The 42,471-nt window shown below is 43.7% G+C and carries 39 protein-coding genes and 17 tRNA genes; 7 read left to right on the forward strand and 49 right to left on the reverse strand.

Going from position 1 to position 42,471, the window contains the following annotated elements; translation table 11 throughout:
- Window positions 1–524: 524 nt before the first annotated feature.
- From ACTSEZ_RS20815 to ACTSEZ_RS20840, 6 genes are all read right to left on the reverse strand, one after another.
- Entirely contained in the window at window positions 525–1,247 is a 723-nt protein-coding gene (locus ACTSEZ_RS20815) for a ThuA domain-containing protein (protein WP_369736146.1), read from the reverse strand.
- An 82-nt stretch (window positions 1,248–1,329) separates the two neighbouring features.
- Window positions 1,330–2,151 (reverse strand): carbohydrate ABC transporter permease, encoded by an 822-nt coding sequence (locus ACTSEZ_RS20820; RefSeq protein ID WP_369736147.1) that lies wholly within the window; start codon window positions 2,149–2,151, stop codon window positions 1,330–1,332.
- Window positions 2,148–3,014, reverse strand: coding sequence for a carbohydrate ABC transporter permease (locus ACTSEZ_RS20825; protein WP_369736148.1), 867 nt, complete (start codon window positions 3,012–3,014; stop codon window positions 2,148–2,150). The genes ACTSEZ_RS20820 and ACTSEZ_RS20825 overlap by 4 nt, the downstream gene beginning before the upstream one ends.
- A 42-nt stretch (window positions 3,015–3,056) precedes the next feature.
- Window positions 3,057–4,289 (reverse strand): ABC transporter substrate-binding protein, encoded by a 1,233-nt coding sequence (locus ACTSEZ_RS20830; protein WP_369736149.1) that lies wholly within the window; start codon window positions 4,287–4,289, stop codon window positions 3,057–3,059.
- Window positions 4,290–4,392: 103 nt separating this feature from the next.
- Window positions 4,393–5,403 (reverse strand): LacI family DNA-binding transcriptional regulator, encoded by a 1,011-nt coding sequence (locus ACTSEZ_RS20835; protein ID WP_369736150.1) that lies wholly within the window; start codon window positions 5,401–5,403, stop codon window positions 4,393–4,395.
- 121 nt (window positions 5,404–5,524) lie between these two features.
- Entirely contained in the window at window positions 5,525–6,352 is an 828-nt protein-coding gene (locus ACTSEZ_RS20840; RefSeq protein WP_369736151.1) for an alpha/beta fold hydrolase, read from the reverse strand.
- 159 nt (window positions 6,353–6,511) lie between these two features.
- Between ACTSEZ_RS20840 and ACTSEZ_RS20845 the strand changes: the two genes are divergently transcribed.
- A complete protein-coding gene (locus ACTSEZ_RS20845; RefSeq protein ID WP_369736152.1) occupies window positions 6,512–6,961 on the forward strand; it encodes a hypothetical protein in 450 nt (149 codons plus the stop codon).
- Between the two features lie 253 nt (window positions 6,962–7,214).
- Here the strand turns inward: ACTSEZ_RS20845 and speE are convergent, their stop codons facing one another.
- The 4 genes from speE to ACTSEZ_RS20865 are packed head-to-tail and all read right to left on the reverse strand — an operon-like array spanning window position 7,215 to window position 9,300.
- Window positions 7,215–8,048: a polyamine aminopropyltransferase gene (gene speE, locus ACTSEZ_RS20850; protein WP_369736153.1), complete on the reverse strand. Its 834-nt coding sequence runs from the start codon at window positions 8,046–8,048 to the stop codon at window positions 7,215–7,217.
- A 16-nt stretch (window positions 8,049–8,064) separates the two neighbouring features.
- Entirely contained in the window at window positions 8,065–8,379 is a 315-nt protein-coding gene (locus ACTSEZ_RS20855; RefSeq protein ID WP_369736154.1) for a DMT family transporter, read from the reverse strand.
- Window positions 8,379–8,723, reverse strand: a complete 345-nt coding sequence (locus tag ACTSEZ_RS20860; RefSeq protein ID WP_369736155.1) for a DMT family transporter — start codon at window positions 8,721–8,723, stop codon at window positions 8,379–8,381. Before ACTSEZ_RS20860 ends, ACTSEZ_RS20855 begins: the two co-directional genes overlap by 1 nt.
- Window positions 8,716–9,300: a TetR/AcrR family transcriptional regulator gene (locus ACTSEZ_RS20865; protein ID WP_369736156.1), complete on the reverse strand. Its 585-nt coding sequence runs from the start codon at window positions 9,298–9,300 to the stop codon at window positions 8,716–8,718. Before ACTSEZ_RS20865 ends, ACTSEZ_RS20860 begins: the two co-directional genes overlap by 8 nt.
- A gap of 239 nt (window positions 9,301–9,539) precedes the next feature.
- Here ACTSEZ_RS20865 and ACTSEZ_RS20870 point away from each other — a divergent pair, with 239 nt between their 5' ends.
- Window positions 9,540–10,307 (forward strand): carotenoid biosynthesis protein, encoded by a 768-nt coding sequence (locus ACTSEZ_RS20870; protein WP_369736157.1) that lies wholly within the window; start codon window positions 9,540–9,542, stop codon window positions 10,305–10,307.
- A 113-nt stretch (window positions 10,308–10,420) separates the two neighbouring features.
- Here the strand turns inward: ACTSEZ_RS20870 and ACTSEZ_RS20875 are convergent, their stop codons facing one another.
- From ACTSEZ_RS20875 to ACTSEZ_RS20895, 5 genes are all read right to left on the reverse strand, one after another.
- Window positions 10,421–10,846, reverse strand: a complete 426-nt coding sequence (locus tag ACTSEZ_RS20875; RefSeq protein WP_369736158.1) for a ferritin-like domain-containing protein — start codon at window positions 10,844–10,846, stop codon at window positions 10,421–10,423.
- 65 nt (window positions 10,847–10,911) lie between these two features.
- On the reverse strand, window positions 10,912–11,124 hold the full coding sequence (locus tag ACTSEZ_RS20880; RefSeq protein ID WP_369736159.1) for a hypothetical protein: 213 nt from the start codon (window positions 11,122–11,124) through the stop codon (window positions 10,912–10,914).
- Window positions 11,117–12,238, reverse strand: coding sequence for a GerAB/ArcD/ProY family transporter (locus tag ACTSEZ_RS20885; RefSeq protein WP_369736160.1), 1,122 nt, complete (start codon window positions 12,236–12,238; stop codon window positions 11,117–11,119). The genes ACTSEZ_RS20880 and ACTSEZ_RS20885 overlap by 8 nt, the downstream gene beginning before the upstream one ends.
- 12 nt (window positions 12,239–12,250) lie before the next feature.
- Window positions 12,251–13,432 carry a Ger(x)C family spore germination protein gene (locus ACTSEZ_RS20890; protein WP_369736161.1) on the reverse strand — a complete coding sequence of 394 codons (1,182 nt, stop codon included), beginning with the start codon at window positions 13,430–13,432 and terminating at the stop codon, window positions 12,251–12,253.
- Window positions 13,429–14,835: a spore germination protein gene (locus tag ACTSEZ_RS20895; RefSeq protein ID WP_369736162.1), complete on the reverse strand. Its 1,407-nt coding sequence runs from the start codon at window positions 14,833–14,835 to the stop codon at window positions 13,429–13,431. The genes ACTSEZ_RS20890 and ACTSEZ_RS20895 overlap by 4 nt, the downstream gene beginning before the upstream one ends.
- Before the next feature lie 157 nt (window positions 14,836–14,992).
- Here ACTSEZ_RS20895 and ACTSEZ_RS20900 point away from each other — a divergent pair, with 157 nt between their 5' ends.
- The 4 genes from ACTSEZ_RS20900 (at window position 14,993) to ACTSEZ_RS20915 (ending at window position 18,378) form a co-directional block, all read left to right on the forward strand.
- Window positions 14,993–15,169 (forward strand): hypothetical protein, encoded by a 177-nt coding sequence (locus ACTSEZ_RS20900; protein WP_369736163.1) that lies wholly within the window; start codon window positions 14,993–14,995, stop codon window positions 15,167–15,169.
- A 23-nt stretch (window positions 15,170–15,192) separates the two neighbouring features.
- Entirely contained in the window at window positions 15,193–15,948 is a 756-nt protein-coding gene (locus tag ACTSEZ_RS20905) for a response regulator transcription factor (RefSeq protein WP_369736164.1), read from the forward strand.
- Window positions 15,945–17,705: a sensor histidine kinase gene (locus ACTSEZ_RS20910; RefSeq protein WP_369736165.1), complete on the forward strand. Its 1,761-nt coding sequence runs from the start codon at window positions 15,945–15,947 to the stop codon at window positions 17,703–17,705. Before ACTSEZ_RS20905 ends, ACTSEZ_RS20910 begins: the two co-directional genes overlap by 4 nt.
- A 109-nt stretch (window positions 17,706–17,814) precedes the next feature.
- Complete coding sequence (locus tag ACTSEZ_RS20915) at window positions 17,815–18,378, forward strand: DUF4256 domain-containing protein (RefSeq protein ID WP_369736166.1); 564 nt, start codon at window positions 17,815–17,817, stop codon at window positions 18,376–18,378.
- A 1,054-nt stretch (window positions 18,379–19,432) separates the two neighbouring features.
- On the opposite strand, the gene ACTSEZ_RS20920 is transcribed toward ACTSEZ_RS20915, so the two are convergent.
- The 10 genes from ACTSEZ_RS20920 to queG form a co-directional block, all read right to left on the reverse strand.
- On the reverse strand, window positions 19,433–20,821 hold the full coding sequence (locus tag ACTSEZ_RS20920) for a M48 family metallopeptidase (RefSeq protein WP_369736167.1): 1,389 nt from the start codon (window positions 20,819–20,821) through the stop codon (window positions 19,433–19,435).
- Between the two features lie 142 nt (window positions 20,822–20,963).
- The gene (locus ACTSEZ_RS20925; RefSeq protein WP_369736168.1) at window positions 20,964–21,455 is read right to left on the reverse strand and encodes a fasciclin domain-containing protein; all 492 of its coding nucleotides are present in this window, start codon (window positions 21,453–21,455) and stop codon (window positions 20,964–20,966) included.
- A 132-nt stretch (window positions 21,456–21,587) separates the two neighbouring features.
- On the reverse strand, window positions 21,588–22,760 hold the full coding sequence (yhbH, locus tag ACTSEZ_RS20930; RefSeq protein ID WP_369736169.1) for a sporulation protein YhbH: 1,173 nt from the start codon (window positions 22,758–22,760) through the stop codon (window positions 21,588–21,590).
- A 344-nt stretch (window positions 22,761–23,104) separates the two neighbouring features.
- Complete coding sequence (locus ACTSEZ_RS20935) at window positions 23,105–23,266, reverse strand: hypothetical protein (protein ID WP_369736170.1); 162 nt, start codon at window positions 23,264–23,266, stop codon at window positions 23,105–23,107.
- Between the two features lie 120 nt (window positions 23,267–23,386).
- Complete coding sequence (locus tag ACTSEZ_RS20940; protein WP_369736171.1) at window positions 23,387–25,282, reverse strand: PrkA family serine protein kinase; 1,896 nt, start codon at window positions 25,280–25,282, stop codon at window positions 23,387–23,389.
- A 615-nt stretch (window positions 25,283–25,897) separates the two neighbouring features.
- Complete coding sequence (locus tag ACTSEZ_RS20945; protein WP_369736172.1) at window positions 25,898–26,467, reverse strand: DUF2812 domain-containing protein; 570 nt, start codon at window positions 26,465–26,467, stop codon at window positions 25,898–25,900.
- Window positions 26,454–26,771 carry a PadR family transcriptional regulator gene (locus ACTSEZ_RS20950; protein ID WP_369736173.1) on the reverse strand — a complete coding sequence of 106 codons (318 nt, stop codon included), beginning with the start codon at window positions 26,769–26,771 and terminating at the stop codon, window positions 26,454–26,456. Before ACTSEZ_RS20950 ends, ACTSEZ_RS20945 begins: the two co-directional genes overlap by 14 nt.
- Window positions 26,772–27,090: 319 nt before the next feature.
- On the reverse strand, window positions 27,091–27,576 hold the full coding sequence (gene trmL, locus ACTSEZ_RS20955; protein WP_029567193.1) for a tRNA (uridine(34)/cytosine(34)/5-carboxymethylaminomethyluridine(34)-2'-O)-methyltransferase TrmL: 486 nt from the start codon (window positions 27,574–27,576) through the stop codon (window positions 27,091–27,093).
- Window positions 27,577–27,622: 46 nt separating this feature from the next.
- Window positions 27,623–28,519 (reverse strand): amidase domain-containing protein, encoded by an 897-nt coding sequence (locus ACTSEZ_RS20960; protein ID WP_369736174.1) that lies wholly within the window; start codon window positions 28,517–28,519, stop codon window positions 27,623–27,625.
- A gap of 65 nt (window positions 28,520–28,584) precedes the next feature.
- Window positions 28,585–29,718 (reverse strand): tRNA epoxyqueuosine(34) reductase QueG, encoded by a 1,134-nt coding sequence (queG, locus tag ACTSEZ_RS20965; RefSeq protein ID WP_369736175.1) that lies wholly within the window; start codon window positions 29,716–29,718, stop codon window positions 28,585–28,587.
- Window positions 29,719–29,796: 78 nt separating this feature from the next.
- Here queG and ACTSEZ_RS20970 point away from each other — a divergent pair, with 78 nt between their 5' ends.
- On the forward strand, window positions 29,797–30,462 hold the full coding sequence (locus ACTSEZ_RS20970) for a B3/B4 domain-containing protein (protein ID WP_369736176.1): 666 nt from the start codon (window positions 29,797–29,799) through the stop codon (window positions 30,460–30,462).
- An 88-nt stretch (window positions 30,463–30,550) separates the two neighbouring features.
- Here the strand turns inward: ACTSEZ_RS20970 and ACTSEZ_RS20975 are convergent.
- The 24 genes from ACTSEZ_RS20975 to ACTSEZ_RS21090 all read right to left on the reverse strand — a co-directional run bounded on the left by ACTSEZ_RS20975 (window position 30,551) and on the right by ACTSEZ_RS21090 (window position 42,443).
- A tRNA-Gly gene (locus ACTSEZ_RS20975) sits at window positions 30,551–30,624 on the reverse strand.
- Between the two features lie 120 nt (window positions 30,625–30,744).
- A complete protein-coding gene (locus ACTSEZ_RS20980) occupies window positions 30,745–32,292 on the reverse strand; it encodes a response regulator transcription factor (RefSeq protein WP_369736177.1) in 1,548 nt (515 codons plus the stop codon).
- On the reverse strand, window positions 32,273–34,081 hold the full coding sequence (locus tag ACTSEZ_RS20985; RefSeq protein WP_369736178.1) for a cache domain-containing sensor histidine kinase: 1,809 nt from the start codon (window positions 34,079–34,081) through the stop codon (window positions 32,273–32,275). Before ACTSEZ_RS20985 ends, ACTSEZ_RS20980 begins: the two co-directional genes overlap by 20 nt.
- Window positions 34,082–34,241: 160 nt before the next feature.
- Window positions 34,242–35,522, reverse strand: coding sequence for an ABC transporter substrate-binding protein (locus ACTSEZ_RS20990; protein ID WP_369736179.1), 1,281 nt, complete (start codon window positions 35,520–35,522; stop codon window positions 34,242–34,244).
- A gap of 80 nt (window positions 35,523–35,602) precedes the next feature.
- Window positions 35,603–36,430, reverse strand: a complete 828-nt coding sequence (locus tag ACTSEZ_RS20995; RefSeq protein ID WP_029286338.1) for a carbohydrate ABC transporter permease — start codon at window positions 36,428–36,430, stop codon at window positions 35,603–35,605.
- Window positions 36,430–37,371, reverse strand: a complete 942-nt coding sequence (locus ACTSEZ_RS21000) for a carbohydrate ABC transporter permease (RefSeq protein ID WP_242524655.1) — start codon at window positions 37,369–37,371, stop codon at window positions 36,430–36,432. The genes ACTSEZ_RS20995 and ACTSEZ_RS21000 overlap by 1 nt, the downstream gene beginning before the upstream one ends.
- Window positions 37,372–37,669: 298 nt before the next feature.
- Window positions 37,670–38,365 carry a cupin domain-containing protein gene (locus ACTSEZ_RS21005; protein ID WP_369736181.1) on the reverse strand — a complete coding sequence of 232 codons (696 nt, stop codon included), beginning with the start codon at window positions 38,363–38,365 and terminating at the stop codon, window positions 37,670–37,672.
- Between the two features lie 571 nt (window positions 38,366–38,936).
- A complete protein-coding gene (locus ACTSEZ_RS21010; protein WP_369736180.1) occupies window positions 38,937–40,097 on the reverse strand; it encodes a hypothetical protein in 1,161 nt (386 codons plus the stop codon).
- Window positions 40,098–40,857: 760 nt separating this feature from the next.
- A tRNA-Leu gene (locus tag ACTSEZ_RS21015) sits at window positions 40,858–40,938 on the reverse strand.
- Window positions 40,939–40,973: 35 nt separating this feature from the next.
- Window positions 40,974–41,059: transfer RNA gene (locus tag ACTSEZ_RS21020), tRNA-Leu, on the reverse strand.
- Window positions 41,060–41,080: 21 nt separating this feature from the next.
- Window positions 41,081–41,154 (reverse strand) — tRNA-Cys (locus ACTSEZ_RS21025).
- A 9-nt stretch (window positions 41,155–41,163) separates the two neighbouring features.
- Window positions 41,164–41,238, reverse strand: a tRNA-Gly gene (locus tag ACTSEZ_RS21030).
- Between the two features lie 58 nt (window positions 41,239–41,296).
- A tRNA-Gln gene (locus ACTSEZ_RS21035) sits at window positions 41,297–41,371 on the reverse strand.
- Window positions 41,372–41,403: 32 nt separating this feature from the next.
- Window positions 41,404–41,479, reverse strand: a tRNA-His gene (locus tag ACTSEZ_RS21040).
- 24 nt (window positions 41,480–41,503) lie between these two features.
- A tRNA-Trp gene (locus ACTSEZ_RS21045) sits at window positions 41,504–41,577 on the reverse strand.
- An 18-nt stretch (window positions 41,578–41,595) separates the two neighbouring features.
- A tRNA-Tyr gene (locus tag ACTSEZ_RS21050) sits at window positions 41,596–41,680 on the reverse strand.
- A gap of 9 nt (window positions 41,681–41,689) precedes the next feature.
- Window positions 41,690–41,765 (reverse strand) — tRNA-Thr (locus ACTSEZ_RS21055).
- 11 nt (window positions 41,766–41,776) lie between these two features.
- Window positions 41,777–41,852: transfer RNA gene (locus ACTSEZ_RS21060), tRNA-Phe, on the reverse strand.
- Window positions 41,853–41,862: 10 nt separating this feature from the next.
- A tRNA-Asp gene (locus ACTSEZ_RS21065) sits at window positions 41,863–41,938 on the reverse strand.
- A 3-nt stretch (window positions 41,939–41,941) separates the two neighbouring features.
- A tRNA-Met gene (locus ACTSEZ_RS21070) sits at window positions 41,942–42,018 on the reverse strand.
- Between the two features lie 81 nt (window positions 42,019–42,099).
- A tRNA-Val gene (locus ACTSEZ_RS21075) sits at window positions 42,100–42,175 on the reverse strand.
- 15 nt (window positions 42,176–42,190) lie between these two features.
- A tRNA-Glu gene (locus tag ACTSEZ_RS21080) sits at window positions 42,191–42,265 on the reverse strand.
- 9 nt (window positions 42,266–42,274) lie between these two features.
- Window positions 42,275–42,364, reverse strand: a tRNA-Ser gene (locus ACTSEZ_RS21085).
- 4 nt (window positions 42,365–42,368) lie between these two features.
- Window positions 42,369–42,443, reverse strand: a tRNA-Asn gene (locus tag ACTSEZ_RS21090).
- Window positions 42,444–42,471 lie beyond the last annotated feature (28 nt).

Genomic DNA, 42,471 nt, shown 5'->3' on the forward strand with positions numbered 1-42,471 from the left:
TTCAATAAGACATAATTTGCTGATTCATATAAAAAATTCTTTTTTTCAAAAGTTTATTCAACAATCCTGCCCTTTAATGGAATAACTAATATTTCCATTTTAACATAATCCTACTTCGTTCTGCTTTAGTTTGTTATATGAAAAAACACATCACAGATTTCTTCAAAGTACATGTAAGAGTCGACAGCTCTCCGGCGAATGGTGCCACAAATAAGGGATCCATCTCTCGGAAAGTGGCACCACTCTGGTGAATAGCGCCACATCTGGTGGAGCCATCACGCGAAAAGTGGCATCACTACGGCAAGTTGCGCCACAAATGAGGGAACCATCACTCGAAAAATGGCAGCACTACGGCGAATAGCGCCACATATGGTGGTGCCATCACAAGAAAAGTGGCAGCACTCCGAGGAGCCATTATTTATTGCACAAAAAAATCCGAACTATCCCAGTCCGGATTTTTCTTGTTTCCATCTCGCTTTTTCCCCAGTCTCATTTAAGATAATGGAGCAGAAAGTCTATTCTTTTTACGCCTTAACCGTAATCTTCTCAAGCGGCTTCGCATTTCCGTAGACCGGGTAGTCGCGTTTCACAGGTGCGGCCCATTTTGCTGCGTTTATGAGCACTTTTTGTACTTCTTTGTTGTGGTAAGTCGGGTATGTTTCATGTCCAGGGCGGAAGTAGAAGATTTTTCCGTTTCCTCTTTGGTATGTGCAGCCTGAACGGAAGACTTCTCCGCCTTCAAACCAGCTGACAAATACCAGTTGATCCGGTGCCGGAATGTCGAAGTGCTCGCCGTACATTTCTTCTTTTTCGATTTCGATGTACTCGCCGATGCCTTCTGCAATCGGATGAGATGGATCAACGACCCACAGGCGCTCTTTGTCATCTGCTTCGCGCCATTTCAGGTCGCAGGATGTACCCATAAGCTTTTTGAAGATTTTAGAGAAGTGGCCTGAGTGAAGAACGACAAGCCCCATTCCTTCTAAAACACGCTTTTGTACGCGCTCAACGATTTCATCTGATACTTCATCGTGTGCAAGGTGTCCCCACCAGAAAAGAACGTCCGTGCTGTTCAATACGTCTTCTGTTAATCCGTGCTCAGCCTCATCAAGAGTAGCCGTCGAAGCGTCGTAACCGTTTTCTTTCAGGAACCCGGCAATGGCTCCGTGAATGCCTTCCGGATAGATGTCTGCTACAACCGGATTTTTCTGTTCGTGTCTGTTTTCGTTCCAAACTGTGATTTTCATAGTAGTAATCTCCTTATTTTCCTGAGTAGTTTATTAAATCTTTCTTTTTCCAATATACAATAATTTCACTTAATAGAGAAAATTATTTTATAGACCCTTTCATGACTCCGCTTATAATCCACTTTTGTGCAAATACATAAACGATAATCATCGGAACCAGAGCCAGAAGGTATGATGCAAATGCGAGATTATAATCTGTGCTGAACTGCGACTGGAATATATACTGTACAAGCGGCAGTGTCGCCATGTCGCTGTCGCTCAGGACGACTAGCGGCAGCAGGAAGTCATTCCATGCGCCAAGGCACGTCAGGATCGCAACCGTCGCGTTCATCGGAGCAAGCAGCGGGAAAATGACTTTCCAGAACACGCCCCAAGTTGACGCACCGTCCACAATGGCAGCCTCTTCAAGCTCCTTTGGAATTGACCTGATATAGCCTACATAAATAAAGATGTTAAACGATAAATTGTAGACAATGTACAGAATCACAAGTCCAATCAGATTATCCATATTCCACAGCGCCGTCTGCCTGACAATCGGCAGCATGATAATCGGGAAAGGAATAAACATGGCGCTCACAAAATAGTAAAACGTAAATTTATAAAACTTCTTATGCATATTGCGTGCGATCGCATAGGCGACCATGGAGTTTGTAAGAACCGTGAAAATCACGACAAGCACAGTGACAAACACGCTGTTTTTCAATGCATTGAAGAAATTCGTCATTTCAATCGCCTGGGCAAAGTTTGAAAGCGACCAGTTCTGCGGCAGAGCAAGCAGATTGCCGGCAAGCTCCTGCGGGGTTTTAAACGCAATTGTAACCGTCAGATACAGCGGAAACAGGATAAACACGGCACCAAGTATCAATAATATGGTCACTGGCCAGTTGGTTTTCTTGCTGATCATCCGTTCCCCACCTCTCTCTTTTCAAGAATTTTAAGCTGGAAGATGGAAAAGACGACAATGACGATAAAGTAAATCACAGCATTGGCCGACTGGTACGCAAATTCCCCGCCCTGGAATCCGCCTCTGTAAATCAAGAGGGAAATCGATTCCGTCGACTGGCCCGGACCTCCGCCCGTAAGCGCGATGATCTGGTCAAACACCATCAGGAAACCTTTCATCGAAAGAATCATGTTGATGGTAAAAAACGGCGCAATCAGCGGAAACGTAATTTTCCAGAACTTCGTCCACATTCCAGCACCATCGATGCTTGCAGCTTCATACAGGTCTTCTGTAATCGTAACAAGTCCTGCAAGATAAAGAATCGTATTAAATGCAATTGCCTGCCAGACCGCTACAATGACAATTCCAATCCAGGCAAGGTTCGGGTCGCCAAGAATGTTTTTGGACAGTGCTTCAATTCCGAGTCCTCCTGCGATATCAGGAAGAAAGTGTGTAAAAATAAAATTGAAGATAAATCCGACAATCAGAATGCTGAGGATATAAGGCATAAAATACACGGCTCTCAGCGTCTTGCGGAACTTAATTTTTGCATTCAGCCCCATCGCGATCAGAAGACTGAAGAAATTGACAAGAATCGTTGAGATGATCGCAAACTGAAACGTGAAGCCGTATGCGTGAAGCGCCCGTTCATCTTTAAAGACGTTCAGGTAGTTTTTCATTCCGACGAAATTCCATTCCCCGTAGCCTCTCCAGTCGGTGAAGCTGTAGAAGATGCCCTGCAGCGCAGGATACGTGTGAAAAATAAAGAACAGGAGAACGGCCGGTAAAGTCATGATCATAAACACTTTTTCTTTGTTGCCCATCTTGCTTTTCATCTCCAATCCTTTAGGATTCGGGACTCGCTTTTAGCGGTCCTCAACCTTCTCCCATTCTCTGTCCATCTTTTTCAGGAATGCGTCTTTCTCTTTACTGATCAAAAATTCCTGAAGAATGTTTTCTGCTCCCATTCCGGCAGGATAGTAATGGTCCTGGAAGCTTGTGATTTTATCCTGCTCAAAGTTTGCTTTGATTCCTTCAAACACGGGGTCTTCCTGGTAGACACCTTCAATGGCTGAAAAGGCCTTCTGTTCATCGATGTATTTCTTCGCTGTTTCTTTTTCCAGCATAAACTGCAGGAACCGCTCTGCTTCTTTCTTGTGCTCACTGTCTTTGCTCACAGAAAGCAGGACGTCAACTCCGGAGATCAGCTTGTTTTTCTCAGGTTCGTTCGTTACCGGCATCGGGAAGACGCCAAGCTCCATGTCCGGATTTGCTTTTAAAATCTCCGGGATGGCCCAGTTTCCCTGGATGTACATGACGCCATCGCCATTTGCAAATGCGTTGTTTCCATCACCGTAAGCAGTGCCGAAGTTATCATCGTGGCCGTATTCGGTAAGAGTCAGCAGTTTATCCGCCACTTCGTCATAGCTTTTGACAAAAGACGTTTTTCCTGAGCTCTTTTGCTGGGCAAACTCTTCACCTGCAAGCACCCCTCCAAGTGAGTTGAGGGAGATCATGCCCGTCCAAGCATCTTTAAGCGTAAAGTAGATCGGAATCTCTCCTGCTTCTTTTGATTTTTCAAGAACGGAGATAAATTCATCCCATGTCTTTGGAACTTGGAGGCCAAGCTCTTCAAATTTTTGTTTGTTATAGATGACCGTGTTTGCATTGGTCGCATATGGAAGTCCGTACACACCGTCTTTTTCAGGTCCGACAAGCCTGTTGATCATCTCAAGGTAGGAAGGCTGAACCGAATCGACCAGGTCAGAATCACTGAAATCCTCAAGCACACCTGCTCGCCCAAGCTCCCCGTAAGTTGCGTTCCCAGCAATCAGCATCACATCCGGAATATCGTTTTTGATCAGCTTTGTGCGCAGGACGGTTTCTGCCTCAGGAGGAGAATCAAATTTCACGTTGATATCCGGATTTTCTAATTCGAATTCTTCAATCAGGCCCTTATATGTATTGATGTTCTCTGACTTATTTGAAAAGAGGGTGAGCGTCGTTTTTCCGTCCTCGCTCTCACCCGATGAACATCCTGCAAGGATAGATGCGCTGAGCGCCATGCCCGCTGCAAAAATCGTCCATTTCTTTCTCATTCCCATCGCCTCCCCGTTATAACTAATTTGAGTAAACGTTTACTCAATCTTCTAAAAAAAGAAACGTAAACGTTTACGTAATGGTGTAAAAAAGAGAAGAAAGCTATCTTCTCAGTTCCAACACGCTGTTTCTCTCAGCAATTGAATGCGGCATGATCCGGCTTTCAATCATTTCATCGCCTTCCATCAAATCAAAAATCATTTGAGCCGCTTTTTCCCCCATTTCATAAAATGGCTGGGCAAGCGACGTAAGTGGCGGAATCGTCATATCTGCAATTTTCAGGTTGTCATAGCCGATAATGGAAAGATCGTCCGGAACCCGTATGCCAAGCCGGTAGGCTGACGAAATCGCCCCCACCGCGATGTCGTCGCTTGCTGCAAAAACAGCTGTGACATCAGGAAGCTGCTTCTTCAGCAGTTTCAGCCCTTCTGTTCCGTCTGAGAACGTAAACCCTCGCATTCGTGCAATAAAGCTGTCATCTGCGGGAAGCTCGTAATCGCTCATGGCATCCAGGTAGCCTTCAATTCTCGGCTTTCCTGCAATCAGATCCTGATCATTGCCGCTGATCATTCCGATCCGTTTATGGCCTTGTTTAATCAAATACTGCACAGCCGCATAGGCCGCGCGCCTGTCATCCACTTTCACATACGGCACGGGATATGCCCGCGATTCTGTAGAGAGGAGCACGAGCGGAATATTCATCTTCTGAATAAATTCGTAGTATTCTTCTTTTAAAATTTCACTTGTAAAAATAATGCCGTCTACACGTTTTTCATTCAGCAGCTGCAAATATTTCATCGTTTTTAAGCCGTTTGATTCCGTGTGGCAGACAATCACACTTGATCCAAGCTCATGTGCCGTCTTCTCAATGCCGGCCAGCAGCTCAGTAGCAAGCATGCTTGAGAGCGCGGGAAAAAGAACGCCGATGGTCGAGGTTTTTTTGTTGATCAGCCCTCTTGCAATTGCATTTGGATGATAATCAAGCTCCTCAATGGCTTTCAGGACTTTTTTCTTCGTCTGTTCTGAATAGCCCTTCTGATTGTTGAGAATTCTGGATACAGTTGCAATCGAGACATTTGCCTTCTTTGCAACATCCTTTATGGTGTAAGCCATTTCCCACCTTCTCTCCCGCTCTGGCGTGTGAGTAAACGTTTTCGTAAACTGATCGTACCACCAAATGAAAGCATTTTCAATACTTTTTTGACCAAATAATTAAGAGCCCCCGAAAGAACTCTTATTGCTCCCATAGAAACTGGCCGACTTCCGCGTCTACCTGTTTGTTTTCATGGAGGCCATTATGAGTGGCTTTTTTTGAAACGACAACATGCTCGCGGTACTGGCTCTTTTTAAGATAATCACCAAAGGCTGTAGCACTTTGAACGGAAACAAGTCCGTCACCATCTTCTTTTTCACTGATTTTGCCTGCCAGTGAGTAGACCTTAGTGCGGGAATCGAAAGCATTTTCTTCTGCATAGAGCTCCTGCAGGGCTTTGGAACCTGCAATCAGATCGTGTTCTTTTTCGTGGTACCGTTTTTCAAACACTTCCCTCTCGATGCCTTTAAACGGCGTTCCGATGGTCACAAGCTTATCAACTTTCGGAAATTCTTTTTCCTGCTTAGTTTCCTGAATATAATTGACTGAAACAAGGCCACCCATAGAATGAGCGACAATGTTGACCTTGTCATAACCGTATTCTTCCTTCAGCAGCTTCATGATGTTCCCGAGCTCAACACTCGTATTTTCAAAATCGGCGTCGTTATCCTCAAAGTACACCTGTATCATAGGGCGTTCAGCTTTTGTGATGTTCAGTGGTGTACATGCCGCCGTCCCTTTTTTGGATGTACAGATATGTGTTTTTTCGCCCCATTCATACTCTGACTGAAAGCGGTCAAGCATGCCTTCAAATGAATTCACGGTTCCCCTGTATCCGTGTATAAAGACGGTGGGCGTCTGTTCACCACTTGCCCGGGTCGGCTCGTCCGGACCCAGCGCCTGGATGATAAGGATCGTTGAAAGAATGGCTGCTGCTGCAAATAAAGCGATATTTTTTTTTGAAGTCATAAAAAGTCCTTTCTTGACCTGACTGTAAGGTTAAAATATACCCCAGGCTGCATGCGCATAAACTGGAAGGTTCATCCTGACGCTAACCACTATCTTTTGCTTCTTTCGCCTGTTTTAGGCGATAATAAAAGAAAGAATTAAAAGAGGAAGGTATTTGCTATGAAAAAACGGACTGCAGCTTTGCTGATTATGGCTTTTATGATTTTGTCTGCCTGCAACCGCCCGCAGATGAATAATGAAGAATACAGCATGCAGAGCATTTATAATGGTACCTGGGTCGACAGAGTGAAAGTAAAGGAAGAGGGTAATTTTCTGATTGTGAACTTCCCTGAGGACGAAGGCCAGCTTGCTGAACTGACTCTCGGTTTAAAATCAAAGGACCGCAAAATTCTCAAGGAGCACAAAACAAAAACGACCATCCGCGGCAATGGCGATGGCCCGTTTACGATTGAAGATCCTGCTCTGGACAAACCTGTCGAAGGGACCATTTCCCTCCGCGGTGACGAAATCGTCGTCAGCATCAGCGGCCTGAATGAAATACAGGAAAAAGAACTTGGTCTTCATAATGGTACAAGACTTTACAGTAAAGTTGAGTATGAGCTGAAATAAAAAATCCTGGCTGTAAGATGCCTGAAAAAAAAAACATACGGATTCCGCATGGGGATCCGTATGTTTTTTTTTGATAGGTAATCATTCAATGCCTGTTCCCATTCTGGAACTTTAAACTACCATTCAGGAAACAAGTACCATCATTCCCCTAATTTACCAAATCAACAAAAGTAAACTTTGAAGAATTAAAAATGCAGGTTAAATTCATTTACAATTTAACCTGCTGATTGAGCACTTTCCCTCAACTGAAACTCTATTCAGAATCAATAAGCTGTTTCACAAACTTAGGCAGAACAAAACTGGCATGATGAAGCTCAGGAGTATAATACTTTGTATCCATCTCCCTGATCCTTTCCACTGCCACTTCCAAGGGATCAAATTTTTTGGATCCTAGAGTAAATGTCCACATGCCGCTTGGATATGTCGGGATGTTACATGTGTAAAGGCGTGTGATGGGAAATACCTCGCCGGCATCCTTCATGACATTTTTGATCAAGTCCGATTTGAACCAGGGGTTGTCTGTCTGAGCTACAAACATTCCATCGTGTTTCAGCGCTTTGGCGATACCTGCATAGAATCCTTTTGTAAATAAGCCCGCCGCCGGTCCAACCGGCTCAGTGGAATCGACCAGTATGACGTCATAGACGTTTTCACTCTTGATGATGTGCTCGAAGCCGTCCCCAATCAGCAATTTCGCCCTGGAATCCCCGTAGCTTGAAGAAATCGACGGAAGATGTTTTTTGGAGTATTCCACGACCTTGCCATCAATCTCTACTTGCATGACACTCTCAACACCTGGATGCTTTAAGACCTCTCTAATTGTACCGCCATCTCCTCCTCCAACAACCAGCACTTTTTTTGGAGAGGGGTGGGTGTTCAATGGGACATGCACAATCATCTCATGGTAGACGAATTCATCTTTTTCTGACGTCATCACCATTCCATCAAGTAAAAGCATGTTACCGAACTCTTCTGTTTCCAGCATGTCCAGCTGCTGAAAATCCGTTTGCTCACTCTCAAGCGTCCGGCGCACTTTTCCTGTAATTCCAAAAGACTTCGTTTGTTTCTCTGTAAACCATAATGACATTCTCTACAACTCCCATTTAACTAATTAACTTCAACCCGATGGCCGCGCTCAACACCATGGCCATAAAAACAATCCTTAGCACGCTCTTTGATTCTCCGTAAAATAAGATTCCGACCAATCCGGATCCCACGGTGCCGATTCCGGTCCAGATGGCGTAGGCAGTACCCATTGGAAGAGTCTGCATCGATAAACTTAAAAACGTGAAGCTGCATGCTAATCCGATAACAAAGACGAGATAAGAAAATACACTTTTTTTCTTATTAATTAAATTTAATCCTGTTACACCGATCACTTCAAAAATCCCGGCAACAATAAGAAAGATCCATCCCATTACGATTCGCCCCCCTGTTCCTGGCTATTTCCTGTCACAAGCTTCAGCCCGACAACCCCAATTAGAAGGACAAGGATCAAAAGCACTTTTGCCATTTGAAACGGCACATCAAAGAAAACCATTTCTGCAATGACAGTACCGGTTGTTCCAAGTCCGGCAAATACAGCGTAGGCAGTCCCTACCGGAAGGGACATTTGAGTCGCCTTAATCAAAAATCCGAATGACAGTACAATTGCTGCAATCGTTGCAGTCCATGTAAGAACATCTGATGAATGTTTTAATCCGATGACCCAGCCTACTTCAAAAAGAGAACCGAGTAAAACAAATGTCCATGCTTTATTCATAATTACCCTCCTTTATACTTATCCCTCGCCAGAATACTTCCAGCGAATGCTCCAACCGTTTTTCAAGTCGATCGGAGCCTCCATACAACAGTTCAACCAGCAGCCCGTCCATTATCGTCAAAAAAGTAACGCAAGCCTTCTCCGCTGTTATCTCATCTTGAAGGCGTCCATATTTTTCAAACAGCTTATAAAAGAGGAACTCCAATCCAGTAATATATTTCTCGGTGCCCTCTTTAACTTGCCCTTCAAGCTCAACAGGCGGAAAAAAAGATGTTCTCAAAAAGAACTTCATATTCGAGTTTTCCCCATAGCGATTGAGATAACTAAAAAGGAACTGATTCAGCATGCACCTGATGGATGTTCTGCTGCCGCGCAAATACTTCTCGATAAAATCCAATTCTTTTTGGACTGAATTGTAAAATGTTTGGATGAAAAGATCTTCCTTGCTTTTGAAATGCGAATAGATAGATTGTTTTTTAATGCCCGCTTTTTCTGCTATAGCAGCGAGAGAAGCTCCTTGATACCCATGAAGGGCAAATTGCTTTAGGGCAATTTCTTTTAATTGTTCAGACTTCACTCACACCACTCCCTTACGAACGTTCGTAAGTTTATTTTAGTCAGTTTATTCATAAATGTCAAAGGTAGGCATTCTCTCCTCGCTAAAGGTAAAAACAAAGGCGTTAATGAACGTTTCGTTTTACACGCTTACAGAGAACACATTTGGCCGGTGATAAATTTGACAGTTTGACGATTCATTTGACATGCTGAATAGTAAGAAAAGGGAAAATAGAAAAAGAAATGATTGGGGGTTGAAGGATGAAAGACAATCAAGTGAGGATGAATGGGATGTTCGTATTTCAGAAATATTTGTGGTATTTCTTTAGCGTTTGGTTTTTCATCGGGCTGATTCTAGTCGGCTTTTCGATTTTACCGCCCTGGCTTGAATGGGCAAATACGGTCTTCTTATTTGCTTCTGGTTTGTACGCCTCCTGCTATTTATGGAACGTGCTGCCAAAGGGACGGTTCATTATTCCGTTTATTTTCTTTGGATCCATAGCCATTGAATCACTGGGTACTCATACCGGTCTTATATTCGGTGAATACACGTATGAGGCGGATTTTGGACTGATGTTTTTGGGTGTCCCCATTACGATGGGCCCCGCGTGGCTGTCAGTCATTGGTGCCAGTCTGGCATTTTCTAAATTATTCTCGTTTCCTCACCGGACCATTATACTGGTTCCACTTTTCGCGGTATGGCTGGACTTAGCCATCGATCCGGTCGCTGCCAACGTTAAGTCATATTGGATTTGGGCTGAAGATGGTTTGTATTATGATATCCCCTCCCAAAATTTCCTGGGATGGTATCTGACTGCCCTTTTATTTGCAGCTGTCATATCAAGGTTTGAGCAAAAAGCTACAATCGTGGAATTAGAGAGAAACAATCAATACCTGTTCCTAATGCTGCATATCCTATTTAGTTTTACAGCGTTTATTTCCGGACTGTACGGCGTTTTGGCTGTTGGCTTATCGTCAAGCATATGCTATCTATTCTTAAGAAAACCTCACTTAAGCTTACGGCGGTAAAACTCCCCGCTTCCGTTGAGACTGATTTTATTGATGAAGCTTGCTCATCCAATCATTCAAATCTTTTAACAGCAAAAAAACAGCAGGTGTAAAATTTACCCTGCTGCCCTTTTTTATTTATTCTGCACAAGAAAATAGAGAAACCAGACAGCATGATTCTGCTCATCTAAAGCGGCCCGTTTGAATGCTTCTTTAATATATGGAGTGCTGCCGCTGTCTGAGATTGTGAGGTAAAAGTCGACTGTTTCCTGTTCATCTTTAATCCCAGCGGTCAGTCCTGAAACGTAATCTGCCGGGCATTCTTCCGTCTGTTTCGGACTGTACGGCTGTCCTGTCAGACTTTGATAAATGCCTGCAAAGGTCTGATAGTGTTTTGCCTCATCCTGCCTGATTTCCTGAATCGTCTTTTTCTCTTCAGGTGATTTTGCCTGGATGGCAAGCTTCTCATAGCACTGGATGGCATTGTATTCTCCTTCAAGCGCTTTAGCGATATTTTTGATTTCATCTTGATTCTGCCTGTAATAATCGTAGTAATACATAACTCCCTCTCCCCCTTAGAAGGTCACTGTTCATAATATATTTTTCATATGGGGGATTATGCCTGTCAAAGATCGTTCGGCACTTTGTAGAGGTAGATGCCGATGATGGCCGCCCAGAGGGAGAGTGAAAAATAATCATCAAGCTTCAATGTCCCAAAGTAAAATTTGGCCTCTTTTAAAAAATCAGCCGGGTCTAAACCCTGCAGCAGATCCAGTCCAATGGCCATTCCGAATAAACCGCAGAAACTGATCACGCCAAACATGATTTTTTTAACCACTTTTGCCACCTGCCGCCTGGCGCTTTGCAAGGAAGTCCTTTATCAAAAGAGAGGCAAGCAGGAAGACCGGAAATCCAATCTGAAACGGGAGATGAAGGTAATAAGGCACGACCCTGATTCCCTCCTCTATATGCTCAATATAATCTGGCGCAATCAGCACGGAAAGGAGGATGACGAAAATCCCGAATGTCAGCGATATTTGCTTCATCGTGAGTGAGGGCATCGTCTCCTCGGCAATTCTCGTTGCTCCGTAAAAGAAGATATATACCTTCATGAAGCCTGTGACGATCATCAGGATGACGACGAACGAATCCAGTCTCTCAATGAAATCGGAAATGCTGACAAGCGATACGGATGTAAGAATCGGAAACATCGATCTTTCAACCATCTCAGGCCCAAGAATGGCTACATGCAGAAACGCTGTCGTAGTTAAAACGAATGTCACAAGGAGAAGGGATACAAACGTCATTTTGACCGCCTTCTGTTTTTTGTCGAGAAGCGGATAAATCATTAAGAAAACAACCATTTCTCCGTACGGAAATGTTAAAACAGTCGGAAACGCTGCATGCCAGACAGGCATCCATCCGTTTCCTAGCACAGGCTTTACATACTCAAGGTGCACTAGGTTTGAAAGAACTTCAAAAAGAATAATCACAACAAACGGCGCCCAAATGAGGACGAACAAAATGATGTTGAGTTTGGCCACTACTTGAAACGACTTTAAGGAGAAGTAGATCACGCACAGGATCATAAAACTATTGATCACAATCATGGATGTATCATTATAAGCGGAAATGATCAGGAGCTCCCCGAAATCTCTGAGAACCCTTGCAGATATGTACAGAAAATAAATCATATAGGCAAAACTGAAAATCATGCCCGCATATTTCCCAAAGCCCTTTTTCAGCTGGTTTGACAAGGTCAGTTCGGGATTTTTTTTCATAAGGACCAGGTAAAGGACAATGACCGGTATGGACAAAGTGAAGCCAAGAAGAATAGCAATCCACGCATCCTGTTTGGCTCCCTTCGCAGCATCAAGCAAGATGGCGCTTCCGATTTCAAATATAAAAATAGTAACGAGCAGCTGATTGGCTGTAATCGAAGGCCTTTGCATAGTATCGATCCTTTAGTTTGAATTTGTGATGTTGCCTGTACGCTTAATTTCCGCTTCTGCTTTCACACGGACTTCCGCCCCGGAGAAAAGTTCTGACCAGGAATGCTTTACAAGCTTCCATTGATCCGGTTTGCTTCTGTATAGCACATCGTTGAACCCGTATATGTCTGTCTCCTGTTCCTGAGCCTCTTTTACCGCAGCCTCAATTTCTTCCTTCAATTTTTTCTCAAATTCTTTTTCATAGCCTGATATGATTTGTTTTTTAGTCATATCCTTATTCGGGCATCCCAGACCGTCAATCTCTCCCTCGGCTTTGATGGAGATGTTCAGTTTTGCCTTCCCTTTTTCAACCGCTGTTTCTTTCTTCGTTTTTGCATAGATGATTTTAATGGCGGTTTGGTTTTCTTCATCACAAGGAAGCATCACAAACGTATGCTGAATCCGGTTCTCAAAAAACAGGACACTGCGCTTATGCTCATCTTCCAACCAGTACAGAAATTTGCCGCCGTGGTCAAAAACGGCAAGACCTGACACAAGACTCGATTTAGGTGCTGCCTGTTCCAGATTTTCTTTAGTTGACGTTTTTTCGGTATAGTGAGGAGAGATGACACCGCTGATGATCGGAAACGAAGCTTCGCTGTCTTTTTTCACGAGAAAATCTTTGATGGTGACCGTCATCGTATTTCCAAAGCCTTCTTCGTTCATTTTCAGCTTCCCCTTTATGGAATAAGCAGGAAGCTTGTTGATCATGGTCAGGGAATTCAGGATGTGGAAAGCGGATTCTTGTTTGGCGACAACAATCGGAACGTTTTCGCGGATCTCCGTTTCACGTTCAAGGATATCTAGCACCGGAAAAATCCCTCTTTCTGCAAGATCCTGTCCGACTACAACCAGGGCCATATGTGTATAAAAGGCTGTCCGGGATACTTGTCTGGCTGCATTTTCAAGTGCTTCAATAAAAGTTGGACCGACACCTGTGTAGTTAACAATCGGAATTGAAGTCGTTCCGCTTGTCGCACCGGTTATGGAAATGATTTCGCTTGGATCTGCGATCTGCATCGTCACCTGATACCCGGTATCCTCGTGAACATCCACTCCCAAAGAAAGAATCAGGGCCAGCTCATTCAGTTCCCGCTGAGTTCCGCAGCTTGTCAGCAGCAACAGACAGCAGAACAGGATCATCACCTTTTTCATAGAACATTCTTCCCGACTTTTTTTGATGATTGGTAGGTAAAATACGGCTTATCTAGTGATTTCAAGCTCATCAAATGCCCAAAGAGGACCATCATGGCAAGAAGCAGGCCGTAGAATCCGAGAAAATAAGAAACAAACATAAAGATAAAACGCAGCAGCCTTGCGGTAGTAGCCAGGCTGTAATTTGGCGTTGTAAAGCTTGAAATGGCCGTAATCGATACAACAATGACAACCGCAGTCGACACAAGACCCGCTTCAACAGCTGTCTGGCCGATGACAAGCGCGCCGACAATTGATACCGCCTGGCCGATGGCCCTTGGCATCCGGATTCCTGCCTCCCGCAAAATCTCAAAGGTGGTTTCCATGAAGAGCGCTTCAATCAAAGATGGAAATGGAATTCCCTCTCTCTGTGCATAAAGGCTGAGCAGCAGGCTGTTTGGAATCAGGGCCTGATGGTGGGTAACGAGACCAATATAAATAGACGGTGCAAACAGGGACAGGAAAAATGCGAAGTAGCGAAGGCCCTGCATGATTTTGTCGATGTTGAACTGCTGAAAATAATCTTCTGTCGTTTGGAAAAAGCTTCTGAATTCGACTGGACAGTATAAAACAAACGGCGTCCCGTCAACGAATATTGCAATTCTCCCCTCCATAAGATTTGTGACTATTTCATCCGGCCTCTCTGTGTGGCTGATGACAGGAAAGGGAGTAATCTGCTTGTTCTGAATCATCTTTTCAATATACGCAGACTCAATAATAATATTGGGATCTTTCGTCTCCAGTTTTTCTTTTAGAGACTTCAACGCTTTTTGATCCACTTTATCCTTTAAATACATCAGCTCCACATTCGTATGGGAGTACTTCCCTTCTTCAAGCTTTTCAAGGGACAGCTCTGCACTTTTAAGCCGTTTTCTGATTAAGGACGTATTCACCCGAATCTCTTCTATAAAACTGTCTTTCGGCCCCCGGATAACCGTTTGGGAGGTAGGTTCGGAGATTTCCCGCTTATCCCCTCCTGCAGTTGCCGCCGTTAAACCGAGTGCAATTTGATCAAACAGCAGGACTGTGTTTCCGCTCAGAAGCTCCTGCATGATGTTCTCCCACTTCGTTTCGATATTGATGGAATCAATGGCAAGAATCGACTCCTTCAGTTCTTTCACAAATTCAGCCGATGCGTACTTTTGTTTCGCAGCAAGCGAATCAATCAGCGGCTTCAGCATAAATTCATAAACTTTAAGATCATCGGAAATGCCCTCGATCCTGAGCATGACCCCGCTGATGCCGGAATGCTGGAACGATTGAATTCTGTGAATGATCAAGTCAGCGTTGATTTTGGCAAATGACTCGATATAATCCATATTTTCTTTTAAAACGCTCGAAATGGACCCTTCTTTTATGGTCATGTAACCACCGCATTTTTTTTCGTTAGTATGTGTTTTTTCGACTAAGTTATGTATGTATATCCTGTTTTTAACAATTAAGAGAACTTTAAGGTTTTCATAACGGGAGAGAAAGCTTGGAGTGCTAGACTGTATGAAAATGGATGAGGAGCTGGAACTCTTGAAGAATTTTTTGTGGTGGGTATCGACTGCAGCTTGTCTGCTGCTGCTTTCAAGACATGTTGGATTGTCATTTGTAAACGAATATTACTGGTGGGTTGCCTCCGTCTTTTTAGCGGCACTTCTTGGACAGTTCCTTTTGTGGGCAGCTGAAAAAAGAAAAACGCCTGCTAAATAATTTTTCTTAACAAACACCCGGTAATGCATTATGGTAATGAGAGAAAGAAAGGGGGACATGCGTTGTTTCAGAACTGCAAAATATTATTGGTGGACGATGAAGAAGCGATACTAAAGCTCGTCCGGACCGTTATGCAAAAAGAAGGATTTTCACATATAGATGAATGCCTGTCAGGCGCAGCTGCCCTTCAGGCCGTTGAAACAAAAGAATATGATTTGATTGTGCTTGATATCATGCTGCCTGATATCAGCGGATTTGATTTATGCCCGCTCATCAAACAGAAAACGAACACGCCGATTGTGTTCCTGAGCGCAAAGAGCAGTGACCTTGATAAACTTTCCGGCTTCGCCTACGGCGCAGATGATTACATTACAAAACCGTTCAATCCTCTTGAGGTTGCAGCCCGCGCTAAAGCTCTTTTAAAACGGACGATGCCGCAGACCGCAAAGAAAACGGCTATTGAGGAAATCTATGAATATGACCGCTTCACCGTCAATGTGTCATCCGCAGAACTGTTCGTTGACCAAAAGCCTGTTGACTGTTCCGCCCAGCTTTTTCAGCTGCTGATCTTTTTCTGCAAGCACCCCAACCGGGTTTTTACAAAGCATCAGCTCTATGAAAATGTCTGGAACGAGCATTATATGGTCGATGACAATACCGTCATGGTGCATATTCGCAAGCTCCGTGAGAAAATCGAAAAAAATCCAAGCCAGCCCTCCTACATAAAAACAATTCGGGGACTTGGCTATAAATTTGTTGATGATGGGCGAAGACAATGAATTTAAAAGGAAAGCTGACCCGTTTTTTTATTTTTCATATGATTGTCTGGTTTCTTATGTTTATGACCCTTGTCGGAATTTCATTGGCCGTTTTGATCACGCAGGATTTTAAAAACATGCTTGAAAAAGATGTAAAACGGATGGACCCCCTGTACATCGGGGATATCTTTGAAACTTCAGAAAATGACATTGCTCTTGACGACTCTGCCAAAAACGCCATTAAAAATCAGAACGGCTGGCTGCAGGTCATCAATGAAAAAGGCAAGGTTGTTTACTCGTATTTAACACCCGAGAACGTGCCGGCATCTTATTCTTTGAAGAACTTCTTTGATGACATTGACAAAGCATTTCATTATGACCAGACCTACTGGGTGCTTAACCAAGAGAAAGAATCGTATATTGTTCTTTACGGCAAACACTCCGCAAATGCACACCTGATGACAAAGCTTGTGGAAGGCGGCATCCCTGCAGATGGAAAACCTGATCTCGCAGAAGAAGTGCGCACCCTGTTTTCAAGCAAAAAAGCATGGCTCGCCGTCTATGATTCACAGTCCAATCTGATTTATTCCTATAATGACAAAGGCAATAAGCTTCCCCGCTATTTCGAAGTGATGGCTTACAAAAAAGAACCGTGGAACCACAAGACGTCCTATTCAACCTATGCCGATCCTTCAACCGGATTTAAATACATTATCGGTTCGCCGAATAAAGAATATTTCCCGGATGAGCAGTATGACAATTCTCTTATGACTTCACTTCTGAAGTGGATGGTTGTCTTTATTCTTATTACGGCTGTTTTGTTTTTCCTGATTTCATTCTGGTATTCCAATAAACTGGGCAAACCGCTGCTTCATATCATTCTCTGGCTTGAAAACCTGGCGACCGGCAAATACGCCGAGCCGCTGACCAAACAGGGTATCCGGGCAAGCTCCAAGCAAAACGGAAAGCTGAGGAAATCATTTAAAATCTATCATGATATTATTTACTCACTGAACGTCCTGACCTCTAATCTCATACAGAAAGACAAAGACAGAGCGATGATGGATGAAAAGAGAGAAGACTGGATTACCGGCCTTTCACATGATTTAAAAACACCGCTGAGCTCGCTCTACGGATATGCGTATATGCTGGAATCACAGCAATATGACTGGTCAAAAGAGGAAGTCCGGGAGTTTGCCGGCATTATGAAAGACAAAGCAAGCTACATGACATCCCTGATCGAAGATTTTAATCTGACGTACAGACTGAAAAACAATGCCCTGCCTCTTGAAATTGAAGAAGAAGAGATGAACGAGACAATCAGAAGATCCATCGTTCACTTCCTGAACGATCCGCTGTATCAGGACCGTGAAATCGACTTTAAGTCCTCGGAAGAAGAAATCTTCTACCCGATCGACAAGCGGTGGTTCCACCGAATCATTGAAAACCTGACCGCAAATGCCTTTAAACACAACCCTCCTTCAACAGAAGTGGAAATCTCCCTGAAAAAAGGAGACGATTCCTTCTCCATCTTGATAAAAGATACAGGAGTCGGGATGGATGAGGCCACCCGGAACAATTTGTTTGACCGCTATTTCAGGGGAACCAACACAGAAGAATCCACCAAAGGCACAGGCCTCGGCCTTGCCATTGCCAAACAGCTCGTCCACGCACACAACGGCACAATCAGCGTTTGGAGCGAAACTGGCAAAGGGACTGTGATTCATCTTGAATTTCCGCTGTCTCCTGATAAGAAAAAAGAGGAGCAGGATTGGTAGGTTGGAACACGCTGTTTTTTAACGGCGTGTTTTTTTTTCGAATGAAAATTTACTTCTCCTGTCCTTTTGCTGTAAGCTGAAAACAGGAACTCATTAAGGAGGAAACCGTATGGCAGAGACAGTGAATAAGAAGTTGTCGCAAGAAGAAGAAAGGACGCTGCTTGACGTTCTTACTGAACGTTTTGAGAAAAACATGAACAGGCATCCCGGTCTGGAGTGGGCAGCCGTTCAGGCAAAGCTGACTGCAAACCCTGAAAAAATGTGGTCGCTGCATGAAATGGAACGAACAGGCGGAGAGCCCGATGTGATTGGGTTTGATGATAGTGAGTTCCACTTCTGTGACTGCTCAGCTGAAAGTCCAACAGGCCGAAGAAGTCTGTGTTATGACCGCAAAGCACTTGATTCACGCAAAAAGAACAAACCTGAAAACAGCATCATGGACCTTGCAGCTTCGATGGGCATAGAAGTATTAAACGAAGAGCAGTACCGCACATTGCAGGAACTGGGCCCATTCGACCGGAAAACATCAAGCTGGATCCAGACACCGCCTGCTATTCGCGATCTCGGCGGTGCCTTATTCTGCGATTACCGCTACGGTCACGTATTCTTGTACCATAATGGGGCAGATTCCTACTATGCTGCGAGAGGATTTCGCGGCTTGCTGAAGGTTTGAGATGATAGAACACTTGATCAAGGCCATCTTTTGTGAAGATGGTCTTTTTTTGCGTTTGGCTTTTTAAAATGGTGAGGTTCGTTTACGAGTTTTGGAGCAGTTTTTGGATTGGAATGCGGGGAGTAAGTGTTCTATTCCGGGCTTTAGAGCATTTTCAAAGGGGGAGTAGTGAGAGTAAGTGTTCTATCCCGAGCTTTGGAGCACTTTCCGGTGTGAAGTGGTGGGAGTAAATGTTCTTATCCGAGCTTTGGAGCACTTTTCGGTGTGAAGTGGTGGGAGTAAATGTTCTTATCCGAGCTTTGGAGCATTTTTCAATGTGGAGTGTGGGGAGTAAATGTTCTTATCCGAGCTTTGGAGCATTTTTCAATGTGGAGTGTGGGGAGTAAGTGTTCTTATCCGAGCTTTGGAGAATTTTTCAATGTGGAGTGTGGGGAGTAAATGTTCTTTTCTTATCCTTCCAAATCGTTTTACGGTTTTACAGGGTACGATTCAAATTTTTGCTTACCCTCCCAGATCGTTTTATGGTTCCGCAGGGTACGATTCAACCCCTTGCTTACCCTCCCAGATCGTTTTATGGTTCCGCAGGGTACGATTCAACCCCTTGCTTACCCTCTCAGATCGTTTTACAGTTTCGCAGGGTACGATTCAACCCCTTGCTTGCCCTCCCAGATCGTTTTACGGTTTCCCAGGGTACGATTCAACCCCTTGCTTACCCTCCCAGATCGTTTTACGGTTTCGCAGGGTACGATTCATGCCCTTGCTTACCCTCCCATATCGTTTTACAGTTTCGCAGAGTACGATTTATGCCCTTGCTTACCCTCCCATATCGTTTTACAGTTTCGCAGGGTACGATTCATGCCCTTGCTTACCCTCCCATATCGTTTTACAATTTCGCAGGGTACGATTCATGCCCTTGCTTACCCTCCCAGATCGTTTTACAGTTTCGCAGGGTACGATTGCTCTGTATAATTGTTATTCCCCGCGCATTTCCCACAAAAAAGAGCACAAATCCTCTGCGATTTGCACTCCAATTTTTCTATATGAGTCTAACAAGCTACTGATATAAAAGGGCCGTAATTTCAGTCATCTTGCCATCCTCTGCCATGGACTGAGCGGATTCGTTTTCGCTTGTGACATAAAACGGATCGGCTCCGGCATTAAGCAAAAGCTCTACCATAGCTGCGTCTTCATAATAGACCGCCATGGTCAGCGGTGTTTGTCCGTAGCCGTCTTCCTGATGGATGTCTGCACCTTTCTCAATCAGAAGGTTTGCGAGATCAATGTTCCCAAGTGAGATGATATCTACAGTGGCAATATCCCCTTCATCTGACATCAAGTCCGGATCGGCTCCATTTTCAAGAAGCAGGGCAATCATTTCATCATAGTTTTCAAACTCTTCTTCATACTCACCTTCTAAGCTTCCAATTAAAGCATACATGAGAGCCGTCCTTCCAACCTCATCCTGAGTGTTAAGGTCTTCTCCTTCTTCAATCAATTCCTTAGCCCGTGCAAGATCATTCTCATACGCAGCTGCCATCAGCTCAGTCGTCCCCTCGCTGTCAAGAACGAAGTCGCTGAAAAGACTCGTTGTGGAAAGAAAACTGAATAGCATTGCCCCGCCGGCTCCAAGAATGAGGACAAGAGCAAAAGCACCAGCCAGGCCCGCTTTAAAAAGAGCGGACGTTTTAAACGATACAGCAGGATTTGTTCCGCCAAAAACTTGATTGAGACGGAAAATTCTCTTTGGCAGAGCTGGATGTGTTGAAATTTTTTCACTGAACCAGACGAAGAAATGTTTCTCCCTGCTGCTGTCTTCCAAATACGCTTCTTCATTCACATGTTTGAATAGCTCAGGTCCCGCGGCAAGAAACGTCAGTGCCCGTTTTGAAGCGCCAAGATCTTCTGTACAAGCATGTGCCATCGCATCACATGTATATTCGCAGGCTCTTGAATAGGCACTTCCGAGAAACGGAACCCAATTTCCAAATAACACAAGGAAATTTTTTATAACATGATTTCTTTTAATATGGGCAAGCTCATGCGCAATGACAAAATCAAGCTCTTTTTGTCCGCCCTTTACATGCAAATCGGCTATTCCAGAGTAGAGAGTCACCATGTTTTTACCGAAAAAACGGGTAGCAAATGCATTCAGCATACCGTCTGACTGCACAATAAAAACATCCGGCAGCTTTTTCACCTGCATAACCTCAGCGATTTCCTTCACCCTTGCATGGATGTCAGGAAACTGCTTTTCTGTAACCTTTACACCGTTCCCCCGAATGATGCCTGTATTGATCCAGTGGGCAATCAGAGGAATAAGGATAAAAGGAAGCAGAATCAGGAGTCCTACACCTGTGAAAATAAACAATAAGTACATTGGGATTGTAACTAAAAGCAGCAAAATAAAATAAATTTCTTCTTTTCTATGAACGTAGACTGACATGTCTTCCTCCGTTATCTGTGTGTTATGGACTATCCTATTTTACCTAGATTTCAATAATTTGGGAAGATGTTTTTGGAGCCAGTCCAAAATAAAAAGCACTTCTCCTATTAGAAGAAATGCTTTGGCGACTATATGCCTGTCCCTATGGAATCAAAACCGTATCAATGACATGAATAACCCCGTTAGAAGCCTCAATATCCGGTTTTACAACAGTGGAGTTGTTCACCTTCACAGGATCAAGAGTAATTGTCACTTCTTTTCCTGCAAGAGTTTTCGCTTTCATGCCGTCTTTCAGATCACTTGAAAGGACTTTACCGGAGAGAACATGATAAAGGAGAATATCTTTTAGATCTTCTCTGTTCAATAACTCCTCCGCCGTAATGTTCAAATCCTTCAGAAGCTTTTCGAATGCCTGATCGGTAGGGGCAAACACAGTGTATGGTCCTGCTTCCTTAAGTGTGCTGACCAAACCCGCTTTCTCAAGGGCTGCCGCAAGTATTTTAAAATCTCCTGCCGCTGCCGCTGTATCAACGATATCCTTCTCGCCGCCGCCTTTTTCAGCTGCAAAGGCGCCTGTTGTAAACGAAAGAGCCATTGTGAGAATCAAAACCATCCCGAACCACTTCTTTTTCATAGCCATTCCTCCTTTTAATAAATACATTTGCCAGCATGCGTATGTAAATGCCGCCATGAGTATTATTTTTCGCGCCGGGAATTTTATACAAAAAATGGAACAAAAAAAAGAAGACGGAATTCGTCCTCTTTTTTATGCATACATCTGCTCTTCTTCTTTTCTGAAGAAGCCTTTCATCGCGTGAAACACATCGGCTTTTTGCTTGAGGATATAGTGGCGGAAACGTTCATCAGAGATATTTTTATAAGCGGACATGAGAGTAGAGTGGCGGTTATACTGATTGACTTCCCCGTAGCCGAACATATTGGAAACCTTCATCAGCTCGCCTACAAGCTTTACGCAGCGTGCGTTGTCGGAAGTCAGATTATCACCGTCTGAAAAGTGGAAAGGGTAAATATTGAAGCGGCTTGGCTGATACTTCTCTTCAATGATTTCAAGTGCTTTCCGGTAGGCAGATGAACAAATGGTTCCTCCGCTTTCCCCTTTAGAAAAGAAATCATCCTCTGAAACAACCTTCGCTTCTGTATGATGGGCGATGAATTCAATGTCCACCTTCTCATACTTCGAGCGGAGAAATCTTGTCATCCAGAAGAAAAAGCTCCTGGCCATATACTTCTCCCAGATTCCCATCGAGCCGCTTGTATCCATCATCGCGATGACAACAGCACGGGATTCGGGCTTTGATACTTCATTCCACGTTTTAAACTTCAGATCCTCCGGGTAAATCGGATGAAACTTCGGTGCGCCGGACATCGCATTCCGTTTATACGCAGAAAGCATGGTTCGTTTCTTATCGATATTCCCCATCAGCCCTGTTCTTCGAATATCATTGAACTCGATATTTTCTACAATAATCTGATCCATTTCTTTTCTCTTCAAATTAGGCAGTGCAAGTTCGCTGAAAAGAGCTTCTTCAAGCTCCAGCATGCTGACCTCTGCTTCGTAGTAATCTTCGCCCGCCTGGTCTCCTGCGCCCTGGCCTTTGCCCGGACCGTTTGCGTTTTGCGGGGAACCGTCGCGTGCAACAACATCCCCGACCTTGCTTTCCCCGTCCCCCTGGCCGACATGTTTGTTTTTATCATAATTGTATCTGATTTTATATTCATCCAGTGACCTGATCGGAATTTTCACTACATCTTTGCCGTTTGACATCACGATATTTTCTTCTGTAATCAAGTCAGGCAAATTGCTCTTAATCGCTTCCTGAACCTTCTCCTGGTGACGTTTCTGATCATCATGGCCTTTGCGGTGGAGGGACCAATCTTCATTCGAAATGACAAAGTTGCGCCCATTTCCTATACTCATCTTCTACTCTCCCCCTCCAAAAATTATTTTGGAATGATTCTTCACCAAACTGCACCTATATACATACAATAGCTTTGGGTCGATTTCCGGTGTTGTTTAGATTACTCTATCCTATGCTGAAAAAAGAGATAATTGACAAATAATTTAGAAAATTAGGCTTGGTCCCGTTAAAAATAGACAAGTCTCATGATGCATAATTATTTACATGCACCTTGTCACTATTCAGAACGATCGCCGGCTTCAGGGATTCCGCCTGTATCTTCTTGCATATTTTTGTAAACTTATCGGAATGAGCGAGATAAAAGACAGAAAAAAACTCTCTGGCACAAATGTGTCAGAGAGTTTTATTTGTCTTCTTTGTGCTGAACCGGATCAGGCCTTTTGCCTTCCTTCTCAAGTTCTTTGTTTGTTTTCATATGTTCCATAATTTTGGAGTGCTCGATCAGATCCTTCATGTCGCGCACCATTGTGCCGTTTTCTGTTTCCGTCTCAGTCTTCTTTGTCATGAAAACCACCTCCGATGCTTCTAGTTTTCCCGCCAGAGGAAAAGTTGAAACATAATGGCGGCATCCTCTTTTCTCTTTTTTAAAGATGAAAAGCCGGGCTCCCATGCCCGGCTTTTCCCGTTATCGGTTTAAGAGACTTCCTACATACCGCAGCAGATCATTTGCAGACGTAGAATTGTAGCCATGCTCATCAATCAGTCTCTTAACGACTTCATTGATTTTCTTCAGCTGCTGCTCATCCGGCGTTTTCGAAGATGTTGTAATTTTAACTACATCCTTCAGATCGGCAAACAGCTTTTTCTGGATCGCTTCACGGAGGCGTTCATGCGAATTGTAATCAAATCGTTTTCCTTTGCGGGCGTAAGCTGAAATCCGGATAAGAATCTCTTCACGGAACGCCTTTTTCGCATTTTCGGAAATGCCGATCTGTTCTTCAATTGAGCGCATGAGCTTGTCGTCCGGATTCATTTCCTCGCCAGTAAGCGGATCGCGGATCTTATTTTTGTTGCAGTAAGCTTCCACGTTGTCGAGGTAATTATCCATCAATGTTTTTGCAGACTCTTCGTACGAGTAGACGAACGCTTTTTGGACTTCTTTTTTCGCAAGATCATCATACTCTTTTCTCGCAACAGAGATGAAGTTCAAGTACCGCTCGCGGTCTTCATTCGAAATCGATGCGTGCTGATCCAGCCCCTCTTTAAGCGATCTCAGGACATCGAGCGCATTAATCGACGGGATTTCCTTGCGGATAATGGTAGAGGAAATGCGGTTGATGACATACCGCGGATCAATTCCGCTCATCCCTTCATCCACATGCTCCTTCTGCAGCTCTTCCACATCGACCGTGTTGTAGCCTTCTACATTCTCGCCGTCATACAGGCGCATTTTCTTCACAAGATCGATGTCGCCGCGCTTTGGATCTTTCAATCTTGTTAATATGGTAAACATCGCAGCTACCCGCATCGTATGCGGTGCAATATGAACATTTGAAACATCGCTTTCCATAATCATTTTTTCATAGATTCGCTCTTCTTCAGAAACCCTCAGGTTATATGGCACAGGCATGACGATAATCCGTGAATGCAGCGCCTCATTCTTCTTGTTTGAAATGAAGGAGCGATACTCTGTTTCATTCGTATGGGCAACAATCAGCTCATCGGCCGAAATCAAGGCAAATCTTCCCGCTTTGAAATTGCCTTCCTGTGTCAGAGAAAGCAGATGCCAGAGGAACTTCTCGTCACACTTCAGCATCTCCTGAAATTCCATCATTCCGCGGTTAGCTTTGTTCAGCTCCCCGTCAAAACGGTACGCGCGCGGATCAGACTCTGACCCGAATTCCGCAATCGTCGAAAAGTCAATGCTTCCTGTTAAATCAGCAATGTCCTGGGATTTTGGATCAGACGGGCTGAACGTTCCAATTCCAGTCCGTTTATCTTCCGAGAAAAAGATCCGCTCAATCATCACATCTTCAATCCGTCCGCCGTACTCCTGCTCAAGCCTCATCAGGTTCAAAGGCGAAAGATTACCTTCGATCCGGATGCCGTATTCGTCAAAGAAGTCTTCTCTCAGATGATGGGGAATTAAATGCAGAGGATCCTCGTGCATCGGGCAGCCTTTAATGGCATAAACAGCACCGCGGTCAGTAAGGGAATACGATTCAAGACCTCTCTTCAGCATCGTCACAAGCGTGGACTTACCGCCGCTGACCGGCCCCATCAGCAGCAAAATCCGCTTGCGGACATCCAGCCGTTTGGCAGCAGGATGGAAGTACTCCTCCACAAGGCGTTCAAGAGAATCTTCAAGCCCAAACAGTTTATGATCAAAGAACTTATAGCGCTTTGACCCGTTTTCTTCCTCTATACCGGCATCTTTGATCATATTGTAAACTCGTGAATGAGCCGATTGTGCAACCCATGGTTTCTCTTTCAGCATCTCTAAATACTCAACGAAGGTTCCTTCCCACTTCAGTCGCTGTTCATCTTCTCTGTACTTTTCAATTTTTTTTAAGATATCCATAAGGACCTCCTCCATCATTGGTGATACTTGAGCGCGATTAATACACTTTATGCGAGGATGTCCTTTAACATTCTTGTTTAATTTAGAAAAGCAGAGACGCTCGTTTAGCTCCGAAGTTCAGAAAAGGATTTAGGTGTTTCTTATCTGACTGAAAGGGTTGAACAGTTGTCTCCGCTTTTCGTAAAGATATTTCACAAAATCCCCCCATTTTTATTCACATGCCTATAGGGATAAGCTATAATGAGACTATCTATGTAAGGGTCATCATTTACATAAAAGGGAGGAATTGCCGCGATGAAAACAGCATTAGTGCTAGGGGTATGCATTACATTTTTAGTTTCTATATTTACTGCTGGGTACAATGATAAGCCTGGAGTAAAAAAATAAAAAATCGGTCATTTAGATTAATGGGTTCAAACTTCTACTAAACAAATTGCAGAGTTAGTTTGCAGCTTAAAACAGTATTATTTGTATTAAAAATGGTCAGTGGCTGATGTGCCTCTGACCATTTTTTTATGTCAATTATTCAATCATGCCCCCTTTAGTTGAGCAAGAAAAGGGAAGCAAATTCAACTACCGTTTTGGATAAAAATTTCATGTATAACTCCCGACATATTATGCTTCTTTCAACATCGAATACTTTCGATAAGCTTTATAGAAACTGCTCCAACAGAAGACTACCATAAGGGCGGGAAGTAACTTCAAAAGGGCAAATGGAGTTTCAAATAAAAATGCTTTCCAAAATAGTGAACCCTTCATACTCCAAAGACCTTCAGCTGCATATAAACCTGAATCCTTGTAAATCATATAAGAAAAAAATAATAACAGTATACCCAAAATAGATGAATAATCCATTAATCTTTTATAATAATAACGCTTTGATTGACGATCAGAAAAGATTTCATTTTGATCATCATCTTCTTTTTGCCAGTATCGAATTCCCCCAAGCCAGGGTCCATTTACATAAAACCAACCGAAATCTTCATAGACTCCTTTATAATCTCTGAATTTTTTCTTTGATAAATTTTTTTGATAATCCAGTCGCATCACATAGTTCTTGTCAGTTTTTTTGAAAGTGTATATTCCCAGGCCACTAATATTGGTACATCGATATCCTTTTTGTAATTGCTGGTTCAGCCATTGCTCTTCTTTTTCAATATCAAAAAACATCTTAAATTTCTTCATTTGATTCACTTCCTTCGTACAGGGATATAATATGCAAAAACCTGTTTAATTCCATTTTCAAAATGGCGCTTCCTTCCGCAGTTATCATATAAACTTTTCTTCGACCAGACACTCCAACAGGTTCAATCCAGCCATGCTTACTCAGGTTTTCAATCGCACCGTATAATGTACCAGCTGCTAAAATAACAGTGCCATTACTCATTTGCTCAATTTTTTGCATCACAGCATAGCCGTGAAGCGGCTCACGCAGAGCTAATAAAATATAATGCATCGTTTCAGACAATGGTAATAATTGATGTTTCATAACCTCGCTCCTATTCAGTTCAACTACACAATCTAACTTAATATCAATATAATTCAGTTCAACTGAATAGTCAACAATATTATTAAATTGAAAACTACAAAAAAGTTGATTTCCTCATAAGGAATTCAACTTTTTCACAGTTTGAGAAACAGCAAATTCTGTTATCTGCTTTTCAGGGGACATTTTTTATTACAAATTATAGAGATTTATCGGCAATAACAACGTTAAATCAAAAAAGGAGTGCCAGAATCAATGCGATTTGGCACTCCTTTTGATGTGTAATTTTTAGTTTTGCACTCGAAAACTGAACCCGTTACATTCAGGTCGTTTTTTTTAGTAAGCCAGGATAATTCTGCTGTCTCAATGCCTCATAGATCAAAATCGCAGCGGTGTTGGATAAGTTAAGGGAACGCACATTGCCGGTCATTGGCAGGCGCAGGCATTTTTCCATATTGGCTGCAATGAGATCCTTCGGCAGGCCGGTCGTTTCTTTTCCGAACACGAAGAACGTGTCTTTTTCCACGCTGCTGTAGTCAAAGGTTGTATGTGGCTGTTCGCCAAATTTCGAGATAAAGTAGAAATCCCCTTCAGGATATGCTTCAAATAGTTCGTCAAGGGAATCGTGATACACGACGGTGACGAATTCCCAGTAATCAAGTCCTGCACGCTTCAGCATTTTGTCGTCTGTTGAAAATCCAAGCGGACGGATCAAATGCAGAACGGTGTTGGTTGCCGCGCACGTGCGTGCGATGTTTCCTGTGTTAGCCGGGATCTCCGGCTGGTAGAGTACGACATGTAAAGCCACTTATTTTCACCTCATCTAAATCTGTTGCCTTTATTATACCACTTCATTATTGTTTCTTTGAGCCCGCATCATCTTCAATATGATAAAACCTGTAGGCAATGCTTGGCGTGTAGGCTGTGGAATCCTCATAATCCCAGTAGCGCATTCTGCTGTTGTACGTATTGGCATTGACCAGAGGCATGTTTGATTTATCTTTTGCCACGACAATCGTCGTATGGTCAAACCTGCCGTCGCCCTGAAAGTCATAGCAAATCACATCACCGGGCATGAGAGCTTCAGGTTTGTAGACCCTCGATGCGCGAAGCCCCGTTTTCGAATTTCCGAGGTGCATCGTAAGGGAATGCGCAACAGTCCAGCTGTAGCTCCAGTTGCTGTTTTGCATCCACCACCCGGCAGAGCGCCCGGGATAGCCGCGCATCGGTGCTCCTCCTGCCCGGAGGCACTGGGAGACATAGTTCGTGCAGTTCACATCGAAGTTTTTATACTTCGGATTGTGCGTATTCCACCATCTCTCTGCATACTGCACCGCAGCGAGCCTGTCGTACCGGAACGGAACCCGCTCATCTGACTCGTCTTCCCTGTTTTCATCTGTCTCATCTTCACGGTTCACTTCAATCTTATCATCGCTGACAATCATGCCATTTTGAAAAATGGCCATCCTGTCTTCGGTTTTTTCTTCCATATAAAACGATTCCCTGTCGTTATGAAAATATTTAAAGTGGCACTTGTACGTCACGTGCATTTCCTCAGCTGAAACATTCTCAACCTGGAGCACCTGCACATCCGCTCTGCCTTTAAGAAGCTCCACTTCCCGGTCTTTTAAGATCTGCTTTTTTCTGAGCAGCGTTTCACTGTCTTCGATCAGATGAAGATCCCTTGCACCTCTGCTGTTGACCAGCATCTCCAGTTTGCTCTTTACTGCAGCCGCAAGTTCCTTTTTCATATACGCTTCACCGCCATAAGTGTCTTTAGTAAGACTCTATGAAAACCTTCCGGGAAGTATGAACTCTACTGCTGAAGAAGCGCAATCCCTTTTTCGATTTCAGCACGCGCCTCTTCGTCCTGCTCCTGCTGAAGAGCTTTCTTCAGATCAGGAAGACTCGCTGCTTCACCGATTACACCCAGCGCCCAGGCTGCCGTTCCCCTGATGACAGGGCGGGGATCCTTTTGCATCAAGAACGTTAATTCAGGAACAGCCGTTGTATCTTTAAAATGGGCAAGAGCAATGATCGCATTGCGCTGAATCGGTTTTTTCCCGCGCCAGGAGCCTGACACATGACCGAACTTCTCTTTAAATTCGCGGTTGCTCATCGTAAGCAGCGGTTTCAGCTTCGGCTTTGCAATTTCCGGGTCCGGCTCCATTTCGGCGTGCAGATGAAAGTCCTTGCCTTTATTCTCCGGACAGACCGTCTGGCACGTATCACAGCCGTACAGGCGGTTTCCAAGCTTTTTGCGGTATCTTTCTTCAAGAAACCCTTTTGTCTGCGTTAAAAAAGCAATGCACTTGGATGAATCAAGCTGGCCGCCCTGAACAAGGGCACCTGTCGGGCATGCATCCACACAAATCGTGCAGCTGCCGCATCGGTCCTCCATCGGTGTATCAGGAGGGATGGCAATATTCGTGATGATTTCGCCAAGGTAGACATACGAACCGAATTCTGGTGTAATAATGGCGCAGTTTTTGCCGCTCCATCCGATTCCCGCTCTCTCGGCGGCCGCACGGTCAGACAATTCGCCGGTATCAACCATGGACTTGAGCTCTGCATCCGGCAGCTTTTCAAGGATATAGGCTTCAAGCTTCCTCAGCCTGTCTCTCAGCACATCATGATAATCCTGTCCCCAGGATGCACGGCAGAAAATCCCTCGTCTGTCTTCTTTCGTGCTTCTGGGAGCATCTTTCAGCTTTGAAGGATACGCAAGGGCAATCGATATAATCGATTTCGCTCCCGGCACCAGCAAACCAGGATTCGTTCTCTTTTCTATATCCGGCTCCTCAAAGCCTGACATATAGCCCTTTTGCTCGTGCACAATCAGGCGCTGCTTCAGTTCTTCAAAAACGGTAGCCTGCGAAAATCCGATTTTATCAATGCCGATGCTTTTGCTGTATGCTATTAAATCTTGTTTGAACTCGGCTGCATTCATGGTCTATCCCTCCTTTCCGTTCGATTGGTCACTTCTTCTATGGTAAAATAATGTCATTAAAATGTGGAGGATAAAATGATGGAAACTTCAATCAGTCCCGAAATCACCCGGGAGATACCCGGTTTTAAAATCGGTGTGATCTCCTATGAAAACATTGAAGTATCAGAATCGCCGCAAATGCTGAAAGGCAGAATGCGTCTGTTCCAGGAATCAATCTTCTTTGAAATGGAAGATAAAAAAGTCCAGGACCTCGAACCAATCAAGGAGTGGCGGGCCATTTTCAAAAAACTCGGCACAGATCCGGGACGCTACCGCCCTTCAAGCGAGGCGCTGTACCGCAGAATTCAAAAGCAGCAGTATCTAGAGCCGTTTCATTCCGCCGTTGACCTCAATAACTTCTTTTCGCTGCAGCATCAAATTCCGTTTGGCATTTACGATGCCGATGAACTGTCAGGTCCCGTTGAAATCAGGGTTGGGGCTGCAGGTGATTCCTATCTTGCCATCAACAGACGGGAAGTAAACATGGCCGGGAAACTTGTATCTGCGGATGAAAACGGACCGTTCGGAAGCCCGTTTGTTGACTCCAGGCGGACGGCAGTCACAGAAAATACGCGCAATGCCCTGCATCTAATCTATTTAAGGCCAGGCATGGACGTGGAGCAGGCACTCGAGATGTTATCATCTTTAACGAAAATGTTCACGCAAATTCACGGCGGGACAGGAGATTATAAAGTGATACAGTAAATCCCTCTTTTCCGGAGGGATTTTTTTGAACATGAAAAAACGCAATGCTCCGTTTTTCTGACAAACGAAACACTGCGTTGTATATGTATGGAGCGGGTGATGGGAATCGAACCCACGACATCAGCTTGGAAGGCTGAGGTTTTACCATTAAACTACACCCGCAAGAAGAAGCGATAAAAATATCTTAACAAATTCTTAACGATTCTTCAACACAAAATGAATAATTTTGTCGAAAATTGGGTCAGTCCCACACTGCGTTAAAGCAGAGCGGGACTGACCCCTTTACTTGCCTGCCGTCTGCCTGTATTCGTTCGGCGTCTGGCCTGTGTATTTTTTGAAGACTTTGCTGAAGTATTTTTCGTTCTGGTAGCCGACGCCGTATGCGACTTCATAGATTTTGAGATACGGATTTTCAAGCAGTGACTTTGCCTTCTCCATGCGGATGCCGGTTAGATAGTCCGTCAGTGTTGTCTGGTAATCCTGCTTGAATTTTCGGGAGATGTATTCCCTGCTTAAATAGAATTTGTCTGCAATTTCCTGGAGCGTAATGTCCTCCTGATAATGCTGCTGAAGATATTCTTCAATCTGCTGCATGTTGTTTTTTTCCTTCTGGTACTTCACGGTGGAAAGAATCGTGATCAGCTCTGTGAATTCCTTTGTTTTTTCTTCCTTAAATTTTGCCATAGAAAAATGTCCGTCTGAATCCCAGTAAGCTTTTCCTGAATAAAAGCCTGCCTTGTGGCTGACTTCATATTCCTTGATCCAGTTGTTTCGCAGGAGCTCAAACTGTTTTTCCCACAGCGTGATCTGTTCAAGGGAAAGATGATGCTGCTGTTCAAGCTTTGCAAATATTTTTACAAGCTGCGCTTCAGTTTGAGGGATACTGCCTGACTGCACGGCCCACTTCAGCTCGTTTGAAAAGTCAAACAGGTGAAGCAGCGGTTTGTCTCCTTTGTCCCTTGGTGCGGCAAGCGTTTTTTTCAGGCGGAGATCATGTGTAAGGAGAATCGCCTCCGCCTCACCAAAGGTTTCATTCAGCTGAAAACCGGTGCTGCCCGCTGCAGCAAGAACATTTAGCTTAAGCTTCTGTTTGACAAGCCTGATGAATTCTTCCGCCGCAGCAAGCGGATTTTTCTCCTTCCATAGAAGCAGAACAAGTTCATCCTCTTTATTCACGTTTTTAAAGCAGACCCCGTCCTTCAAGTGTTCGCTGCACAGGCCGGTTATAGAGGCAGCAGCAGCTTCCCGGTCTCCTTCACAAGCCTTCAGCGAGAGAACAGCGGCCGTTTTTTGAACGCTCGAAAAATGCACGCCGTATTCTTTCTGTATTTTTTCTTCAGCATCCTGTGAGAGTTCTTTCTTCAGACAAAGCCCTGAAAAAAGCTGATCCCAATAGAGGGGCCTGACTTCATTGATGACGCGGCTCTCTTCAGCCTGGGCAGACTTTGACATCGCCTGCTCCCGCCACTCATTAACAGCCCGCTCAAGCGTCTCGTTCAGCACATCGGGCTCAATCGGCTTTAAAATATAATCGAAGCTCTTATAAGTGATCGCATGCCTCATATATTCAAAGTCATCATACCCGCTCACAACAATGGTTTTGCTTGCCGTGTTCTCGGCATGAAGCCATTTTAAAAGACTGATTCCGTCCCGCCTTGGCATTCTCATATCTGTAAAAATGATTTCAGGATTGTGTTCTTTAATGAGCGCTGCAGCCTCTTCCCCGTCTTCCGCTTCCATAATAAGATCGATCCCGTGCTTTTCCCAGTCAGCGAGCAGCATGAGCCCTTCCCTTACATGCTTTTCATCATCAACTATGATCGCTTTCACCCGTCTCACCCTCCTGCAGGACCGGAAGCCTCATCGTCACCATGAAGCCGCCGTCCTCTTTATTTTCCAGAAAAAGCTTTGCTTTGTGGTCATAATAAAGCTTCAGCCGCGAATAGACGTTTTTCAGACCTATATTTGTCCCCGGTCCCTTTTTATTCAGCGCCTCGGCTCTGAAATGCTCATGTATTTCATTCAGCCTCTGCGGCGTGACGCCAATACCGTTGTCAGTGATTATCATGACCAGTTCATCATCGTCCCTGAAGCATTTCAGCTCGATGCTCCCTATTCCATCACGGATATCAAAGCCATGCTTAAAGTAGTTTTCAATCACGGGCTGCAGAATCATCTTCGGCACAAGAATATCCTGCACATCCTCATCAACCTCCACACGCACCTGCAAATGCTCGCCAAACCGCTCTTTTTGCAGGAATAAAAAGGCATTGGTGTAGGTAATTTCTTTCCTCAGAGGAACAAGATCCTCCTCCATATTCATCCCGTATCTCATGATTTTTGACAGGTGGGTGATCAGGGAGTAGATTTGCGGGACGTTATTTTTAAGGGCAACTGTTCCGATTGACTGCAGTGCATTATAAAGGAAATGCGGGTTGATTTGAGACTGCAGCACTTTAAGTTGATTTGTCTTATTTTCGAGCTCAAGCTTGTACTCCCTCGTAATCAGCTGATTGATCCGCTCGATCATCTGCTGAAAACGGGAGCCCAGAATCCCGATTTCATCAGATCCGAAGGACTGGGAGGCGATCTTCATATTGCCTTTTTCAACCTGTTCAATATTCTGAAGCAGAATTCTGATCGGGGACGTCATTTTAAAGGAAACGAACAGAACAGCAAGCACCACAAGCGACAAACCGATCACGCCAAAGAGAATGTTGATTTTAGCCACGCTGTATGCGCTGTCATAAAGGATATGAAACGGCACCCGCTTGACCAGGATCCAGCCTCCGGATGATTCAGAAAGCCTGTCGTACATCATCACTCCGTTAAAAGAATCCTCCTGCCACTCAAACGTGCCTGATGCAGTGTCTGCATCCATCACGCTCTCAATCCACTTTTGATTGGATCCGTCCGGAATCTCGGCGTTTGAACTGTAAATCATCTTCCCCTCTGATGACAGCAGGAAAAACTCCTCTGTTTCCCGGTTGTACAGATTCCGGCTCATATCAATGATCGTATCAGGCGAAATGCCGAGAGTGATGTATCCAAGTACATCGCTTCCGGGCACATTCGTAAGCGCCCTGTGCATCATCACGATGTCCCTTCCCCTTCTTGGGCTGTCCTCATGGCTTGCGTATACGGGCTCGATATACAGGTTGTAGGGGCTGCGCTCAGCACTGTTGAAGGCCTCACTTTTTTCATCTTCAATACTCGTTGAAAAGACTACAGTCGAACGCTTAGTAGCAGAAATCACCCTGTCATCTTTGGCAAACGAAATTTTCACCTCGTTGATCGTATCTCCTGTATAGAGAATGGTCTGCATAATATTTTTCACAACACCGACATTCTGATAGTCATTTTTATCATCGGGCGCTCTGAGGTAGTTAATAAAATCCGGGTTGTTGTACAGGGAGAGTGTAAGACCGTTCAGCTCATTCAAATAGCTTTCAAGGTTTATTTTCCCCTGGTATAGCAGATTGCTGCTTTCTTTCACAACCTGGTCTTCAAGCGATTCTTTTGTATATAGGTACGTGATTAAAATGGAACTGCCGAACGGCACGATGGTCGTAATCATCAGAAGAACAATCAATTTGTTGCGGATGCTTCGTTTCAGCATGGGGTCTGACCTCCAGGGACTAGCTTATTCTTTAGTATATAGCCAGTTTTATAGGCTTGAAAGCACTTTTTAGAATCTTCCTTCAAATACCTTGGGGGGGATTACAAAAGGATGCAAAAAGAAAGCACACCCATGAGGGCATGCTTTCTCTATCAGTCTATTACTTCAAGTTATCCCATGAAGTCTGGAAGCGCTCAAGCATTGTATCATAGTCGATTTTGCCTGCAGCATATTCCTGCATGGCAGCAGCGAATTCTTTGTTCGCCCCGTCCGGCCATTTGAACCAAGTCCAAGGGATTGTTTTTTCTTCTTTAGAGTAATCAAGAATCGATGTTCCAAGATCGCCAAGACCAGCAGGCTCGATGTTATCGAATGCCGGGATGAATGCGAATTCTTCTGTGATGAAGCGTTTGCCTGTTTCAGATGAAACCATCCAGTTTAAGAATGCTTTCGCTTCTTCAAGATGCTCTGAATTTTTGTTCAGTACCCAGTTGTTCGGTACGCCGACTGGAAGGCTGTTTGCATTCTCGTCGTTGCTGATCGGAATTGGAAGGAAGCCCATGTTGATCTCAGGATTGATTTCTGTGATCATGTTTTCTGTCCAGTTACCTTGCTGCAGCATAGCTGTTTCGCCAGAAGCGAAAAGTGTAACCTGTGTATTGTAATCTGTCGTTAATGGATTGTCGTTTGCATATTTAAGCTCTGTATCAAGAACTTCTTTGAACTGCTTGAACTGCTCGTTGTCAGTGAATTTTTCTGATCCGTCATAAAGACCTGCGATAAATTTCTCCGGATCTTCCTGCTGTGCAAATGGAATGTTCAGTAAATGCTGCCCGATTACCCACCACTCGCCGTATCCAGCAGAGAATGGAGTGATCTTTTTAGCTTCAAGCTTTTTAGCAGCTTCTTTCAGTTCATCGATTGTTTTAGGAGGCTCAGTGATGCCTGCTTTTTCAAACAGGTCTTTGTTGTAAACAAAGCCGTATCCTTCAAGGTTGACAGGCATTCCGTAAAGCTTGCCGTCTGCATCTGTCATTGGCACTTTTCCGATTGGAAGAACATGCTCAACCCATGGCTCGCCAGAAAGATCAGCAAGCTTTTCTTTCCAGAGCTCAAGTTCTTTAAAACCGCCGTTGTTGAAAATATCCGGCTCTTCGCCTGAGGCAAATTTCGCTTTAAGAGCTGCGCCGTAATCAGCACCGCCGCCTACTGTTTCAAGTTTAATCTTAATGTTTGGATTCTCAGCTTCATATTCTTTGATCATTTCCTGAAGCTGGTCAGCAATTTCTACTTTAAACTGGAAGAAGTTAAGCGTTACCACTTCATCGCCTGATTTTGAATCCTTGCCTGAATCTCCGCCTGATGATTCTTTAGACGAACAGCCCGCCATAATGCCGAATACGAAAACTAATGACATACATAATAACAGAAAGCGTTTCATTGATGGATTGACCTCCTTGAATCTTTTTATTTTATATAAATTTCTGCACTCTTAATCTATCGAATGCAGAAACTTTATATCTACTTGATCGAACCTGATGCAATACCCTTAATAATGTGCTTTTGCAGGAACAGGAAGAAAATCACGACCGGGGTAATGCCAAGCACCAGCGCTGCGAGTCCCATATCCCACTGTTTCGTGTACTGGGCAAAGAATGAACTTGCCGCAAGCGGAATCGTGCGGAGCTCCGCATCCTGCAGAACAAGCAATGGAAGAAGGTAATCATTCCAGATCCAAAGCGTATTCAGAATGACTACCGTTACCGTGATCGGCTTTAGGAGAGGGAAAACAATTCTCCAGAACACTCCGAACTCGCTGCAGCCGTCAATCTTTGCTGACTCTTCAATTTCAACAGGCACTGTTTTCACAAACCCGTGATAAAGGAACAGTGAAAGCGGAACACCAAAACCGAAATACATGATAATCAGACCCGGAATGCTGTTTGTCAGACCAAGCGTGCCTCCAAGCTTCATCAGCGGAATCATCACCGTCTGGAACGGAATGACCATTGCCGCTACAAACAGAACAAACAGGATTTTGTTGAATCTGCCCGGCGTGCGGACCATTTTCCACGCAGCCATCGAGCTGATGATCACTAACCCAATATTACTGAAAACAGTGATGATAAGCGAATTCCAGAAAGCCCGCGGGAAGTTGATAACCTCCCACACTTTGGCGTAGTTAGAGAACATAAATTCCTTCGGCCATGCTGCAGCATCTATTAAAATAGCTGCAAACGGCTTAACCGAGTTTACTAGAACGAAGTAAAACGGAATCAGGAAGATCAGCGCAATTGCGATTGCTATGATCTCGAGGACAAATGTTTTGCCTGTGTACCGGTTGCCCATTACGCCTCAACCTCCCGCTTCTTCGTCATCATTACCTGTACGGTTGTAAAGATGGCAACAACCACAAAGAACAGAATCGACTTCGCCGTACCAAGACCGTAACGGTTATTCTGGAAGGCTTCCTGATAAATATTAATCGCTACAGACTGAGTCGAGTTGAACGGCCCGCCGCCTGTAAGAGAGATATTCAGATCGAAAATCTTAAACGCCATTGATATTGTAAGGAACAGACAAATTGTAAACGCCGGAAGAATCAGCGGAACAATAATCTTCGTCAAAAGCGTCCAAGCAGAAGCTCCGTCCATCTTCGCCGCCTCAAGCAGGGAAGTATCCACACCCTGAAGAGCTGCAATATAGATGACCATCATATAGCCGCTCGTCTGCCAGGCAAACACGATGACAATTCCCCAAAACGCAGTCGTCTCATCGCCAAGCCAAGGCATTTTGAAAAACTCAAGACCCGTCATATTTCCGAGTGATGCAAAACCTTTTACAAAAATGAACTGCCAGATAAATCCGAGCAATAATCCCCCGATGACGTTCGGAAGGAAAAAGACAGTCCGCAGAACATTCTTCGTTTTAAGCGCTGCATTCAGCATCAGTGCAAAAGCAAACCCAATCACATTACTGATAATAACAGCCGCAAACATAAACTTCGTCGTAAAAATGAAAGAATTAAAAAAGGCCGGATCATTCGTAAAGATCTTCAGATAGTTCTCCAAACCTACCCACTCGACAGCTGAACTGACTCCATTCCATGAAGTAAACGAATAATAAAGCCCCATTAAGAACGGCAGTATCTGGATCACAAGGAAGAACAGCAGCGCCGGACCAACAAAGGCGCCATATACAAGCAGGCTCTTCACCTTAAACTTCTTCTTAGGAACGGTCTGCATCTGAGCCTTCGTGCTCACAGGCCCCGTTTGAATTTTCGTTTCCAACCGTCTCACCACCCTTAGTTTGTAACCGCTTTCTTTTATTATAATGATAGCGCTTACTAAAAAGGGGATACTCAATTGACGAAGAAGGTGCACTATTTTGACTAGATGTGGGGAGAAAGGCTTGTCCTCTTTTTGTATGACAGTGCTAAAATCACATAAATGCTTGAGAAATGCACCAATACGAGCTCTTTTGAGCAACTGGTGCAATAAATGTATTTTAACAAAAAAAGAACCTGGTGAGCTCCAGGTTCTTTCTCATTTGCTTAATTGAGTCTAATATTCCGGGGTACAGCCATCACTATACGCTTTGTCCCCCTAATTTTTTGCTCTGCTGCAGAAGCTTGGACTCTCCCGTACGCTCCCACTCTTCCACTGTTTCATATGCCTTCTCAGGAGTGTATCCCTTCCCTACAAGCACGCCCATCAAAATAAACTCCTGAAGAATATGAACCGCATTGATCCCTCTTTGCACATCCTCCAGCCCTTCCTTCACCAAAAATTCCGTGTGCTTTACCCATTCATCCGGAGTCTTGCCATCAATAACGGTTTCTCCACCATTTTGGCCGTAACTTTCTTCGGCAGCCTCTGCATCCGCTTTCGTCTGATGAACTGTACCAAACGGATGGTTCGGAGGAGCATAGATCGAGTAAAGTTTCAGCGGAGATTTGCCTGTATTAGTGACATTGTGCCACGTTCCTGCCGGTATGAAGATCGCCGAATCATCATAGACGTTTCTCATGAAAGGCAATTGGTCCTTGCTCTTGCCCATTTGAACAATCCCCTGCCCCTCTTCAACCCGCAGGAACTGATCAACATCAGGATGCATTTCCAACCCGATATCTTCACCCGGATTGAGACTCATTAACGTTAGCTGCAGGTGAGTTCCTGTCCATAAGGCCGTCCGGAAAGTATTGTTCTGCAGCGTCGCTTCATTAATATTAATAACAAATGGCTCTCCTCCATAATCCTTTAATGAGAATCTGTACTCACTCATCTCATAGGGGTAGGTGCTCCCTTGATAATTCCAATAGGCCGGTTCTCTGTAATAACTGTTCATCGGTGTATGAACCTGATGATAATAAGGATTTGGATACCAGTAATTCGGATAATAATACATTCTTCTCCACCCTTTCAGCGCATATAAAAGCATCATATGCAGGGAGGTGGGCGGGGGTACTTGGGTTTAAATTTATAAGATTGAGGAAGTATTTTGTCCACACGATGGGCGTTCAGATAAAACAAAAAAAGCCAATGCTCTGATTGCTAAAAGCATTGCCTTACTCGTTTTCGTAAGTTATAGATACCGGTGGTCGGGGTCGAATCGACACTCCAGAGGAATACGATTTTATGTCGGTTTCATCTATAACATAATTTACAAAGTCTTATAAAGACTACATTCTTCAGAAATTATTCTATAGTTTATTTACAATTAGGAGTCAACATGGAGTCAAATTTTATGAGCATTGAGTAAGGAACTTTCCCTTACCCTTAATCACACTTTAAGTAGTATTTCTTACGCACTTTTATTTGTAAATAATAATGTCCACCTAAAATTCTTTCAATATTTAGTCTTTTTCATTTATTTCAACTATGTATTTTTCGGTTTTCACTTGTTCCAGTTGCCAATTTTCATTTGAGATAAAAAGTATATTATTTTGATCTGCGACAACCTTTCCTTTGAATTTCACTACTCTGCCTTCTATATCCTTCATTTTTATAATATTCTGTTGTAATTTTTCTACAGGTGTAAAACTTCGAATAACTTTTGCTGTGTATATAGAAATTCTAGGTATTATAATAAATGCCCCCAAAAGCATCAACATGATTAACATTATTAATTTATTATTTGTTTTCTTATTAAGAAACTCATTGAGTACTGTTGAAAGGTATATAAAGACTGAATGCTTATCTGTAACATTATTTGAATTAACATCTACTAATTTCTTTTTTTTAGCAGTAAAATAGCTTATTATCATAGCAATTGGACAGACAATAACAACCCCCATTATATTAATAGAATTAAAGAATTCCTGTATTGGATACAGACTATATATTAATATAAGGATTATAAAATAATATGGAAAAAAGAATGCAACATTTGAGTATTTGTTATAGGAAATATAACTGAAACTGATTCCTCCGGCAAAAAATGCAAAATAAACCAAGAGCATTACCCACTCATCAGCGGTATTCCAATGATTTATTATTATTAGAAACATAATTCCAATTAAACCATATAAAGAACCGGCAAAGGATTTAAGGGGGACCTTGTAAACTCTCACAACAAAGAAAACCATTAATAGAATAAAAAAAGGAATCGCCCAAATCACACCAAATTGAAGAATTGTTAAAACATCATTAACTTGTCGAGTAAAAAAAACAGTTAATAGAATATGTAAAATAATGAAACTTATTAGTACTAATAATATATTTTGAAACTCTTTTTCTATTATAATTTTTGACATAAAAATGAGTAAACTGATAGATAAGGAGAGCATTAACCATGTAAATGTCATGGTCTGAAACTGGAATGGAATAAAGTTGAGATAAATATCAAAATTAGAAGAAGAGAAGTCTAATGATCCCCCGAAATAATATCCATAAAGAAAGGAATAGGATATTAAGAAAGAAAAAGAAGAAAATATACTAACTGTTAAAGAAATAAGTGCAATCTTTTGATAAATATTATTTGTTTGTATTAAGCCCTTTTCCGAAAACATTCTCACCACTTTCACCTCCAAAAAATGCTAACTTTATTATAACATATATTACCAATAACTTCCTATAGAATGATAACTATTAAACCCTTTACAATATATCATCTACTCTTACATAGCAATAAGGGCCAATGCAAAAATCGGTTAGCTTTTTTTGTAATGGATTCGGTGTTCTTTGAAAATCTGAGGACAAGAAAAGCATATTATCATTTTAGATGTTGATATAAAAAGGTTTTTAACCCCTTATCATCATACCACCCATAGATTGTGGGTGTACGTGAGAGCATCCTACAATCTAACTTTAATTAAACCACATAACAGAACTTTTATTCTGTTCTAAATATCACTCAACAATATATAAAATATTCGTTATTTGGCACGCAGCTTTTATGAATAGACCCCTTAATTTTATGAATTGTCATTATTGGAATTGAGTCATTACCTTGAAATGAATCAATTGAAGCTATCCAATCATTTTTTGACATATATTATTGATATAGATAATCCGTTAAATCTTCACGTAATTTATTTATATATTGACCTTGTACAATAACAATTTTTGAAGAAGACTTCGTAAGCTTGATCATCCGTAATTTTCTTTTTAATTATTTGCGCTTCATCATCTGAAAGTTTTCCTCTTCTACCCACACCAACCTCCTACGCACACGATTCAACGCACACGATTTTGTAAAATTTATGTCGTAAAAATAAACGCAAAAAAAGACTTCAACGGTTATGTTGAAGTCTTGATTTCTATAGCTATTTTAGATACCGGTGGTCGGGGTCGAACCGACACTCCAGAGGAACACGATTTTGAGTCGTGCGCGTCTGCCAATTCCGCCACACCGGCAAAATGATCATTTTTTTGAACTGGATACTGGTTGATGCCGAGGACCGGAATCGAACCGGTACGGTAGTCACCTACCGCAGGATTTTAAGTCCTGTGCGTCTGCCAGTTCCGCCACCCCGGCTAAGGGTGAGTTCATAAAAATTGGAGGCGACACCCGGATTTGAACCGGGGATAAAGGTTTTGCAGACCTCTGCCTTACCACTTGGCTATGCCGCCTTAAGATTCTGGAGCGGAAGACGGGATTCGAACCCGCGACCCCCACCTTGGCAAGGTGGTGTTCTACCACTGAACTACTTCCGCATTCGCTGTAATTGTATCTTATGCAGCTGTTGCACAAAGATGACTGTTAAAGTGAAAATGGCTGGGCTAGCTGGATTCGAACCAGCGCATGACGGAGTCAAAGTCCGTTGCCTTACCGCTTGGCTATAGCCCAAAAAATAAATAAAAACCCTATTAATAAAATAATGGGGCGATTGAAGGGAATCGAACCCTCGAATGTCGGAGCCACAATCCGATGCGTTAACCACTTCGCCACAACCGCCACTATATAAGATAAGATTTAAATTGGCAGGGGCAGTAGGAATCGAACCCACACCGGAGGTTTTGGAGACCTCTGTTCTACCTTTAAACTATGCCCCTATATTTGATTGATAAAAATGGTGGAGGGGGACGGATTCGAACCGCCGAACCCTGAGGGAGCGGATTTACAGTCCGCCGCGTTTAGCCACTTCGCTACCCCTCCACATTTCAGTGGTGCCGGCGAGAGGACTTGAACCCCCAACCTACTGATTACAAGTCAGTTGCTCTACCAATTGAGCTACACCGGCTAAAGAATAAATGGTGGCTTGGGACGGAATCGAACCGCCGACACAAGGATTTTCAGTCCTTTGCTCTACCGACTGAGCTACCAAGCCTTTATAAAAATGGCGGTCCCGACCGGGATCGAACCGGCGATCTCCTGCGTGACAGGCAGGCATGTTAACCGCTACACCACGGGACCATTTGGTTGCGGGGACAGGATTTGAACCTGCGACCTTCGGGTTATGAGCCCGACGAGCTACCAGACTGCTCCACCCCGCGATAATAATAAGGTAATTCTCTTCGTCCCGATAAGTTGGTGTTAAACCTGCTTGACCGTTACGCTGCTGCTTTAAATTTTCATGGTGGAGGATGACGGGCTCGAACCGCCGACCCTCTGCTTGTAAGGCAGATGCTCTCCCAGCTGAGCTAATCCTCCGCAGCGAAAATATGTTGGTGACCCGTACGGGATTCGAACCCGTGTTACCGCCGTGAAAGGGCGGTGTCTTAACCGCTTGACCAACGGGCCATAAAGTTGTGGCGGAGAGCAAGGGATTCGAACCCTTGAGACGGGTTACCGCCTACACGATTTCCAATCGTGCTCCTTCGGCCACTCGGACAGCTCTCCAAAATGGCTCCGCAGGTAGGACTCGAACCTACGACCGATCGGTTAACAGCCGATAGCTCTACCACTGAGCTACTGCGGAATAATAATTTTCACCAGCCTGGCAACGT

The sequence above is a fragment of the Metabacillus mesotrionivorans genome, from assembly GCF_052171315.1.
Lineage (GTDB): Bacteria > Bacillota > Bacilli > Bacillales > Bacillaceae > Bacillus_P.

What these genes read in the sequence shown, in the direction of transcription:
- ACTSEZ_RS20815 (WP_369736146.1), bottom strand. Translation starts at nt 1,247, where the DNA reads ATGAAAATCACAGTTTGGAACGAAAACAGACACGAACAGAAAAATCCG.
- ACTSEZ_RS20820 (WP_369736147.1), bottom strand. Translation starts at nt 2,151, where the DNA reads ATGATCAGCAAGAAAACCAACTGGCCAGTGACCATATTATTGATACTT.
- ACTSEZ_RS20825 (WP_369736148.1), bottom strand. Translation starts at nt 3,014, where the DNA reads ATGGGCAACAAAGAAAAAGTGTTTATGATCATGACTTTACCGGCCGTT.
- ACTSEZ_RS20830 (WP_369736149.1), bottom strand. Translation starts at nt 4,289, where the DNA reads ATGAGAAAGAAATGGACGATTTTTGCAGCGGGCATGGCGCTCAGCGCA.
- ACTSEZ_RS20835 (WP_369736150.1), bottom strand. Translation starts at nt 5,403, where the DNA reads ATGGCTTACACCATAAAGGATGTTGCAAAGAAGGCAAATGTCTCGATT.
- ACTSEZ_RS20840 (WP_369736151.1), bottom strand. Translation starts at nt 6,352, where the DNA reads ATGACTTCAAAAAAAAATATCGCTTTATTTGCAGCAGCAGCCATTCTT.
- ACTSEZ_RS20845 (WP_369736152.1), top strand. Translation starts at nt 6,512, where the DNA reads ATGAAAAAACGGACTGCAGCTTTGCTGATTATGGCTTTTATGATTTTG.
- speE (WP_369736153.1), bottom strand. Translation starts at nt 8,048, where the DNA reads ATGTCATTATGGTTTACAGAGAAACAAACGAAGTCTTTTGGAATTACA.
- ACTSEZ_RS20855 (WP_369736154.1), bottom strand. Translation starts at nt 8,379, where the DNA reads ATGGGATGGATCTTTCTTATTGTTGCCGGGATTTTTGAAGTGATCGGT.
- ACTSEZ_RS20860 (WP_369736155.1), bottom strand. Translation starts at nt 8,723, where the DNA reads ATGAATAAAGCATGGACATTTGTTTTACTCGGTTCTCTTTTTGAAGTA.
- ACTSEZ_RS20870 (WP_369736157.1), top strand. Translation starts at nt 9,540, where the DNA reads ATGAAAGACAATCAAGTGAGGATGAATGGGATGTTCGTATTTCAGAAA.
- ACTSEZ_RS20875 (WP_369736158.1), bottom strand. Translation starts at nt 10,846, where the DNA reads ATGTATTACTACGATTATTACAGGCAGAATCAAGATGAAATCAAAAAT.
- ACTSEZ_RS20885 (WP_369736160.1), bottom strand. Translation starts at nt 12,238, where the DNA reads ATGCAAAGGCCTTCGATTACAGCCAATCAGCTGCTCGTTACTATTTTT.
- ACTSEZ_RS20890 (WP_369736161.1), bottom strand. Translation starts at nt 13,432, where the DNA reads ATGAAAAAGGTGATGATCCTGTTCTGCTGTCTGTTGCTGCTGACAAGC.
- ACTSEZ_RS20895 (WP_369736162.1), bottom strand. Translation starts at nt 14,835, where the DNA reads ATGACCATAAAAGAAGGGTCCATTTCGAGCGTTTTAAAAGAAAATATG.
- ACTSEZ_RS20905 (WP_369736164.1), top strand. Translation starts at nt 15,193, where the DNA reads ATGCATTATGGTAATGAGAGAAAGAAAGGGGGACATGCGTTGTTTCAG.
- ACTSEZ_RS20910 (WP_369736165.1), top strand. Translation starts at nt 15,945, where the DNA reads ATGAATTTAAAAGGAAAGCTGACCCGTTTTTTTATTTTTCATATGATT.
- ACTSEZ_RS20915 (WP_369736166.1), top strand. Translation starts at nt 17,815, where the DNA reads ATGGCAGAGACAGTGAATAAGAAGTTGTCGCAAGAAGAAGAAAGGACG.
- ACTSEZ_RS20920 (WP_369736167.1), bottom strand. Translation starts at nt 20,821, where the DNA reads ATGTCAGTCTACGTTCATAGAAAAGAAGAAATTTATTTTATTTTGCTG.
- ACTSEZ_RS20925 (WP_369736168.1), bottom strand. Translation starts at nt 21,455, where the DNA reads ATGAAAAAGAAGTGGTTCGGGATGGTTTTGATTCTCACAATGGCTCTT.
- yhbH (WP_369736169.1), bottom strand. Translation starts at nt 22,760, where the DNA reads ATGAGTATAGGAAATGGGCGCAACTTTGTCATTTCGAATGAAGATTGG.
- ACTSEZ_RS20935 (WP_369736170.1), bottom strand. Translation starts at nt 23,266, where the DNA reads ATGACAAAGAAGACTGAGACGGAAACAGAAAACGGCACAATGGTGCGC.
- ACTSEZ_RS20940 (WP_369736171.1), bottom strand. Translation starts at nt 25,282, where the DNA reads ATGGATATCTTAAAAAAAATTGAAAAGTACAGAGAAGATGAACAGCGA.
- ACTSEZ_RS20945 (WP_369736172.1), bottom strand. Translation starts at nt 26,467, where the DNA reads ATGAAGAAATTTAAGATGTTTTTTGATATTGAAAAAGAAGAGCAATGG.
- ACTSEZ_RS20950 (WP_369736173.1), bottom strand. Translation starts at nt 26,771, where the DNA reads ATGAAACATCAATTATTACCATTGTCTGAAACGATGCATTATATTTTA.
- ACTSEZ_RS20960 (WP_369736174.1), bottom strand. Translation starts at nt 28,519, where the DNA reads ATGAAAAAGGAACTTGCGGCTGCAGTAAAGAGCAAACTGGAGATGCTG.
- queG (WP_369736175.1), bottom strand. Translation starts at nt 29,718, where the DNA reads ATGAATGCAGCCGAGTTCAAACAAGATTTAATAGCATACAGCAAAAGC.
- ACTSEZ_RS20970 (WP_369736176.1), top strand. Translation starts at nt 29,797, where the DNA reads ATGGAAACTTCAATCAGTCCCGAAATCACCCGGGAGATACCCGGTTTT.
- ACTSEZ_RS20985 (WP_369736178.1), bottom strand. Translation starts at nt 34,081, where the DNA reads ATGCTGAAACGAAGCATCCGCAACAAATTGATTGTTCTTCTGATGATT.
- ACTSEZ_RS20990 (WP_369736179.1), bottom strand. Translation starts at nt 35,522, where the DNA reads ATGAAACGCTTTCTGTTATTATGTATGTCATTAGTTTTCGTATTCGGC.
- ACTSEZ_RS20995 (WP_029286338.1), bottom strand. Translation starts at nt 36,430, where the DNA reads ATGGGCAACCGGTACACAGGCAAAACATTTGTCCTCGAGATCATAGCA.
- ACTSEZ_RS21005 (WP_369736181.1), bottom strand. Translation starts at nt 38,365, where the DNA reads ATGAGTGAGTACAGATTCTCATTAAAGGATTATGGAGGAGAGCCATTT.